This window comes from Wenxinia marina DSM 24838, assembly GCF_000379485.1.
In the GTDB taxonomy this organism is placed as follows: domain Bacteria; phylum Pseudomonadota; class Alphaproteobacteria; order Rhodobacterales; family Rhodobacteraceae; genus Wenxinia; species Wenxinia marina.
On record NZ_KB902282.1, the window covers coordinates 1 to 53,390 of the forward strand.

A 53,390-nucleotide genomic window follows, 5' to 3' on the forward strand; every position below is an offset into this window, starting at 1 on the left:
GCCCCGCAGGATCGCCGGCGGCCGACCGGCGATCCGCTCGCTGCTCTACCTCGCCGGCCTGCAGGCCTCGCGCCGGGACCCTGCCTTCGCCGCCTTCCGCGCCCGCCTCGAGGCCGCCGGAAAGCGTCCCAAGCAGGCCATCATCGCCGTCGCACGCAAGCTCCTCACCGTCCTCAACGCCATGCTCCGCGACGCCAAGGATTACGCGACAGCCAACCCCTGAGGTTACAGTTGCCGGGTCAGGCCCGGGACGGGAGGGCTTAAAATGCCTTCGACCTGAGCCTCCGTCTGGACCGCAGCCGCTTCGGCGGCGCGGGCATTGCCTCGACGCCCCCCGGGTCCAGACGCTTCCGCACTCCGTGCGAGACCTTGGTGGTCGTCCAGCGGAGGGCAGATAAAGGACTCGGGCCGCGCCGCCGGAGCGTCTGCCTGCGGACGGACGCCGCCCCCTGTCCATCCGCACGCGCACTCCGCCCCCTCGCCCGCGCCCGCGCCGACGCTATCCTGTCGCCCATGGGCGTTCTCAGCTTCACCGACCGCGGCATCTGGTGCGAGGCCGGCGGGTTCTACATCGACCCCTGGCGGCCGGTGGCGAAGGCGCTGGTCACCCACGGGCACAGCGACCACGCGCGCTGGGGCATGGACGCGTACCTCTCCACGGACATCGCGGCGCCGGTGATCCGCCAGCGCCTCGGCGAGGACATCCGTCTCGACACGATCCGCTATGGCGAGGTCCGGCGGATCGGCGAAGCGGACGTCAGCTTCCATCCGGCGGGCCACGTGCCGGGCTCGGCGCAGATCCGCATCGAGGTGCAGGGCGAGGTCTGGGTCGTCTCGGGCGACTACAAGGTGGTGCCCGACGGCCTGTCCGACCCGTTCGAGCCGGTGTCCTGCCACGCCTTCGTCAGCGAATGCACCTTCGGCCTGCCGGTCTTCCGCTGGACCCCGCAGGACGAGTTGAAGCGGCAGATCGACGGCTGGTGGGCGGCGAACCGGGCGGCGGGGCGGGTGTCGATGCTGGGCGCCTACGCGCTGGGCAAGGCGCAGCGGCTGCTGGCGATGGTCGATCCCGCGGGGCCGATCCTGACCCACGGCGCGGTCGAGAACGTGAACGAGACGCTGCGCGCGCAGGGGATCGCGCTGCCGGACACGATCCGCGTGACGCCCGAGACGAACGTGAAGGACTATTCCGGCGCGCTCGTCATCGCGACGCCCAGCGCGCTCGGCACGCCGTGGGCGCGGCGCTTCGGGACGGTGTCGTCGGCCTTCGCCTCCGGCTGGATGGCGCTGCGCGGCGTACGGCGGCGGCGGGCGGCGGACCGGGGATTCGTCGTGAGCGACCACGCCGACTGGGACGGGCTGAACGCCGCGATCCGCGAAACGGGGGCGGAGCGGGTCTTCGTCACCCACGGCTACACGTCGAGCTTCCGCCGCTGGCTGGAGGGTGAAGGCTACGACGCGGGGATCGTGGCGACGGAGTGGGAGGGGGACGAGGCGGCGGAGGATGCAGGCGTGGAGGAGGCGTCGTGAGGGTGGCAGCCAGTCGCCGTATGGACCCGACCCCGTGGAGGGCGAGGTCCCGGGTCAGGCCCGGGACGGGTGGAGATGACCCCGCCCCGGCCCTGAGCCGGGGCCCCGCGCGTCGGAGCCCCCCGCCATGAAACGTTTCGCCGCCCTCTTCGCCGCCGTCGACCAGACGACGAAGACCAACGCCAAGGTCGCGGCGCTGGCCGACTATTTCCGCGAGGCGCCGGAGGCGGACAAGCTGTGGACGCTGGCGCTCTTCACCGGTCGCAGGCCGCGGCGGACGATCACCGCCGGGCGGCTGCGGGACTGGGCGGCGGAGGCGGCGGGGCTGCCGCTCTGGCTGTTCGAGGACAGCTACGCCGTGGTGGGCGACCTGGCCGAGACGATCTCGCTGATCCTGCCGCCGCCGACGCGGTCGAGCGACGAGTCCCTCAGCTTCTGGATCGCCGAGATCGGGCGACTGTCGAAGCAGGACGAGCCGGCCCGCAAGGCCGGCATCCTGGATGCCTGGGACCGGCTCGCGCCGGCGGAGCGGCTGCTCTTCACCAAGCTGCTCACGGGCGGCTTCCGGGTCGGCGTCTCCGCCCGGCTGGTGACGCGGGCGCTGGCGCAGGCGAGTGACGTCCCCGAGGCGGAGCTGCAGCACCGGCTGATGGGGTCGTGGACCCCGGCCAACACGTCATGGAAGGGGCTGATCGAGGCGCCGGACCCGACGGCCGACGCCAGCCGGCCCTATCCGTTCTACCTCGCCTACCAGCTGGACGACCCCGGCGACCTCGGCGACCCCGCCGACTGGTTCGCCGAGCGCAAGTGGGACGGCATCCGCGGCCAGCTGATCCTGCGCGGCGGCGACCACTACCTGTGGTCCCGCGGCGAGGACCTGATGACCGACCGTTTCCCCGAGCTGGCCGAGCTGACCGACCGCCTGCCGCCCGGGACCGTAATCGACGGCGAGGTGCTGGCCTGGGACGGCGACGCGCCCCTGCCCTTCGCGCGGCTGCAGCCCCGGATCGGCCGCAAGACCGTGCCGAAGAAGCTGCTCGCCGAGGCGCCGGTGATCCTTATGGCCTACGACCTGCTGGAGGAGGGCGGCGCCGACATCCGCGAGGTGCCGTTCCAGGAGCGGCGGGCGCGGCTGGCTCGGCTTGTCGAAACCCTGCCTCCGGGGGCGCCGATGCGGCTGTCGCCGGGGGTGGACTTCTCCGATCTCGACATGCTCGTCGAAGAGAGGGCGGCGTCGCGCGATCTCGGCGCCGAGGGGCTGATGCTGAAGCGGCGCGCCTCGCCGTACCTGTCGGGCCGCAAGCGCGGCGACTGGTGGAAGTGGAAGGTCGACCCCCTGACGATCGACGCGGTGATGGTCTACGCCCAGGCCGGGTCCGGGCGCAGGGCCAACCTGTTCACCGACTTCACCTTCGCGGTGTCCGATGGCGACGAGTTCGTGCCCTTCACCAAGGCCTATTCCGGCCTGACCGACGCCGAGTTCCGGCAGATCACCGCCTGGGTGCGGCGCAACACCCTGCAGCGGTTCGGGCCGGTGCGGCAGGTGCCGCCCACCCAGGTCTTCGAGATCGCGTTCGAGGGCATCCAGGCCTCGCCGCGGCACAAGTCGGGGGTCGCGCTGCGGTTTCCGCGGATGCTGCGCTGGCGGAAGGACAAGCCGGTGGGCGAGATCGACACGCTGGAGCACCTGAAGGAGATGCTGGCGGCGTACGGGTGAACGGTCCAACCGGCGCCCGTCCCGGGCTTGAGCCGGGACTTCTGTGCTGGCCCGGGGGTCAACGCGAGGGCAGCGGCTGGCCGCGGCCAGGCGCTCCGACGATGCTGGTCTGAGATTTATGGCGCCGCTCCGCTTGACAGTGATCGTCTCGCAGGTGGCGAGGAAGCGTCTGGCCGGGGGGCGGCCAGACGCTGCCCGGGCCGCTGGCGCGGCTGTTCCGGGCGGGCCCAGGCCCGAGGGCACTCCTGCCGTGCCCGACCCCGTTGCCGCGTCTCGCCCCCTCCGCCCTTTCCCCCCGCGCCGCTCTGGCCTATCTCGGGCCGACACCGACAGGAGGCCGACCCCATGCACAATCCCGTCTTCGACGCCGATGCGAGCGGCGGCGCCAACCGGTTCGGCGACCTGCCCGAGTGGGACCTCACGGACCTCTACGCCGCCCCGGACGCGCCCGAGCTGAAGCGCGACCTCGACTGGCTGGAAAGCGCCTGCGCCGAGTTCGCGCACGACTACGAGGGCAAGCTGGCGACGCTGGATGCCGAGGGGCTGCTGGACGCGGTCAAGCGGTACGAGCGGATCGACGTGATCGCCGGGCGGATCATGTCCTACGCCGGCCTGCGCTACTACCAGCTGACGACCGATGCCGGCCGCGCCAAGTTCCTGTCCGACTGCCAGGACCGGATCACCTCGTTCACGACGCCGCTGGTGTTCTGGAGCCTGGAGTTCAACCGGCTCGAGGACGAGCACCTGGAGCGGCTGCTGAACCAGAGCCAGGAGCTGCACCGCTACAAGCCGGTCTTCGACCGGATGCGGGCGCTCAAGCCCTACCAGCTGTCGGACGAGATGGAGCGGTTCCTGCACGACCAGTCCACCGTCGGCGCCAGCGCCTGGAACAAGCTGTTCGACGAGACGATCGCGGGCCTGACCTTCCATGTCGACGGCGAGGAGTTGAACATCGAGGGCACCCTCGACCTGATGACCGAGCAGGACCGCGCCAAGCGCGAGGCGGCGGTGCACGCGCTGGCCGAGGTGTTCGGGCAGAACCTCAAGACCTTCGCCCGCATCCACAACACGCTGGCCAAGGAGAAGGAGATCGAGGACCGCTGGCGCGGCATGCCGACGCCGCAGACCGGCCGGCACCTGTCCAACCACGTCGAGCCCGAGGTGGTGCAGGCGCTGCGCGACGCCGTCGTCGCCGCCTATCCGCGCCTGTCGCACCGCTACTACCGGCTGAAGGCGAAATGGCTGGGCCTGGGCACGCTGCAGGTCTGGGACCGCAACGCGCCGCTGCCGATGGAGACCAAACGCGTCGTGGGCTGGGACGAGGCGAAGGCGACGGTGATGGACGCCTATTCCGCCTTCGACCCGCGGATGGCCGACCTCGCCGGGCCGTTCTTCGACCGCGGGTGGATCGACGCCGCGGTGAAGCCGGGCAAGGCGCCGGGCGCCTTCGCGCACCCGACGGTGACCGAGGTGCACCCGTACGTGATGCTGAACTACCTGGGCAAACCGCGGGACGTGATGACGCTGGCGCACGAGCTGGGCCACGGCGTTCACCAGGTGCTGGCGGCGGGCCAGGGCGAGCTTCTGTCCTCCACCCCGCTCACGCTGGCCGAGACGGCGAGCGTGTTCGGCGAGATGCTGACCTTCCGCAAGCTGCTCGCCAAGGCGAAGGACAAGACGGAGCGCAAGGTCCTGCTGGCCGGCAAGGTCGAGGACATGATCAACACGGTCGTCCGGCAGATCGCGTTCTACGACTTCGAGTGCAAGCTGCACGCCGCCCGCGCGAACGGGGAGCTGACGCCGGACGACATCAACGCGCTGTGGATGTCGATCCAGGCCGAATCGCTCGGCGACGCGTTCGAGTTCGCGCCGGGCTACGAGACGTTCTGGGCGTACATCCCGCACTTCGTGCACTCGCCCTTCTACGTCTACGCCTACGCCTTCGGCGACGGCCTGGTGAACGCGCTCTACGCCGCCTACGAGGAGGGCGACGACGGCTTCCAGGAGAAGTACTTCGCGATGCTGAAGGCCGGCGGGTCAAAGCACCACAAGGAGCTGCTGGCGCCCTTCGGCCTCGACGCGTCGGACCCGGCCTTCTGGGACAAGGGCCTGAACATGATCGAGGGCTTCATCGACGAACTGGAGGCGATGGAGGAATGACCGCCGACGCAGGCACCTTCCGCCCGGTGGGCGAGGAGGTGCTGTCGGCCGCCTGGGGGCGGCTGACGCGCTATACCTACGATCTGCGCCTGCGCGACGGGACGTGGCAGCGCCAGGTGCGCGAGGTCTACGACCGCGGCCACGGCGCCGCCGCGCTGTTGTACGACGAGGCGGCGGACACGGTGCTGCTGATCCGGCAGTTCCGGCTGCCGATGCAGATCAGCGGCCAGGACCCCTACCTGATCGAGGTACCGGCCGGCCTGCTGGAGGGTGCGGACCCGGCGGAGCGAATGCGCAGCGAACTGATGGAGGAGACCGGCTACGAGGTCGGGCCGCTACGGCACGTCTCCGACCTGATCATGTCGCCGGGGTCGGTGAGCGAGTACGTCGCCTGCTTCACCGGCCGCTACCGCCGCGAGGCGCAGGCCGGCGAAGGCGGCGGCGCGGCGGACGAGGGCGAGGACATCGAGGTGCTGCACGTGCCCTTCGGCGCGGCGATGGAGATGGTCCGCGACGGCCGCATCCGCGACGCCAAGACGGTGATGCTGCTGCAGCATCTCGCGCTGGAGCGGGCGGGCGCATGAGCGACGTCGTCCTCGCCCCCCTGCCCCGCGACGCGGTGGACGAGGTGCTGCACCTGCGGCTCGGTCCCGGGCAGGACAGCTTCGTCGGCGCGATCCGGCAGATGGTGGGGGAGACGCGGGAGAGCGTGGATTTCCACGTGATCCGGGCGGGCGACGAGGCGGTCGGGTTCTTCAAGATCGACCGCGCCTACGGCGAGGATTCGGGCTTCGCCGGACCGGACGATTACGGTCTGCGCGGCATGCTGATCGGGCACCAGTACCAGGGCCGGGGCTACGGCCGGGCGGCGCTGGAGGCGCTGCCGGCCTACCTGCGGCGGCGCTATCCGTGGGTGGACCGGGTCCGGCTGACGGTGAACCACCGCAATCCGGTGGCGACGGCGCTGTACCTCGCCTGCGGCTGGCGCGACACCGGCGAGGTGGCGGAGGGCGGCCGGTCCGGTCCGCAGGCGATCCTGGAGCTGCCGCTGAAGCTCGCAGTGGGCGGTTCGGCGGAGGTCTGACGACGGTCGGGCTCGGTGTGCCCCTATCGCCGGGGCCCCGGATCAGGTCCGGGGCGGGTATCCTGCAACGCGCCGGGCCCGCGCCGTCAGTCCAGCTCGGTCCAGGGCCAGGGCTTCACGTCGGACGCGGCGGTCTGATAGCGCGCCGCCTTGGCGATCCAGATGCCGAGGGAGGTGCCGAACTCCGCGATCTCGGCGTTCGGCTCGCCCCGCTTGAGCAGCATGACGACGTACTGGATCACCGTCGCCACCGTCAGGATCGTGGAGGCGAGGGACAGCATCACGGCGATCAGGATCATGTAGACGAGGCGCAGGAGCAGGCCCTCGCTTTCGGCCTCGGGCTGCTCGCCGGTCATCCGGCCCATCGCCTTGTCGTCGTCGGTCATCATCGGCCCGTTCCCTCCCGCGCCTTGCTCAGGACGGCGTCCATCGCCGCCTGCGTGCCGCGGCTGAACTCCAGCGGGCACGCAAACGGCACGCCGTCGCGGACCGAGCGGCCGAACGCCTCGACCTGAAGGACATAGTGATTGACCCCCGGAAACCGCCAGGTGGTGACTTCCATACCCGGCCGCTCCAGCACCAGCCGCGCCTCGCCGAAGACGTTTGCGTTGAACGGCACCGGCAGGGTGAGGACGCCGGTGCGGCCGTGGAAGACGACCTCCTGCCGCAGGCCGAGGCGGGTGGAGACGAGACCGTCGTACGAGAAGGACGGGAAGTCAGCGGCGAAATGGGCGAAGACGTCGACGCCGCCCTCGATGTCCACGTCGGCGAAGCGGATCGTCTCCGGCTCTTCCCCCGTGGCGAAGCGGACGCCGCCGAGGGCGTAGACCCCGATGTCGGACATCGCCCCGCCGCCGACGTCGGCGCGGTTGCGGATGTTGCCGGGGTCGGGGTTGTTGTAGCTGAAGCGGACGTCGACATGGGCCAACTCGCCGATGGCGCCGTCGGCCAGCATCTCGCGCGCCTTCACCCATTGCGGGTGATGCACGATCATAAACGCCTCCGCGGCCAGAAGGCCGGTCTCGTCGCGTCTGGCGATGACGGCGTCGATGTCCGCGGCCCGCATCGCGACCGGCTTCTCGACGAGGACATGCTTGCCCGCGTCCAGCGCCTTCAGCGCCCATTCGACATGCAGCGTGTTGGGCAGCGGGACGTAGACCGCCTCGATGTCCGGGTCGGCGAGGAGCGCGTCGTAGCCGTCATGCACCCGCAGCCCCGGTGCGAGGGCTGCGAAGGGCGCGGCCTTCGCCCGGTCGGACGTGGCGAGCGCAAGGAGGTGGGCGTCGCGGGCCGCGTGAATCGCGGGGGCCATGTGGGTCAGTGCGAAATTGGCGGCGCCGAGGATGCCCCAGCGGATCGGGTCTGTCATCTTCCCTCCGGGTCGTGCGGGGCGCAGGAAACGACATAATCGACCGTGGGAAAAGCCCGGGCGTGGATCCCGCCCTGAGGCGACCCCCGACAGCGGAATGGCGCCGCCGGGGCGACACTCAATCGAGCCCCAGTTGGACGGGGACCGGAACGCGGCGCCGGCCTCAGGCCGACGCCAGCATCCCGCGCTCCTTGGCGAGGTCCTGCATGCGCTTCTGCAGCTTCTCGAAGGCACGCACCTCGATCTGGCGGATCCGCTCGCGGCTGACGTCGTAGCGGCCGGAGAGGTCCTCGAGCGTCACGGTCTCGTCCGAGAGGCGGCGCTGCATCAGGATGTCGCGCTCGCGGTCGTTCAGCACGTCCATCGCCTGCGCCAGCAACTCGCGCCGCGATTCCAGCTCGTCCCGCTCGGCGTAGTCCTCGGCCTGGTTGGCGTCCTCATCCTCCAGCCAGTCCTGCCACTGGGTCGCGCTTTCGCCGTCGGCGCCGACCATCGCGTTCAGCGAGGCGTCGCCGCCCGACAGGCGCCGGTTCATCGAGACCACCTCGTCCACGGTCACGCCGAGGTCGTGGGCGATCCGCTCCACGTTCTCGGGGCGGAGGTCACCCTCCTCCAGCGCGCCGATGCGGGCCTTGGCCTTGCGCAGGTTGAAGAACAGCTTCTTCTGCGCCGATGTCGTGCCGAGCTTCACCAGGCTCCACGAGCGCAGGATGTATTCCTGGATCGAGGCGCGGATCCACCACATCGCATAGGTCGCGAGGCGGAAGCCCTTCTCGGGGTCAAAGCGTTTCACGGCCTGCATCAGGCCGACGTTCGCCTCGGAGATCACCTCGGCCTGGGGCAGGCCGTAACCGCGGTAGCCCATCGCGATCTTGGCCGCGAGGCGCAGGTGCGAGGTGACCATCTTGTGCGCGGCCTCGCGATCCTCGTTCTCGACCCAGCGCTTGGCCAGCATGTACTCCTCTTCCGGTTCCAGCATGGGAAACTTGCGGATTTCCTGCAGGTACCGGTTCAGGCCCTGTTCCGGGGACGGTGCCGGAAGAGACGCATAACTCGCCATCCATGTCCCTCCTGATCATGTAAATGGACTTAACATCCATATGGGAGCGGTAACGGGCCGTTCAAGCCCATAGCATTCGTACGTTCACAAAGAATGAATCCGTCGTACCCTATGTTCCGACCCTGCGACATACCGCCCCGCGCATGCCCACCCTGCGAATATGCGGAGGTCGTCAGCCGCGGAGGGCCGCGATCAGCGCCCGCAGGTCCTCCGGCAGAGGCGCCTCGAACCGCAGCGCCTCTGCGGTGACGGGGTGGTCAAAGCCCAGCGTCGCGGCATGGAGCGCCTGTCGCGGGAACGCCTCCGCCTCGGCGGCGCCGGGATGAGCCGCAGGCAGTCTGCGCCGCCCGCCATAGACCGGATCGCCGATCAGCCCGTGCCCGGCATGGGCGAGGTGCACGCGGATCTGGTGGGTCCGCCCCGTCTCGAGCCAGCAGTCGAGCAGCGCGGCGGCGCCGAGATCCTCCACCACCTGCGCCCGCGTCACCGCGTGCCGGCCCTGGTCGAAGCTGACCGCCTGCCGCTGACGGTCCGTCCTGTGACGCCCCAGAAGGCTCTGCACCTTGACGATCCCGCCGGGCTCCACGCTGACGCCGCGGACGCCGCGCAGGCGTGGATCGCCCACCTCGGGTACACCGTGGCAGATCGCGGCGTAGTGCCGCTCCACGCAGTGGGCGGCGAACTGGTCGGCGAGGCCGTGATGCGCGCGGTCGGACTTCGCCGCGACGAGGAGGCCGGACGTGTCCTTGTCGATCCGATGGACGATGCCCGGCCGCCGCTCGCCACCGATCCCCGAGAGGCTGTCGCCGCAATGGTGCATCAGCGCGTTCACCAGCGTCCCGTCGGGCGAACCCGGGGCGGGGTGGACCACCATCCCGGCGGGCTTGTTCACCACGATGAGGTCGGCGTCCTCGTACACGACGTCGAGCGCGATCGCCTGCGCCGAGAGGTGCGTCTCCTCCGGCGGGCCGACCGCGACCGTGACCTCCGCCCCCTCTTCCACCGCCGCCTTGCCGTCTGTGACGACCGCGCCGTCCACGCGCACCGCGCCGTCCGCGATCAGCCGCGCGAGGCGCGAGCGGCTCAGGGCCGCCGCCTCTGGCACGTCGCGGGCCAGCGCCTTATCAAGGCGCCCGGGCGGCGACGGCCCGATCCGGAAGGAGACGCTGTCCATGGCGGACGATCCCGAGCAAGAGGTCCTGCCGCCGCAGGTCGCCTATCTGCGGCGCCTCGTGACGGTGCTGACCGTGGTGATGATCGCCGGGTTCCTAGTGCTGATCGCGGCGCTTGTCATCCGCCTGAACGCCGATCCCCTGCCTCTGCCCGACCGCGTGAGCCTGCCCGAGGGCGCCGAGGCGCGGGCGTTCACGCAAGGGACGGACTGGTTCGCCGTGGTGACGGACGGGGACGAGATCCTGATCTACGACCGCGCCACGGGGGCGCTGAGGCAGACCGTCGCCGTAGAGCGGGAGTGATGGTACCGCCTCCCTGGCTTGAACAGGGGACCTCTGGATCCACAATCCAGCGCTCTAACCAACTGAGCTAAGGCGGCACTGGCGCGCCTCCTACCCCGGTCGGCGGCGCCGATCAAGGGGCTGGCGGTCGAGGTGAGGGATTTGCCCGGCAGGTCCGCCGGGGCCGATACCGGCACCCGACGCTTTGTCGCTGCCGACTCTTCTGGTCTCGGGACATGTCGCCGAACGACAGCAGGGCTGCGTCTGGCCGCGGTCGGACGCACCGACGCTGCGGTGGGGGCGGTTTATCTCGCGGCCCCGGATGACCCTGGGCGTATCGCAGGTGGACAGGAGGCGTCTGCCCGGGGGGCGGCAAAGACGCTGCCCGGGCCGCTGGCGCGGCTGTTCCGGGCGGGGCGGGCTTTCTGCCGCCTTGATCCGTGAGTCGGCCCCCGCCCCCGCCGCTTGCGATGCTTCCGCCGCGGCGCTATTTCCTGCCCCACCTCCCGCGGAGACCGGACATGGGCATCAACACAGAACGCGACATCGAGGCGAACCTGCAGATCGGCCCGACCGACAGCGGGATGGTGCGGCTGTTCATCGAGGCTTCGGGCGGCGTCGAGATCCCGATGGATTTCGAGCCGGAGGAGGCCGAGGAGATCGCCGAGGAAATCCTCGCCGCGGCGAAGGCCGCGCGCGGGGTCGGATCCAAGCGGAAACGCTGACGGCGAGATCGCGGGCGACTCGCCCGGCCGCGGCGCCGCCGCTCTCCCCGACGTCTCAGCCCCAGGCGGACAGGCTGACGCCCGGATCGCGGGCCGCCTGCGCGCGCAGCGCGGCGTGGCGGGCGAACTTCTGCAGCATCACCTTGCGCCGCGCCCCGGCGAGCCGCGTCTCGGGCCCCATGCGCAGGATCTCGGCGTCGTAGCCGTCGGCGATGATCAGGCCCGTCCCTTCGGGCAGCAGGTCCGTCGGAAACGCCTCGTCCACCGCCCAGAAGAACCGGTCGCACCAGTCGAGATAGCCCTGCCATTTGCGGTCGGACGTATAGTCGACCCGGCTGGACTTGCACTCGACCACCCAGATCTCGCCCTTCGGCCCCAGCGCCATGACGTCGACCCGCAGGCCCGGCGTCGGCACCAGCTCCTCCACCGTGACGAAGTCGTGGCCGAGAAGGTGACGGCAGACGCCGCGGGCGAGCCGCTGGCCCGGCGTCAGGACCGGCGCGTCGGGCAGGAGGAGGCTGTCGTCGGGCATGGGGCAAATCTGAACAATCCGTGAACATGCGTCAAGCGGGCGACGCTCACGAGGTGGTGCGCCCCGTCATCTCCCCCGCCTCGCCACCTTTCCGCCCCACACGACCGGCAAAAGGTTAACAGCTGGAGAGAGGAGCCGCCCCATGACCACGCTGACCGCCTTCATCGCGGACGTGACCTGCTTTGAGGTCGTGGTTTCGCTCCTCGCCGTGGGCGTCGCCGAGCGGCTTCTGTACCTCCTGCCGGCCTCGGTCGTCGGACCGGGCGGCTGGCTGCTGGACACCGGTCCGGCCGCTGCCGAGTAACCGCCGCCGCCCCCTTGCGGGCGGCCCCGCCGCGCCCTACTTCATGCAGTGGCGGGTTCCTGCTCCATGCGTGACACGGGTCGATTCCGGTGGCCTTAATCACTCTCGAGGGAGCTGGCTCTGACCGGGCCCTGGTCCGGTTACCTGGCGCCCACCTGTATACACAGGTCCTCGGGAATGCAGCACCCCACGGTGCGAGTGGTGCCCGCCACACCCTGCCCTGACGGCCCCGGACGATCAGCCCGCCATGCGGGTCAGCGTCAGGAACGACACCCCCGAACTCAGCAGGTTGATTCCCAGCATCAGGCCCAGCGCCCAGAGCGCGGTGCCCGGCAGGCCGAGGATCAGCAGCACGCCCAGCGCCACCGAGCAGATCGCCGAGAACAGCAGCCACCCCGCGCCCCGCCCGGCCGGGCGGTGCTGGTTCCACAGCATCAGCTCCATCACGCCCTGGGCGAGGAACAGGATCGCCATGAGGAATGTCAGGCCGATCAGCCCGGTCAGCGGAAAGAAGGCGAGATAGACGCCGGCGGCGATCTGCAGCACGCCGATTGCGCCCGTGGCCAGAGCGGACCGCCAGCGCCGCGCCTGGAAGGCGGAATAGAGGACGATTGCGCCGCTCAGCAGCAGCAGCCAGCCGATCAGCACCTTGGCGGCGATGGAGGCGACGAGCGGGAACAGGATCGCCAGCACGCCGAGGACGATCAGCGCCCAGCCGAGGAAGGTGAACCGCCCGCGATGCTCGGCGATGGCGGCGCGCAGGTCCTCAGGAAGGGTCGGCCGGTCGGTCATGGGGCACTCTCGCGCGGATCGGGACGTACTGGCGCAGGCCGCCACGGGGGCCGCCCGACGCTTCATCCTCGGAGCCGAGCGCCATGACGGCAAGGCCGAACTGGACGCCGGCGAAGACGATGCCGTTGGCGACCCACAGCATCAGAATTGCCAGGAGACCGTCGGGCGAGGTCGTCACGAGATGGCCGAGGTTGCCGACGTTCAGGGCGAGAAGCAGCGCCACCAGCGCGGCCGCGACGGCGAAGCCGATGGCGCAGTTGACCACGTAGAGGCGGATCAGGGACGGCATCGCGGGGCCTCCGGCCGGGCTCAGAACGCCTCGGGGCGCGCCTCGCGGGCCATGTGGTCGAGAACCGCGTTCACGAAGCCCCCCTCCTTCCCCTCGGGAAAGAACGCGCGGGCCACCTCGACGAACTCGACGATCACCACCTTGGGCGGCGTTTTCTTCATCACCAGCTCGGCCCCCGCGGCGCGGAACAGCGCGCGCAGCACCGAATCGATCCGCGCGATCGGCCACTTGGCGACGAGCGCCCGGTCGGTCATCTGGTCGATGCGTGCCTGTTCGTTCACCGCGGCGTCGAGCAGGCCGCGGAACGTGTCGACGTCGCCCTCGGCCATCTCGCCCTCGTCGTAGACGGCGCCGAAGCGGTGATCCTCGAACTCGCGCATGACCGCCTCGACAGTCTGGCCCGACACTTCCATCTGGTAGAGCGCCTGCACGGCGTAGAGCCGGGCGGCGCTGCGGGCGAGGCGCTTGGCTTCCAACTTCGCGCTCATGCCAGCGGCCCGTCCTCGCCGGCGACCTGCACGCCGCGGCCGAAGCCGACGTCCCTGCGCGCGCCGGCCCACTTGCGGCCCAGCGCGATCAGGTGCAGCGCCGCGGCGGCCGCGCCGCCGCCCTTGTTCTGGCCGCCCGGGTCGGCCCGCACCGCTGCCTGCTCGTGGGTCTCCACCGTCAGGATGCCGTTGCCGATGCAGTGGCCCGACAGCCCCAGCAGCGTCAGCGCTCGCGAGCTGTCGGCGCAGACTGTCTCGTAATGCGTGGTCTCGCCGCGGATCACGCAGCCGAGCGCGACGTAGCCGTCGAAGTTGGACAGCCGCCCGGCCATGCCGATCGCGGGGCCGATCTCCAGCGCGCCGGGGACGACGATCTCTTCCCAGGTCGCGCCCGCCGCCTCCAGCTCGGCCCGGGCGCCGGCGAGCAGGCCGTCCGCGATGTCGCGGTAGAACGGCGCGGTGACGATCAGCACCTTCACCGGCGCGTCGAAGTCGGGGCGCGGCAGGGTCTCGTGGGCGGGTCCGGCCATCAGCGGCCTCCTCCGATCGGGCGGGTGCCGACGATGCTGAGGCCGTAGGCCTCGAGCCCGACGACCTTGGGGCGGGGCGAATTAGTCAGCAGCACGATGTCGTGCAGCCCCAGCGACGACAGGATCTGCGCGCCGAGGCCGTACTGCCGCAGGGTCTGCGGCGAGGCGCCGCCCTCGGGGTGCAGCGTCATGTGCAGGTCGCGCAGCAGGACGAGGACGCCCCGTCCCTCGGCGGCGATGGCTTCCATCGCGTCGCCGAACTCGTTGCGGCGGCCGGGCCCGCCCGCGCCGACGATGTCGAGCATGGGGTCGAGGGCGTGCATCCGCACCAGCACCGGGTCGTCGCCCGAAATGTCACCCTTCACCAGGACGATATGCTCGGCCCCTTGCGTCTCGTCCGCGTAGATCCGCAGCCGCCACTCGCCGCCGAACTCGGAGGTGATCGTCTCCTCGGTCCGCATCCGGACGAGATTGTCGTGGCGGCGGCGGTAGGCGATCATGTCGCTGATCGTGCCGATCTTCAGCCCGTGGCGCTGCGCGAAGGCGATGAGCTCGGGCAGGCGCGACATCGTGCCGTCCTCGTTCATCACCTCGCAGATGACGCCCGCGGGCGCGAGGCCGGCGAGGCGGGAGAGGTCGACCGCCGCCTCGGTATGGCCGGCGCGGACGAGGACGCCGCCCTCTCGGGCGCGGAGCGGAAAGACGTGGCCCGGCGTCGCGATGTCGGCGGGCCCCTTGGACGGGTCGATGGCGACGGCGACGGTGCGGGCGCGGTCGTGCGCCGAGATGCCGGTGGAGATGCCCTCGCGCGCCTCGATCGAGACGGTGAAGGCGGTCTCGTGCCGGGACGAGTTGTAGGACGCCATGAGCGGCAGGCCGAGCTGGTCCACCCGCTGCCCCGGCAGGGCGAGGCAGATGAGGCCGCGGCCGTGGGTCGCCATGAAGTTGATCTTCTCCGGCGTCGCCATCTGCGCCGGGATCACCAGGTCGCCCTCGTTCTCGCGGTCCTCGTGGTCGACGAGGATCACCATGCGGCCGTTGCGGGCCTCCTCGATGATCTCCTCCACCGAGGAGATCGCGTCGGACCAGTCGCGCTCGACCGGACCGGGCTGTTCGTAGGCTGTGGACATGGGCTCTCCTTGCGGGGCCGAGATAGCGGCTGCCCCGCCGCTTGGAAAGGGCCGGGACGCGCAGGGGCTGTGCGGACGGGTGCTGCCGGGGGGAGTAAGCGCCAGAGGTGCGAGGCGGGGGCCATCACCGCGCGAGGCCCCGGCTCGGGGCCGGGGCGGGTCTTCCGGCGTATCCGGTGCCGCAGACCACCCGTCCCGGGCCTGACCCGGGACCCCGAGACGCCCGGCGCGCCCGGTGCGGCGGACGCCCTAGCCCCCTCAGGGCCAGATGCTCCACACATACAGGCCATAGCCGGCGAGGAGGACCGCCCCCTCCCACCGCGCGATCCGCAGGCCCGTCCAGGCGAAACCGACGAGCAGGACCGAAACGCCGACCATGACGAGGTTGTCGAAGCTGACGATCTCGGCCGGGACCGGCCCCGGCGCCATCAGCATGGTCGCGCCGGCGATGCCGAGAAGGTTGTAGATGTTGGAGCCGACGATGTTGCCGAAGGCGACGTCACCCTGCCGCTTGAGCCCCGCGACGACCGAGGTGACGAGTTCCGGCATGGAGGTGCCGACGGCGACGATGGTCAGGCCGATCACCGTCTCGGAGATGCCGAAGCCCCGCGCCAGCGCGACCGCGCCGTCCACGAGGAACCGGCCGCCGAGGACCACGAGCACGAGGCCGCCGATCGCGATTCCGGCGGCGACGAGGGCGCTTCCGGAGGCGCGGGGCCGGGTGCCGGGATCGGCGTCCTGCAGGGCGGCGCCCTTTTCGTAGGCCGCGCCGTGGTCGACGGTCGCCGTCCGCTCCTGCCGGAAGGCGGTGTAGATGTAGACGACCAGCGCCACGACGAACGCCGCCCCGACCGCGCGGCCGAGGGGCATCGCGGCGGCGAGGAGGGCGAAGACCAGCGCGACCGCCACCATCACGGCGCCGTCGCGCTTCAGCGTCGACGACTGGACGGCGATCGGAAACAGCAGCGCCGCCACCCCGCCGATCAGCAGCACGTTCGCGATGTTGGAGCCGACGACGTTGCCGTAGGCGATGCCCGGCGCGCCGGCGAGGGCGGCCTGCACCGAGGTCACCAGCTCGGGCGTGGAGGTGCCGAAGCCGACCAGCGTCAGGCCGATCACCAGGGGCGAGACGCCGAACCGCGTCGCCACCTGCACCGCGCCGCGCACCAGCAGCTCTCCCCCCGCGATCAGGAGGACGAGACCTCCGACCAGCGGCACCCACACCTCGAACATCACGACCTCCCCTTGAGCGTTCGGCGGCATGTGGGAGGCGTCCGGCGGCGTTTCCAGCCCCCCCGCGAGCGACGGCGCCGATAATTTCGCCGCCGGTTGCGCGTTCCGCTATTCCAGGCCGGCGGCCATGGCAGCGGCTCCAGAGGCGGCGGCAACGCAGGAAACCCGCCCCGGCCCTGAGCCGGGGCCCCACGGAACCGGGTGCTTCGTGGCGCCGGGGCCCCGGCTCAGGGCCGGGGCGGGTGAGTCCCGCGGTCTCCGTCCGGACTCGAGCCCCGTCCGGCACCACGCGAGCAGACGGTCAGCCGCTGACGAAGAACCGCTCGGCCGGGATCGTGCCCGCAAGGCGGGCGGCGGCGCACCAGTCGCGCTCCACCGCCGTTGCGGCAACGAGGACGGTGCCGGCGCGGGCGGCGCGCCAGTCGGCGAGCGCCGCGTCCAGCCGGTCGCGCATCGCGGCCCAGCTGTCGGTGAAGGCGGGCGCCTGCGTCGCGGCGTCGATCCGCCCGCCCGCCCCCGCGACCAGCGCCGCCGGGTCCGCCGGCCGGTAGACCGCCGCCAGCCGCGCCGCGTCCGTCCGCTCCAGCCGTGCCGCAACCGCGTCCGGCAGCTCCGTCGCCCCACGCCGCAGCTCCAGCGCGTTGCCCGAGAACAGGAACGCCACAATGTCGTGCCCCGACGTGGCGCGGATCGTCGCGTAGGTCCGGTAGTCGATGCCCAGCCGCTCCGCCCGCTTCACCCGCAGCCGCACCACCTCCAGCGGCAGCGACGGCAGCAGCGCCTCCCGCGCCTTCGTCCACGCGGTCCGCCGCCAGCTGGCGCCCGGCTCCATCGTGGGCCCGCCATTGTGGCCGGGGCCGGGCGTCACCTGTAGTCCCCCAGCCGCGCCACGTAGCGGGCCATCGTGTCGACCTCGAGGTTGATCGCGTCGCCCACGGCGGCCTGCCCCCACGTCGTCACCTCGCGGGTGTGGGGAATGACGTTCACGCCGAAGCGGGCGCCGTCCACCTCGTTCACCGTCAGCGACGTGCCGTTCAGCGCGATGGAGCCCTTGGGCGCGATGAACTTCGCCAGCCCTTCGGGCGCTTTAAGGCTCATCCGCATGCTGTCGCCCTCGTCGTGCATCTCCACCAGCTCGGCCACGCCGTCCACGTGGCCCGAGACGATGTGGCCGCCGAGTTCGTCCCCGACCCTGAGTGCGCGTTCCAGGTTCACCCGCTTGCCCACGGGCCAGCCGTTGCGGCCGATGTTGGTCTTGCTGACCGTCTCGGCCGAAATGTCGACGTCGAACCAGGCGCGCGGCTCCTCGCCCAGCGCCACGACCGTCAGGCAGACGCCGTCGCAGGCGATGGAGGCGCCGATCTCGATGGTGGAAACGTCATACGACGTGCCGATCCGGGCGCGCAGGTCGCCCCGCATCTCCACGGCGAGGACCTCGCCCATGTCGGTGATGATGCCGGTGAACATGCCGCCTCCGGATTGATCCGGGCTCAGAGGTAGACGCTGCGCCGCCGCGCCGCAATGGCCGGTCAGGCGCGGCGGACGGGCACCTGCCGCTCGGCCAGGGTGCGGTGGAACAGGTCGAGGACCGCCTCCTCGCCGTGGGTGCGGGCCAGCTCGCGCAGGCCGAAATGCACGTGCGCGATCTCGACGTAGTAGTCGACGAAGGCATAGTTCGTTCCCGCCCCGGCGGCGGCGCCGATGATCGGCACGGCCTGGCTCGCCAGCTTCTGGCCCAGCACCGCCGCGAAGCGCGGCGCGACCTTGCCGATGAGCTTGTGCAGCGCCGGACCGGTGATGCTGAGCCGGGCGCCGACGAACGAGGTGTCGATGCCGTCGTCGCTGTCCCCCGGCGCACCGGCGCCGAAGACGCGCAGACACTCCGCCCGGGTCTCGGGCGTGGCCGGATCCTCGCCGTGGGCGGCGGCGACGCCCTGCACGGCGCGGAAGATCACGGTGGTCGCCACCGGCAGCTCGGCCAGCGCCGTCGGCAGGCCGCCCAGGCCGCCGAGCGCACCCGACAGGGTGCCGATCACCCGGTGCGCCCGGTCCGATGCGATGCGGTCGCCGAACGGTCCGCGGCGACTGGCCGAGGCGGCCTCGTAGGCGCGGGTGAGCGCCGCGCGGGCGGCGCCCTCGATCTGGCTGCGGGCGCCCTTGGGCAGCATCTTCATGCCGTCCTCGACCTGCCCGCCGGCGAAGGAGATCGCCCGCATGATGATGCCGTTCGCGGCCCGCTGCCGGGCGGCCAACTCGCGCACCTTCTCTTCCGCCGCCTCGTCCAGTGGGGCGGGCGGCTGGTCCGGGTTGATCTCGCGCAGCCTGGGCTCGTCGCTCATGACCGGAAGATGGGGGCGCCGGGGGCGGGCGTCAATCTGGCCGCGGTGCCGGCCGAGCGGCCGGAACCGCTATACCGGCACTCCCCCACTTCGTCACCGCCCCCGTCACCCCGACCCAGCCGCCGGGCGCCAGCTCGATCCCCAGCACCCGCTCGGGGTTGGTGGGCGGCGGCATCTCGACCCCTTCCAGCCTGCGGAAGCCGAAGCGGCGGTAATAGGGGTAGTCCCCCACCAGCATCGCCCGCGGCCAGAACAGCCGCCGCGCCGCCTGCATGGACCGGAAGATCAGCAGCGCGCCCAGCCCCTCGCCCTGCCGCGTGGGGTGCACCGCCACCGGGCCGACCAGCAGCACCGGTCGGGAACCGACCTGCGCGGGCCAGACCCGGATCGCCCCGGCCAGCACCCCCTCGCCGTCCCGCGCGGTCAGGCAGAGCGGCCCCACCGGCGCCACGCCGTCGCGCAGCCGATACGACGACAGCGCGGTCCGCCCCGGCGCGAAGCAGGTGTCGTAGAGGGCCTCGACCTCCCACCAGTCGGCGGGCGCCTCCTCGGCCAGCCGGTATGCGTCGCCCTGCCCCATCCGTCCGTCCCGGCCGCCTGATCGCTGGACCCGTGGCTTACATGGGGCTAGGTCCGGCCGCAAACCGGAGGACACGGATGTTCTATCGCCCCGAGGACGGCCACGGCCTGCCCCGCAACCCGTTCAACGCCATCGTCACGCCCCGCCCCATCGGCTGGATCAGCACCCGCGGCACCGACGGGCGCGACAACCTCGCGCCCTATTCCTTCTTCAACGCGGTCGCCTACACGCCGCCGCAGGTGATGTTCGCCTCCACCTCGGCCAAGGACGACCGCGACGGCACCAAGGACAGCGCCGGCAACATCCGCGACACCGGAATCTTCTGCGTGAACGTCGTCAGCTACGCCCTGCGCGACGCGATGAACGCGACCTCCGGCAGCTACGACCGCGGCACCGACGAGTTCGAGCTGGCAGGGCTGGAGAAGGCCGCCTGCGAGACCATCGACTGCCCGCGCGTCGCCGCCGCCCCGGCGGCGCTGGAATGCCGGGTGGTGGAGCAGATCGCGCTGCGGGGCGAGGCGAACCTCCTCACCATCGGCGAGGTCACCGGCGTGCACATCCGGGACGAGCTGCTGGTGGAGGGGTTCCTCGACTACACCCTGTTCGAGCCGCTGACCCGCCTCGGCTACCAGGACTATTCGCGGATCACCGAGATCTTCTCGCTGAAGCGCCCGGGCTAGACACCCCGGGCCGCGAGCCTACGACGCCGCCCCGTCGTAGAAGGTCGCCTCCTTCGCAAGCGCGTGGCCGTCCACGCCGTCGAGGACCCGCGCGTTGACCGCGACCGTCTCGGTCCCGTCGGGCATCCGGCCGTATCCGAACGCCTCGATCCCGCAGGTGGCGCAGAACAGGTGCGCGATGACCTCGTTGTGGAACCTGAACTCCGTCAGCGCGTCCTCGCCGGACCTCAGCGTGAAGGCCGTCCGCGGCGTGAAGGCGAAGACCGACCCGAGGCGCCGGCAGCGCGAGCAGTTGCAGATGACCGCGTGCGTCAGATCGAGCTCCGCGCTGAAGGTCACGGCGCCGCACTGGCAGCTGCCGTCGTAGGTCCGGGCCATGGTCGTCGCTCCTGATCGGTTGCCCGGGCGCGCTTGTCAGCCCCGCCCCCGTCTGATTTTCTCCCCCTCGTGCGTCAGGGGCAAGGGCGGCGTTGGAACGGGTTCTCGGCATCATCGGCGGCTCCGGCGTCTACGGGATCGAGGGGCTGCAGGACGCGCGCTGGCAGGCTGTGGACACCCCCTGGGGCACGCCCTCCGACGAGATCCTGACCGGCCGCCACGACGGCGTCTCCATGGCCTTCCTGCCGCGCCACGGCCGCGGCCACGTCCATGCGCCGGGCGACGTGCCCTACCGCGCCAACATCGACGCGCTGAAGCGGCTCGGCGTCACCGACCTCGTCTCGGTCTCCGCCTGCGGCTCGTTCCGCGAGGAGATGGCGCCGGGCGACTTCGTCATCGTGGACCAGTTCGTCGACCGCACCCGCGGCCGGCCGTCGAGCTTCTTCGGATCGGGCTGCGTCGCCCATGTCGGCCTCGCCCACCCCGTCTGCGGCCGGCTGGCCGAGGCAGCGGCGGAGGCGGCCGAAGCGGCGGGGGCGACGGTCCATCGCGGCGGCACGTACCTGGCGATGGAGGGGCCGCAATTCTCGCCCCAAGCCGAGAGCCTGCTCTACCGCGACTGGGGCTGCGACGTGATCGGCATGACCAACATGCCTGAGGTCCGCCTCGCCCGCGAGGCCGAGATCTGCTACGCCACCGTTGCGATGGTCACCGACTACGACAGCTGGCACCCGGGCCACGAGGCGGTGGACGTCGCGTCCGTGCTCGCCACGCTGGCGGCGAACGTGGCGAAGGCCCGCGCCTTCGCCGCCGCGCTGCCGGGCGCGCTGGGGGCCGAACGGGCGCCCTGCCCGCATGGCTGCGACCGCGCCCTCGAGAGCGCGATCATGACCGCACCCGAGCGGCGCGACCCGGCCCTGCTGGCCCGCCTCGACGCGGTCGCGGGACGCGTTCTGTGAGGGCGACGCTCGCCGCCGCTCTGGTCGCGCTGGCCGCCCCCGCGGCGGCGCAGGACTACATCGTCACGCAAGGCCGCCTGACGGACGAGGAATTCTACCGCCTCGTCGCCTGCGGCGCCGCGCCCGGGGGCGAGTGCCGGATGCCCTACGTCCGCTGGCCCCGCGGCCGCGCCTCCGCGTTGAGCGTGGGGATCGACCGCGCGCCCGCGGGTTATCCCCGCGCCCTGGCCGAGAACGTCTCGGACGCGCTCGACCGGGCCATCGACGAGATCAACGGCATCGGCTCGGCCCTGCAGCTCAGCCGCGCGCCCGGCAAGGCCGCCGACGTCGTGATCCGCCTGATCGAGGTGGGCGACGGCGAGGCGGTCAGCGGCTCGGGCGTCCCCGAACTCGAGGGCGAGCCGATGGGCGCGGCCTACGTCTACGTCTGGTGGAACGGCCGGATGGAGATCACCGAGGCGCGGATCCTGATGGCGGACGACCTGCCGCACTACGAGGTCTACCCGGTGCTTCTGGAGGAGCTGACACAGGCGATGGGCTTCCTGAACGACATCCGCAACCCGCTCTACGACAGCGAGTCGGTCTTCTCCGAGGACTCGAACGCGGTCATGACCCTTGGCCAGCAGGACCGGGCGGCCCTCCTGCGGCACTACCCGGCGCTGCGCTGATGGCGGACGTCCGCGACTACATCCGCACCATCCCGGACTTCCCGCACGAGGGCATCCTGTTCCGGGACGTGACCACGCTGTTCGGCGACGCCCGCGGCTTCCGGATGGCGGTGGACCAGCTGCTGCACCCCTTCATCGGCACCCGGATCGACAGGGTCGCGGGACTGGAGGCGCGGGGCTTCATCCTCGGCGGCGCGGTGGCGCACCAGCTGTCGGTCGGCTTCGTGCCGGTGCGCAAGAAGGGCAAGCTGCCGGGGGAGACGATAGAGGAGGCCTACCAGCTGGAGTACGGCACCGCGGTGCTGGAGGCGCACGTGGACGCGGTGCAGCCGGGCGAGCGGGTGCTGATCGTCGACGACCTCCTCGCGACGGGCGGCACCGCCGAGGCCGGGATCAGTCTGGTCGAACGGCTCGGCGGCGAGGTCGCGGGCTGCGCCTTCGTGGTGGACCTGCCCGACCTCGGCGGCCGCCGCCGGCTGGAGGCGCTCGGCGTGACGGTGCACGCGCTCACCGCCTACGAGGGCGCCTGAGGGACGCGCCCCTCCGCGATTCGACGGAGGGTCAAGGACGCGCGACGCGCGCCGGCGAAGCCGGGAATCCTTGACGCTCCGGCGAATCGCCTCACGCTGGATGAGGCGCGTTCAGGGGCACACCTGCCCCTGAACCGCTTCCCAAGCAGCGATCCCGACCTCTCCGCCAGCGCCTCCGCCTCGGCGTTGCGCGGGCTGCAGCCGGTCGCCGCGTATTTTCGTGACATGCAAAGGAGGGGTCCATCCCCGGGACGGCGGGCGGGCGATGCGCGGCCGAAGGCCTGCGCGAGCGCCGCACGCCGTCACGCCCGCAGGACGGCCCCCGGATTGAGGAGGCCCAGCGGGTCGAGCGCCGCCTTCACCGCGCGCATCATCGCCAGCTTGGTCGGGTCCGCGTAGCGCTCCAGGTCGTCCACCTTCAGCCGCCCCACCCCGTGCTCGGCCGCGACCGAGCCGCCCCGCGCGTGGACGAGGTCGTGCACGGTCCGGGTGACCTCGCCGCGGATGGCGCGGTAGTCCTCCTTGGGCCCGCCGGCGGGCGGGAAGGCGTTGTAGTGCAGGTTGCCGTCGCCGAGATGGCCGAAGCAGTTGATCCGCACCCCGTCGAACCGGCCGAGCGCCGCCGCGGCCTCCTCAAGGAACGGCGGCACCTCGGACAGGGGCAGCGAGACGTCGTGCGAGGCGATCGCGCCGACGCGGCGGTTCGCCTCGGGGATGGTCTCGCGCAGGCGCCAGAAGTCGGCGCGGTCGGCCTCGGACGCCGCGAGGACGCCGTCGGTGGCGAGCCCCGCCTCCGCCGCCGCCTCGAACAGCCCCTCCAGCGCCGCCGCCGGATCCTGCCCGGCGCCGAGCCCGAGGTCGACCAGCACCATCCAGTCCGGCACCGGGTCCAGCGGCACGCGCAGGTCGAGGCCGGTCTCGGCGAGGAAGTCGACGCCAACCCGCGAGATCAGCTCGAAGCCGGACAGGCCCTCGCCCACCCTCCCCTGCGCCAGCGCGAGCAGGTCCAGCGCCGCCGCGGGCGACGGCACGGCGAGCATCGCCGCTCCGGTGGCAGCGGGCCGCGGGACGAGGCGCAGGGCGGCGGCGGTGATGATGCCGAGCGTCCCCTCCGACCCGACGATCAGGTCGCGCAGGTCGTAGCCGGCATTGTCCTTCCGCAGGCGCGTGAGCCCGTGCCAGATCGCGCCGTCGGCCGTCACCGCCTCGATCCCGAGGCAGAGCGCGCGCGCGTTGCCCCAGCGCAGGACGCCGGTGCCGCCGGCGTTGGTGGCCAGCAGGCCGCCGATGCGGGCCGACCCTTCCGAGGCCAGCGACAGCGGGAACAGCCGCCCCGCCTCGTCGGCCGCCCGCTGCACGTCGGCGAGGATCGCGCCCGCCTCGGCCACCAGCACGCTTTCCTGCGGGTAGACGGCGCGGATCGCCGCCATCCGCTCCAGCGACAGGATGAGGGGCGCCGCCCCCTCCTCTGTCAGCTGACCGCCGACGAGGCCGGTGCCGCCGCCGTAGGGGACGATGCCCACGCGCGCCCCGGCGCAGGCCCGGACGACGGCCGCGACCTCCTCCACCGACCCGGGCGCGACGACGAGGCCGCGGCCGCGGAAGCGGCCCCGTGGCTCCTCGAAGTAGCGGGCGGCGTCCTGCCGGACGGCGAGGCCGGGGAGGGCGGCGCGAAGGCGGTCCAGGAACTCTGGCGTGGCGTCTGTGAGCATGGGGCGGAGATGACCACCCGCGCCGGGCGGGGGCAAGGTCACTCCAGCCAGGACGGCTCCAGGATCATCACCGTCGGCCGGTCCGGCAGTGCGTCCCGCGACAGCACGACCTCCGGGCCGCCCGGCCGCTCCACCCGGTAGCCCGCCTCCTCCATCCCGGCGGCGAACGCCTCCAGCGTGCCGCGGCCGAACCAGTGCATCGGGATGACCAGCGAGGCGCGCATCCGCTCCATCGTCGCCAGCACCGTCGGGATGTCGAGCGTCATGCCGCCGTCCACCGCCACCAGCGCCACGTCGACGCGGCCGATCCGGGCGTAGTCCTCGTCCGTCGGCTCGTGGTGCAGGTGGCCGAGATGGCCGATGCACAGGCCCGCCGCCTCGAACACGAAGACCGAGTTGCCGTCCGGCACCGCGCCGCCGAAGCCGTCACGGATGTCGGTCGGCACGTTGCGCACCAGCACCTCGCCGAGGTCGAGGTGGTGGTCGGCCGGCCCCCCGCCCTCGCCCCAGCCGGGCAGGACGTGGGGGATCGCGGGGTCGGGCGCGCGGGTCCAGTGGGTGGAATGGGCGCGGTTCATCGTCACCACGTCGGGGATCATCCGGGTCGGCCCGACGAAGCCGTTGAAGTCTGTGACGAGGTTCAGCCCGGACGGCAGCCGCAGGAGGAACATCGAGTGGTCGATGTAGTGCAGCCGGAAGGTGTCCGCCTCCAGCGGGTCGGCCCAGGCGGCGGGGACGACCTGCGCGGGCGCCTCGGCGAAGGCGAGGCAGTGGGAGGGGATGCGCTCCTGCGCGGCGAGCGGCAGGGGGAGCACGGCGAGGAGGAGGGGAAGGAGGCGCATGGGCGGGAAGGATAGGCGCGGGATCGCTCCGCCGGTCCTCACAACCCCGCGAGAGCCTTACCCCGCGTCGGTCCGCCCCCGCCGGTCGCTGCGCAGGTTGGCGTAGAGGACGTGGTTGCGCCAGCGGCCCGCGATCTGGAGGTAGCTCTGCGCCACGCCCTCGTACTTGTAGCCGCAGCTTTCCAGCAGGCGGCGCGAGGGTGTGTTCTCGGGCAGGCAGCCGGCCTCGATGCGGCTGAGGTCCATCGCGGTGAAGGCGTGGTGCACCAGCGCCTTGATCGCCTCGCGCATGTAGCCCTGCCGGGCGAAGGGCTGGCCGGTCCAGTAGCCGGTCGTGCCGGACTGCGCGGGCCCGCGCCGGATGTGGTCGAGGGTGATCGCGCCGAGGAGCTGCGAATCCTCCCGCCGGATCAGGAACAGCGGGACCGCCGAGCCCTGCGCGATCGCCCGCTGCGCCCAGTAGACCCGGTTGGTGAAGCTCTTGCGGCTGAGATGGTCCTCGGCCCAGGTCGGCTCCCACGGCTGCAGGAAGGCCGCCGAGTCGCGGCGCAGGTTGGTCCAGGCGCGGAAGTCGGAATGCTGCGGCGGCCGCAGGGTCATCCTCTCGGTCTCGAGCCGGAGCTTCCGGCGCTGGCCGAGCATCAGGCCGCGAGCCTCTCCCTGAGCGCGTCGAGGCTGGGCGCGCGCTTGGCCGGTCCGTAGAGGGTCAGGGCCATCCGCTGGTCCGTCGCCAGCTGGCCGCTGAATGCCGCGACGTCGGCGGTGGAGACGGCGTCGATCCGGCCGATCACCTCCTCGATCGTCGGCACCCGGCCCCAGATCGCCAGCATCCGCGCCAGCCGCTCCGCCCGATGCGAGGGGCTCTCCAAGCCCATCAGCATGCCGGCCTTCATCTGCGCCCGGGCACGGTTCACCTCGGCCTCGGTCATGTCGGCGGCGGATCGGCGGATCTCGTCCATCGTGAGCTCGGCAAGGGCGCCGATCTGCTCGCCCGAGGTGCCGGCATAGAGCGTCACCATGCCCGTGTCGGCATAGGCGCCGGCCTGGGCGAAGATGGTGTAGCACAGGCCCCGCACCTCGCGGATCTCCTGGAACAGGCGCGAGGACATGCCGCCGCCCATCGCGGTCGCCCAGACCTGCGCGGCGTAGATCCGGTCGTCCCGGTAGTGCGGCCCTTCGAGGGCCATGGCGAAATGCACCTGCTCCAGCTTCTTCAGCACCCGCCGCTCGCCGCCGGTGAAGGTCGCGGGCTCGCAGACCTTGGCGGCGGGGACCGGGGCGAGGTGGCCGAACAGCCGCTCGGCCGCGCGGCAGATCGCGTCGTGATCGACCGCGCCGGCGGCGCAGAGGATCATCTGGCCGGGGCCGTAATGTTCGGCCACGAAGCCCGACAGATCCTCGCGGCTGAAGCCGGACACGCTCTCCACCGGGCCGAGGATGGTGCGGCCGAGCGCCTGGCCCGGATAGGCCGTCTCCTGCAGCCAGTCGAAGACGATGTCGTCGGGCGTGTCGAGCGCCTGGCCGATCTCCTGCAGGATCACGCCGCGCTCGATCTCGATTTCCTCGGCCGAGAAGCGGGGGTTCAGCAGGATGTCCGAGATCACGTCGAGGGCGAGATCGACGTCGTCCTCCAGCACCCGGGCGTAGTAGGCCGTCATCTCGCGCGAGGTGTAGGCGTTGATGTAGCCGCCGACGTCCTCGATCGCCTCGGCGATCTGCAGGGCGCTGCGGGTCTTCGTGCCCTTGAAGGCCATGTGCTCGAGGAAGTGGGCGATGCCGTTCTGGTCGGCCCGCTCGTGCCGGCCGCCGGCATTCACCCAGATGCCGATGGAGGTGGACTTGAGGCCCGGCATCTCCTCGGTGGCGATGCGGAACCCGTTCCCGAGGGTGTGCAGCCTGACCGTCACGCGCGCCTTTTCTCCCGCACCAGCGTCTGCAGCGCCGCCAGGTCGTTGGCGGACCGCGTCATCCGTTCCGGCCGGTCATACAGGTCCGCCATCCGGGTGGGAAGGGGCGGACGAATGCCGGTCGCCTGCTCGACGGCGTCGGGGAACTTGGCGGGGTGCGCGGTGGCGAGCGTGACCATCGGGGCGTCGCCCAGGTGTGCCTCGGCCACGTGCACGCCGACGGCGCTGTGCGGGCAGAGAAGCTCTCCCGTCGCGGCGAGGGTGCGGGCGATGGTGGCGCGGGTCTCGTCCTCGGACGCGCGGCCCGAGTCGAAGTGCTCCTTCAGGAACTCCCACGCGCCCTGCCCCACGGCGAAGCCGCCCTCGTCCGACAGCGCCTTCATCTGGGCCGCAATGGTCGCGCCGTCACGGCCGTAGGCGTCGAAGAGGACACGTTCGAAGTTGGAGCTGACCTGGATGTCCATCGACGGGCTGATCGACGGCTCCACCCGGCCCTTGCGCTGCTCGCCGGTGGCGAGGGTGCGGTGCAGGATGTCGTTCTGGTTCGTCGCGACCACGAGCCGGCCGACCGGCAGGCCCATCGCCTTGGCGACGTAGCCGGCGAAGATGTCGCCGAAATTGCCCGTCGGCACGGTGCAGTCGACCGTGCGGTGCGGCGCGCCGAGGGCGGTGGCGGCGGTGAAGTAGTAGACGACCTGCGCCAGCACCCGGGCGAGGTTGATCGAGTTGACGCCCGCCAGCCCCACCTCGTCGCGGAAGACGTGGTCGTTGAACATGTCCTTGAGCCGCGCCTGGCACTCGTCGAAGTCGCCGTCCACGGCGACGGCGTGGACGTTGTCCTCGGCCGGGGTGGTCATCTGGCGGCGCTGCACCTCGGAGACGCGGCCGTGGGGGAAGAGGATGAAGACGTCGACGTTGGGCAGGCCGCGGAACGCCTCGATGGCCGCGCTGCCGGTGTCGCCGGAGGTCGCGCCGACGATGGTGATCCGCTCGCCCGAGGCGGCGAGCGCGGCCTGCATGAGCTGGCCGATCAGCTGCATGGCGAAGTCCTTGAAGGCCAGCGTCGGCCCGTGGAACAGCTCCAGCAGGAAGTGGTTCGGCCCCAGCTGTTTCAGCGGCGCGCGGGCGGGGTGGTCGAAGCCGGCATAGGCGGCGGCGACGAGGCGGCGCAGGTCGGCGTCCGAGAAGTCACCGGCGACGAAGGGCGTCAGGACGCGGACCGCGACCTCCTCGTACGGCAGGCCGGCGAGGGCGGCGATCTCGTCCGCGGTCATCGTCGGGATCGCATCGGGGACGTAGAGGCCGCCGTCGCGGGCGAGGCCGGTCATCATCGTCTCGGTGAAGCCGAGGGAGGGCGCCTGCCCGCGGGTGGAGATGTAGCGCATCAGCTGTCCTTTCGGGCCGACCTCAGGGCCAGATACACGCTCATCCCCGCCCAGACGAGGGCGAGGCCGAACCACTGGATCGCGTAGCCGAGATGGTTGTTCGGGATGCCTTCCGTCGTCACCGGCAGGGGCGCGGTGCCGGGGAGGGCCGGGTCGATGTTGCGGGCCACGAGGAGCACCGGCTCGGCGTCCAGCGCCTGGGCTAGGCCGGTCAGGGTGCGGCCGGTGCGGGCGTTGACAGCATCGACCTCCGGCACCTCGGTGCCTGCCGGGCGTTCGAGGTTCCCGTCGATCCGGACCTCGCCCTCGGGGAGGTCCGGAGGCGCGCCATAGGGCGACAGGCCGAGATCGACCATGACCCGACGGCCGTCCGTCTCGAACGCCGCGACGATCAGCTCCTCGGAGCCGGAATGGACGATGCGGACCAGCGGCGGGACGAGGCGGCCCGTCGCCTCGACGGCGAGGTATTCGTCGCCCTCCCCCTCCGGCAGCGCCACCGGCACGGCGGCGATGGCGGCTTCGATCCGCGCCAGCTCCGCCTCCTTCCAGTCCAGACGCCGCAGCTGCCACAGGCCGAGCGCGACGAGGACGGCGCAGCCGGCGAGGCCGAGGGCGAGGGGAAAGATCAGGCGGCGCATCGCGGGGTCCGTAAGACGGAAGAGGCGGGCCGCGGCCCGCCTCGGAAGGGGCGCGCCGGGGCGCCCGGGGGCGGGGCGGTCAGCCGCCCCAGACGTAGATCGCGGCGAACAGGAACAGCCAGACCACGTCGACGAAGTGCCAGTACCAGGCCGCGGCCTCGAACCCGACATGCTTCTCGGGGGTGAAGTCGCCGCGGTAGACCCGCAGCAGGCAGACGGCGAGGAAGATCGTGCCGATCACCACGTGCGCGCCGTGAAAGCCCGTCGCCATGAAGAAGTTCGCGCCATAGATGTTGCCGGCGAAGCCGAAGGCGGCGTGGCTGTACTCGTAGACCTGGAACACGGTGAACAGCGCGCCCAGCAGGATCGCGAGGATCAGGCCCCACTTCATGTCCTGGCGGTTGTTCTCGTGCACCAGCGCGTGGTGCGCCCAGGTGGCCGCGGCGCCCGAGCAGAGCAGGATCAGCGTGTTGATCAGGGGCAGGTGCCAGGGATCGAAGGTGACGATGCCTTCCGGCGGCCAGACGCCGTCCTGCGCGGGGGAGTTCGGCCCCATCGGGTACAGCGCGTGCTTGAAGAACGACCAGAACCACGCCGCGAAGAACATCACCTCGGACATGATGAACATGATGACGCCGTAGCGCAGGCCGATCCGCACCACGGGGGTGTGGTCGCCCGCCCGGCTCTCGGCCACGACCTCGGCCCACCAGGCGTACATCGTGTAGAGGACGCCGACGAGGCCGATGAGGAACATCCACGGCCCGCTGTCCTTCATCCACAGGACCGCACCGAACAGCATCACGAAGGCCGACACCGCGCCGGTGAAGGGCCAGATCGAGGGGTGCAGGATGTGGTAGTCGTGGTTCTTTTCGTGCGCCATGTCTCTCGTTCCCTAACCGGCCCCGTTCGGCCGAGGCTTCGTCAGTTGGTGTCTATGGAGGGGGCGTCCGCCCCGGTCAACGCCTGCGGCGACAGCGCGGCCTGCTCGCTCTCGTCCTCGGGCAGGTCGATCTCGTAGAAGGTGTAGCTGAGGACGATCTCGTGAACATACTTCGCCTCGCGGTCGTCGACGATCGCCGGATCGACGAAGAAGCTCACCGGCATCTCCACCGTCTCGCCCGGCTGCAGCACCTGTTCGGTGAAGCAGAAGCACTCGATCTTGTCGAAGTAGCCGCCCGCCGCGTACGGCGCGACGTTGAACGACGCCTGCCCCGCGACGGGCCGGTCGGTCGGGTTCGACGCCTCGTAGAAGGCGAGTCCGGTCTCGCCGATGCGCAGCGTCATCTCGCGCTGCATCGGCAGGAACTCCCACGGCATGTCGGGGTCGGTGTTGGCGTCGAAGCGGACGGTGATCGTCCGGTCGAGGATGGTGTCGGAGGCCGCCTCGGCGACGTTGGTGGCGCCGCCGAAGCCGGTGACGCGGCAGAACCAGGAATAGAACGGCACCGCCGCCCAGGCGAGCGCGCCCATCACGAGGACGACGCTGACCGCCATCGCGGCGACGCGGGTGTTCGGGTCCTTGATGCGGCGGTACGGGTTCATTCGCCGTCCTCCCCTGCGCCGGCCGCCTCGGCGGCGGCGCGCTCTGCGGCGATTATCTCCTGCGTGGGGCTGGCGACATGGTCGGCCCCCTCGATGACGCGGATGTCGCCGAGGCCCAGCACCTTCACGACCGTGAGGCCGAAGACGATGGCGACGAAACCCACCAGCACGAGGCCGAGGCCGAGGTTCCGGCCGCGCCGGCGGTGGTGCAGCTCGTGCTCGACCTTCAGGACCATTGCAGCGCCCCCGCGAGCGGTGTCGCCTCGACCAGCAGCAGGCCGAAATGCAGGAACAGGTACCACAGCGACAGCTTGAACAGCCCGCGCTCCGCCGCGTAGCGGTCCGCCTCGGCGGCCGCGTCGTCGCGGCGCCAGACGCGGATCGCCCCGCGCAGGAACAGCGCGTTCAGCACCAGCGCGCCGGCGAGGTAGACCGGTCCGCCGACCGACGTGAAGCCGAGGCCGAGGGCGACCGGGATGAGAGCCAGCGTGTAGAGCAGGATGTGACGGCGCGTGGCCGGCCGGCCGTGCGTCTCGGTCAGCATCGGCACGCCGGCGTCGCCGTAGTCGGACTTCACGAACAGGGCGAGCGCCCAGAAGTGCGGCGGCGTCCACATGAAGGTCAGCGCGACCATCAGCCAGGCCTCAAGGCTCATCGAGCCGGTGGCGGCGACCCAGCCGACGAGCGGGGGGAAGGCGCCGGCGAGGCCGCCGATGACGATGTTCTGCGGCGTCGAGCGCTTGAGCCAGATCGTGTAGACCACGGCGTAGAAGAAGATCGTGAAGGCGAGCCAGGCGGCCGCCATCCAGTTCGTCGCCAGCCCCAGCATCAGCACCGAGAAGCCCGACAGCCCGACGCCAAGGCCCAGCGCCTCGCCCGGCGCGATGCGGCCCGCGGGGACCGCGCGGCCGCGGGTGCGGCGCATCCGGGCGTCGATGTCCGCGTCCCACCACATGTTCAGCGCGCCGGACGCGCCGCCACCGATGGCGATGCACAGGATCGCGACGAAGCCGATGAAGGGATGCACGTCGCCCGGCGCCACGATCAGCCCGACCAGCGCCGTGAACACGACGAGCGACATCACCCGCGGCTTCAGCAGGCTGACGAAGTCGCCGAATCCGGCCTCGCGCGTCATGTCGTCGGTCAGGCTCGCGTCGCTCATCTCGGTCCTCTCGCCGGTGGGGCCGGGGCCCGGGCCCGTCCCGCCCGCCAGCTCACCAGCTGCGATAGTCTTCGTCCTCGCGGATGCGGGTCAGCCACGCCTCGTAGTTCTCGGGAGAGACCACCTTCACGGTGATCGGCATGTAGGCGTGGTTGATGCCGCACAGCTCGGAGCACTGGCCGAAGTAGACGCCCTCGGCCTCGGCCTCGAACCACAATTGCGCGATCCGGCCCGGCACCGCGTCCTGCTTCACGCCGAAGGCGGGGATGGTCCAGGAGTGGATGACGTCGGCGCCGGTGACGTCCATCACGACGGTCGCGCCGACCGGCACGACGACAGCGGTGTCGGTGGCGAGGCGGAACTCGTCGGCCGAGTATCCCGCCTCCTCGAGCTGGGCGACGATCTCGTCGTTGAGGTTACCCTCGCCGGCGCCGATCATGAAGCTCTCGAAGGCGATGTCCTCGTCGGTGTACTCGTAGCCCCAGTACCACTGGTAGCCGATCACCTTGATGTGGACGTCGCCCTCCGGGATCTCCTGCTGGTCGAACAGGACCGGCAGGGAGAAGGCGCCGATGAAGACCAGGACGACGATCGGCACCACCGTCCAGGCGATCTCGAGCGGGGAATTGTGGGTGAAGCTGGCCGGGTTCGGGTTGCGGCGGGCGTTGTAGCGGAAGATCACCATCGCCAGCAGAGCGATCACGAAGACCACGATGACGCTGATGATGACCAGCACCATGCCGTCCAGCCAGTGCAGGTCGCGGGCGAGGCCGGTCGCGGCGGGCTGGAAGCCGACGCCGCCCTGGGTCGGCGCGCCGATGATCGGCAGGTCGGCCAGCGGGTCGGCGGCGTCCTGCGCGGCGGCGATGCCGCCGGTAAGCGCGGCGAGCGCGGCCGCGGCAAACGTCTTGAAGCTCCTGGTCAGGTTCATGTCCTACCCTTTTCCGACCCACGTCACGGGCGGCCCGGCGCGACCGCCCGCAGGCAGCCCTTGTCCCGGGCGACGCGGCCCCCATCTGGCTGGGCAAGGGGCCGCCCGTCCTCTCACCGGCGCTATTCCCACATTCGCCGTGTCGGAACAAGGCCGCGGGCTTGCGTCAAACGGCCGCTTTTGATCGAGATCAGGGACCCCGAGGAGACCACCTGCCCATGTCCGACGCCCCCTTCCGCCCGTTCGAGGACCTTCTGGACCGCGACGCCGCCCTCGCCCAGCTGCGCGAGGCGACCGCCGGCGCCGACGACGGCGAGCTGTTCCTGGAGCGCCGCCGCTCCGAGATCCTGTCCTACGACGACGGCCGCCTGCGCACCGCCAGCTACGATGCGTCCGAGGGGTTCGGCCTGCGCGCCGTCCGGGGCGAGACCGCGGGCTACGCCCACTCCACCAGCATCGACGAGCATGCCCTGCGCCGCGCCGTCGCCACCGCGCGGCTGGCCGTAGGCGCCGGCGGCGGCACGCTCGCGGACGCGCCGCCGCGGACCAACCGCCGGCTCTACGGCGACGCCGATCCGATGGCGGACGCGGCCTTCCCGGTGAAGGTCGACATGCTGCGCGAGATCGACGCCTACGCCCGCGCCGCCGATTCCCGCGTGGTGCAGGTGACCGCCAGCCTCGCCGCCAGCCACCAGGAGGTCGCGATCCTGCGGCCCGAGGGCGACGTCTATACCGACGTCCGCCCGATGGCGCGGCTGAACGTGTCGGTCATCGTCGAGGAGGACGGCCGCCGCGAGAGCGGCTCGGCCGGAGGCGGCGGGCGGCACGGCCTGCTCGACCTGCTGGAGCCGGGGCACTGGACGAAACTGGTGGACGAGGCGCTGCGGATCGCCCGGGTGAACCTGCACGCGGTCCCCGCGCCCGCCGGCGTCCTCGACGTCGTGCTCGGACCCGGCTGGCCCGGCATCCTGCTGCACGAGGCGGTGGGCCACGGGCTGGAGGGCGACTTCAACCGCAAGGGGTCGAGCGCGTTCGCGGGGCTGATGGGCACGCAGGTGGCGTCGAAGGGCGTGACGGTGCTGGACGACGGCACGATGCCAGACCGGCGCGGGTCGCTGACGGTGGACGACGAGGGGACGCCGTCGGGGAAGAACGTGCTGATCGAGGACGGGGTGCTGGTCGGCTACATGCAGGATCGCCAGAACGCGCGGCTGATGGGCGTGGCGCCGACGGGGAACGGCCGGCGCGAGAGCTTCGCGCACATCCCGATGCCGCGGATGACGAACACCTACATGCTCGCCGGGCGGGACGATCCGGCGGACATGGTCGCCGGCCTCAGGGACGGCATCCACGCCGTCGGCTTCGGCGGCGGGCAGGTGGACATCACCAGCGGAAAGTTCGTGTTCTCCTGCACCGAGGCCTACCGCGTCCGGAACGGCCGCCGCGAGGAGGCGCTGAAGGGCGCGACGCTGATCGGCGACGGGGCAACGGCGCTTCAGAAGATCCGCGCCATCGGCAACGACCTGGAGCTGGACCCCGGCATCGGCAATTGCGGCAAGGCCGGGCAGTGGGTGCCGGTGGGCGTCGGCCAGCCCTCACTGCTGATCGGCGGGCTGACGGTGGGCGGGGCCGAGGCCTGAGCGCGTGTGAGGATTTTTTCGGGAAGCCCGTCCGCATTTACTCCGGCTTAACGCCTGCGGCCTAAACAGGGCACTGCGACGGGTCGGGCCGGGGAACGGCGGTGCAGACAGGGGAAACCCTTCTTCCGCTCACCCCCCACTCCCACCACCCGGAAGATCGCGCCCGGCTCTCCGCCGCCGGCCCGTCGCACCTGAGAGGCCTGCTCCTAGGTCGGCGGCCGCCCGTAAAACGCGGGCGGCCGTTGCTCTCGGGGCTGCTCTTCCATCTTTTTTCTGATGGGGTTGGGCGCGTCCCCCGCCCGCTGGCGGCCGTTTGGCGGCGTCAGCTCGCTCACATGAGCCCGACACGCCCAGCTTCGCGCGGATGCGGTCCTCGCGGTCCGGAACCATCGGCTGCCAAGCGGCCGGCCCGCTCCACCGTTCCGTCGCGGGCCGGATCCGGATTGCCACCTGCGATTCACGGGGCGTTAACTTCTATGGTCACATCATGGCGGCGTCTGCTGCTGCCATGATCACATGACCGAATCTGCCCTCGCCGCCGTGCTGCCACGGCTGCCCGTGACCGATGCCGACGAACGCGCCGTCTGGCTGCGCCTGATCCGCTCGCGCCGGGTCGGGCCGACGACCTTCTGGCGCCTGATGGACGAGACCGGCAGCGCCGCGGCGGCGCTGGAGGCGCTGCCACAGGTCGCGGCCGCGGCCGGGGTCGACGACTACGCGCCCTGCCCCGAAGGCGTCGTCGCCGCCGAACTCGCGGCCGGCCGCCGGGCCGGGGCGCGGCTCGTCGCCCTGCCCGACCCGGCCTACCCCGCCGCCCTGCGCGACCTCGCCGACGCGCCGCCCCTGCTGTGGGTCCGGGGCGAGGCGGCGCATCTGAACCGCCCGTCGGTCGCGCTGGTGGGCGCGCGCAACGCCTCGTCCCTCGGCACGCGCATGGCGGCCCGGCTGGGGCGGGCCTTGTCGGGGGCCGGCCTCGTCGTCGTCTCGGGCCTTGCCCGCGGCATCGACGCCGCCGCGCACCAGGCGGCGCTTCCGGCGACGGTCGCGGTCTGCGCCGGCGGGGTCGACGTCATCTACCCGCAGGAGAACGCGGACCTTGCCGGACGGATCGCCGCCGACGGCGCCCTGGTCTCGGACCAGCCGATGGGCCTCGTCCCGCAGGCGCGGCACTTCCCGGCGCGCAACCGCCTCGTCTCGGGCCTCGCCGGCGCCGTCGTGGTGGTCGAGGCGGCGGCGAAGTCGGGCAGCCTGATCACCGCGCGCACCGCGCTGGACCAGGGGCGGGACGTCCTTGCCGTGCCGGGGCACCCGTTCGACGCCCGCGCAGCGGGATGCAACCTCTTGATCCGCGACGGCGCGACGCTGGTCCGCGGCCCCGAGGACGTGCTGGAGGCGCTGGGCCCGCTCGCCGCCGCCCCGCCGAGGGCGCACCGCGAACAGGCTCCGCAAGAAACCCCCGCTCCGGCCCGCCCCGCGTCGCGCCCCCTGCGCGAAATCGCGGCGCTGCACCGCGTCATCCTCGACCGCCTCGGCCCCTCGCCGATGGCCGAGGACCAGCTGATCCGCGACCTCGGCACCCCCGCCAGCGCGGTCTCTCCCGCCCTCACGGACCTGGAGCTCGAGGGCCGGATCAGCCGCCAGCCGGGTGGCCTCGTGGCACGGCTCAACTGATCGCCCGGACGCCGCCGCGCCGTACCCTCCCGCCCCGGCGGCCGGACCGGCCCGCGACCGGAGGACGGACGGCGGCGCATTGACAAGCCGGGGTCACCGCCCACATCTGACGCCCACCCCACCGGCCCGCCGCCCCCCGAAGGAGAGCCAATGCCCGTCGTCGTTGTCGAGTCCCCGGCCAAGGCCAAGACGATCAACAAGTATCTGGGGCCCGACTACACCGTCCTGGCGTCCTACGGACACGTGCGCGACCTGCCCCCCAAGGACGGCAGCGTCGATCCCGACAACGACTTCGCGATGGAATGGGAGATCGCGGCCGACAGCAAGAAGCACGTCAAGGCGATCGCCGACGCGCTGGCCGGCGATCCCGAACTGATCCTCGCCACCGACCCCGACCGAGAGGGCGAGGCGATCAGCTGGCACCTGCAGGAGGCGCTGACCAAACGGAAGGCGATCAAGGCCGGCACCCAGGTCAGCCGCGTCACCTTCAACGCGATCACCAAGGCCGCCGTCGCCGAGGCGATGAAGGCGCCGCGGCAGGTCGACGCCCCGCTGGTCGAGGCGTACCTGGCGCGGCGGGCGCTGGATTACCTCGTCGGCTTCAACCTCTCGCCCGTCCTGTGGCGCAAGCTGCCGGGCGCGAAGAGCGCCGGCCGGGTGCAGTCGGTCTGCCTGCGCCTGATCGTCGAGCGCGAGATGGAGATCGAGGCGTTCCGCCCGGTCGAATACTGGACGGTGAAGGCGCTGCTCGAGACGCCGCGCGGCCAGACCTTCGAGGCGCGTCTCGTCACGCTCGGCGGCAAGAAGCTGGACCGCTACGACCTCAAGAACGAGACCGCGGCCGACATGGCGGTGCAGGCGATCCGCTCGCGCGACCTCAGGGTCGCGTCGGTCGAGGCCAAGCCCGGCACGCGCAACCCGTCCCCGCCCTTCATGACGTCGACCCTGCAGCAGGAGGCGAGCCGGAAGTTCGGCATGGGCGCCCGCGCGACGATGAGCGCGGCCCAGCGCCTCTACGAGGCCGGGCTCATCACCTACATGCGGACCGACGGCATCGACATGGCGCCCGAGGCGGTCCACGCCGCCCGCGACGCCATCGCCGCGCGCTTCGGCAAGGAGTACGTCCCCGACTCGCCGCGGATGTACAAGAACAAGGCCAAGAACGCGCAGGAGGCGCACGAATGCATCCGGCCGACCGACATGGCGGTCGATGCGGACAAGGCTCGCATCTCGGAATCCGACCAGCGCAAGCTGTACGACCTGATCTGGAAGCGCACCCTCGCCAGCCAGATGGCGGCGGCGCGGCTGGAGCGGACGACGGTCGAGATCGCCAGCGCCGACGGCGAGGTGGGCCTGCGCGCGACCGGCCAGGTGATCCTGTTCGACGGCTTCCTCGCGATCTACGAGGAAGGCAGGGACGAGCCCGACACCGACGAGGACGGTCGCCTGCCGCAGATCGCGCAGGGCGATCCGGCGAAGAAGAGCCAGATCACGCCGGAGCAGCATTTCACCCAGCCGCCGCCGCGCTACACCGAGGCGACGCTGGTCAAGCGGATGGAAGAGCTGGGGATCGGCCGGCCGTCCACCTACGCCTCGATCGTGACCACGATCCAAGACCGCGGCTACGTCGCCAAGGATCGCGGCCGGCTGGTGCCGGAGGACAAGGGGCGCCTCGTCACCGCGTTCCTGTCGAACTATTTCCGCCGCTACGTCGACTACGACTTCACCGCCGACCTCGAGGAAGACCTCGACAAGGTCTCGGCCGGGGACGGCGACTACAAGGAGCTGCTGCGCCGGTTCTGGCGCGACTTCTCGGCCGCGATCGCCGAGACGGCCGAGCTGCGGATCACCGACGTGCTGGAGAAGATCAACGAGGTGCTGGAGCCGCACCTCTTTCCGCCCAAGGAGGACGGCACCGACCCGCGCCTTTGCCCGAACTGCGGCGCAGGGCGTCTGTCGATGCGGACGGCCCGGTCGGGCGGCGCCTTCATCGGCTGCTCGAACTATCCCGAGTGCCGCTACACCCGCCCGTTCGGCCCGCCGGGGCTGGAGGACGATCCTTCCGTCATCGGGCCCGACGGCCGCGTGCTGGGCGAGGACCAGGGCGACCAGATCACCCTGCGCGACGGCCGCTTCGGCCCCTACGTCCAGCGCGGCGAGGCGACCGAGGAGCAGCCCAAGCCGCCCCGGGCATCGCTGCCCAAGGGATGGCCGGCCGCCGAGATGGACCTCGAGAAGGCGCTGCTGCTGCTGAACCTGCCGCGCCCCGTGGGTCCGCACCCCGAGGACGGCGAGATGATCGAGGCCGGGATCGGCCGCTACGGGCCCTACGTGAAGCACGGCAAGGTTTACGCCAACCTCAAGGAGGTGGCCGAGGTCTTCGAGATCGGCATGAACCGCGCGGTCGAGGTGCTGGCGCAGAAGGCCGCGTCTCGCGGGGGCCGCGGCGGCGCGGCGGCCGCCAAGCCGCTGAAGGAGCTGGGCGAGCATCCCTCGGGCGGCGCGATCGCCGTCATGCCGGGTCGCTACGGACCCTACGTGAAGTGGGAGAAGGTGAACGCCACCATCCCCAAGGAGCGCGAGCCCGAGAGCGTGACGCTGGAAGAGGCGATCGCCTGGGTCGACGAGAAGGCGGCGAAGAAGGGCGGCAAGAAGAAGGCCGCGCCCAAGTCGACGTCGAAGAAGGCTCCAGCCAAGAAGACGGCGTCGGCGAAGAAGACGTCCGCGGCCGGCAAGACGGCGAAGGCCGCATCGAAGAAGGCCGCCCCGGACGAGCCGTCCGACTGACTTTCGGGGGCGGCCGGCGGAAAGCAGCGCAAACACGTGCCGCCGCGGCCGGTTCCCGCCGAAATGACGTTTTACGGCGGCGCTGTCCGCGAAGAACGTCAGGTCTCTGAGTTTTATCCAGACTTTACAACACTCTAGGCCGTATTGCGCCACTTCTGGTTGTCGCCCCACGACCACGATCGGTGCAAGCCCGCCCTCGCGCTATCGACCGCGCCCGCCTTGCGGACCATGTGTCTCCCATCTGGGCAGCGCCCGTGTTCCCACACCAGATGCAGGATATGCACATGAAAAACCTTGCCTATTTCGGCGCCGCAGCCATCGCCGCCTTCACCGTCGGGACCGCCGCCTCGGCGCAGGTCGGTCTCGGAGCCGGGCCGGCCACCGATGCGGCCGAGCTCAACGAGGACCTGATCGAGGATATCGAGGACGATGCCGAGCGCGACATCGGCCGCTTCGGCAACGAAGGCCGTCCGCAGGGCTTCACCGGCTCCCTCGCGCTGCGCGCCACCGCCGCGTCGGGCAACACCGACAACTACAACCTCGGCATCGGCACGGATCTCGGCTACGTTGCCGGGCCCAACGGTTTCGAACTGCAGCTGAACTACTCCTACGGTGAAGAGGACGGCGTCCGCACCGACGAGAGCCTGTTCTACACCGCCGAATACACTCGCGACTTCACGCCGCGCTTCTTCGGCTACGCCAAGCTGCAGGGCTCGATCGACGACTTCTCGTCCTACCAGTCCGACACGTTCCTCACCGTCGGCGCGGGCTACCGCATCTACAACACGCCGACGATGCAATGGTCGGTGCAGGCCGGCGCGGGCTACCGCTATGCCGAGTTCAACGACTTCACCGACAGCCTGACCGACCTCGACTTCAGCGAGCCGGCCGTCGCCCTGTCGTCGGACTACGCCCATCGCCTGACGGAGACGGTCTACGTCACCAACGACACCGACGTGCTGTGGTCGGACAGCGACACGGTCGTGTTCAACGACCTGGCGCTGTCGGTCGCGATGACGGACACGCTGGCGCTGCGCACCAGCGTCCTGACCGAGTACCACTCGGACCCGCTCCCGGGCTTCGAGGACACCGACAACACCTACGGCGTCTCGGTCGTCTACAACTTCAACTGACCGACCCCCGGCGCCGCCTTCGGGCGGCGCCGGCCCCCACGAATTGACATCCCCGCCGCGGGTGGCACAAAGGCCCCGTTTTCAACCGCGGAAGGGACGGACATGCAGAAGGTCTACGACAACGCGGACGCGGCGCTCGAGGGGCTGCTGTTCGACGGCATGTTCATCGCCGCGGGCGGCTTCGGCCTGTGCGGCATCCCCGAGCTCCTGATCGACGCCATCGTCAAGGCCGGGACGAAGGACCTGACCATCGCGTCGAACAATTGCGGCGTCGACGGATTCGGTCTCGGCAAGCTGCTGGACACCAAGCAGATCAAGAAGATGCTGTCGTCCTACGTCGGCGAGAACGCCGAGTTCATGCGCCAGTACCTCAGCGGCGAGCTGGAGCTGGAGTTCAATCCCCAGGGCACCCTGGCCGAGCGGATGCGCGCCGGCGGCGCCGGCATCCCCGGCTTCTACACCAAGACCGGCGTCGGCACCGTGGTGGCCGAGGGCAAGGAGCTGAAGGAGTTCGACGGCGAAACCTACGTGCTGGAGCGCGGGATCGTCGCCGACATCTCCATCGTCAAGGCTTGGAAGGCCGACGACACCGGCAACCTCGTGTTCCGCAAGACCGCGCGCAACTTCAACCCGCCGGCGGCGATGTGCGGCAAGGTCTGCATCGCCGAGGTGGAGGAGATCGTGCCGCGCGGCAGCCTCGACCCCGACCACATCCATCTGCCCGGCATCTTCGTGCACCGCCTGATCCAGGGCGAGCACGAGAAGCGGATCGAGCAACGCACCGTGCGCAAGCGCGAAGAACAGTCCGGCGCCGCTGCCGGCGAGGAGGTCTGAGATGACGATCAAGGCGAGCGAGATCGAGAGCCTGCTGCAGGACAGCGGCACCGGCGAGGTGTTCATCGAGATGGACGCGGCCGAGGTCGAGATGGACACCGGCCACCACGACCTCAAGGCGCTGGCCGAGGCCTGCGGCTACGTTCCCGGCGGCCCCGCCTCGCGCGACGGCCGGGTCGGCCAGATCTTCCACCCCAAGCCGGAGGCCTGAGGGATGCCCTGGGACCGCAACCAGATGGCGGCGCGGGCCGCGCAAGAGCTTGAAGACGGCATGTACGTCAACCTCGGGATCGGCATCCCGACGCTCGTCGCGAACTACGTCGGCGACAAGGACATCACGCTGCAATCCGAGAACGGGATGCTGGGCATGGGCCCCTTCCCCTACGAGGGCGAGGAGGATCCCGACCTCATCAACGCCGGCAAGCAGACCATCACCGAACTGAACCGCACCAGCTACTTCGACAGCGCCACCAGCTTCGGCATGATCCGCGGCGGCAAGATCGCGGCCGCGATCCTCGGCGCGATGGAGGTGGCCGAGAACGGGGACCTGGCGAACTGGATGATCCCCGGCAAGCTGGTCAAGGGCATGGGCGGGGCGATGGACCTCGTCGCCGGGGTCGGCAAGGTGATCGTCGTGATGGACCACCAAAACAAGGCGGGCGAGAGCAAGGTGCTCAAGTCCTGCACCCTGCCGCTGACCGGCGCGGGCGTGGTGGACCGGATCATCACCAACCTCGGCGTGCTGGACGTGGTCGAGGGCGGCCTGAAGATCGTCGAGACCGCGGACGGCGTCACCGAGGACGAGATCCGCGCCGCGACCGAGGCGACGATTGTCTGACGCGGCGGCGGCGCCCGAGGTCCGCAAGGAGGTCGACGGTCACAAGGCGCGGTTCGTGATCGCGCTGCCCGAGGGCGAGGCGGAGCTGACGCTGTCCATCGCCTCGCCGACGATGGTCATCGCCGACCATACGGGGGTGCCGAAGGCGCTGGAGGGCCGGGGCCTCGCCCGGCGCCTTCTGGACGCGCTGCTCGCGGATGCGCGGGCGGAAGGGTACAAGATCGTGCCGCTCTGCCCTTACGTGAACGCGCAGCGACGGCGGCACCCGGAATGGGCGGACCTCTTCACCGGCTAGGTCAGAGGTTGTTCACCGCAAAGACGCAGCCGTCCGAGATCAGGACCGGCGGCGTCTGGCACAGCCCCCGTGCCACGGCGAACGCCGCCAGCACCTTGGGCACGTAGCCCCGCGTCTCGGCGTAGGGCGGCACCCCCGCGTTGTCCCGCACCGCGCCCTCCCCTGCGTTGTAGCCGGCGAGCGCCAGCACCGGGTCGCCGTCGAAGTGCCCCAGCAGCCAGTCGAGGTAGCGCACGCCGCCGCGGATCGACTGCCGCGCGTCCAGCCGGTCGGTGACGCCGAATCGTTCGGCCGTGGCCGGCATGAGCTGCATCAGACCGGCGGCGCCGGCATGGCTCTCGGCGTCGGCGCGGCCCGCGCTCTCGACCGAGATGACCGCGAGGACGAGCGCGGGCGAGACGCGTGTGCCCACCGTCTCGGCCATGATGGCGGCACCGTGCACGCGGGCGATCTCCTGCAGGCCCTGGATCCGCGGGCTCGGTGCGCGGGTGCCGTCGGGCGCGGAGGACAGCGCGCGGATCGCGAGTTCGAGGCGGCCGGGGCCGGTGTCGGCGAGACGGGGCGAGACGGCGGCCCAGAACCACTCGTATCCCGAGGGTGCCGGCAGATCGATCTGCGGCACGCCCGGCGCCACGACTGCGACGACGTCGGCCGGCGCCGGCCGCGTCTCGCCCGAGAAGGCGCTGTTGCCGGGCCGGATGGCGCTCTGCGCATCGGGGTCGATCTGCACGTTGATGCGGGGGCCGTTGCCGGAGGGCGGCACGCTCACGCGGCGGAAGGTGAAGTCGGGCTGCAGCCGGCCGTCTTCGGCCAGGAGCGGCGCGCCCGGGGCGCACAGCGCCGCGCACAGCGCGGCCCGCGCCAGGGTCCGTGTCGTCATGATGCCTGCCTCGAGGGTCGTCTTTTCGTTGACGCGACGATGCCACGGCAGCGGGGCACCATGCCAGCCGGCCGGCGTCGCATGGGGACGAAGGCGCGTCGAATCGGCCACGTCCGATCCGGGCAGGGACGGACAAACGAAATACCTACCTAGAATTTTATCTGCAAATCATGGCCTTGCGAGAAGCCGGCCGGGGTTCGATCTCCCAAAAATACACGATTGGCGACAAAATCCCGCCCCATTCGGAAGGGCATAAGGGGTCATCCAAGACGGGGATCGGGCCAACAGAGAGGCCGGCCCGAACAGATCCGGCGGGATATGAGAGACCGAGTGAAACCCCTGAGGAGGGATCTGGAATGCAAAAGCTCATCAACTTCATCCGTGACGAAGACGGCGCCGTGACGGTCGACTGGGTCGTGCTGACCGCCGCCGTGGTCGGCCTCGGCATCGTCGTCCTGGGTTCGGTGCGCACCGGCGCCACCGGCCTGGCGACCGACATCCAGGGCGAGCTCACGCTCGACAACGCCCAGGGTGCAACCCCCTAACAATTGCGCCTGAAGTACGGGAAAGGCCGCGCCCTCGGCGCGGCCTTCTGCTTTCGGGACCGACCCTCTTGCGGATCCCGCCATAGGACTGCGCCCATAGAAGGGTCAGACCCAATCCCCATTGCCGCCACATTCCGAAGGCAGACCGACGTCGGGCGATTGCCGTCCGAACAGGCTCAGGAGGCCGCGAGATGTTCAGTGTTCTTTCCCGCTTCCGAGATGACGAAGTCGGCGCCGTCACCGTGGACTGGGTCGTCCTCACGGCGGCGGTCGTCGGAATGTGCGTGGTGGTTATCTACGGTATCCGCACGGCGGCCGTGGATCCGGCCGACGGTATCGGGGCGTACCTGTCGACCTACGAGATCGAGTGACGCCAGCCCGGCCCCGGCACCACGCCCAAGGAGGATAAGATGAGAGCAGTATTCGGACTTGTTCTGATTGTCGGGCTCGGCCTCGCCGGCTTCGCCGTCTACATGGTGCAGGGCTACTTCGAGCAGCAGCAGCAGGCCCTCGCCCGCGAGCGCGCCGCCGCCCGCGAACAGACGCCTACAGTCGAGATTTACGCCGTGACCCGCGACATCGGCTACGGCGAGGAGCTGACGCCGGCCGACGTCGCGGTGATCCGCTACGCCCAGCCGCACCTCCCCGCCGGCACCTTCGCGACCGAGGAGGAGCTGTTCCCGCAGGGCGCCGCCAATCCCCGCACCGTGCTGCGCCGGATGGAGGCGAACGAGCCGGTCCTGGCCAGCAAGGTGACGGGCCCCGGCGAGCGGGCCGGCATCACCACGCGGCTGACGCCGGGCATGCGCGCCTTTACCGTCTCGGTCGACGCGACCTCCGGCGTGTCGGGCTTCCTTCGCCCCGGCGATCGCGTCGACGTGTACTGGACCGGCCAGATGCCGGGCAGCAATACGGGCGAGGTCACCAAGCTGATCGACACCGCCCTCGAGATCATCGCCGTCGATCAATCCTCGGACGCCGACCGGACCGAGGCCTCCGTGGCCGATACCGTGACGGTGCAGGTCTCGCCGCAGCAGGTGGCGCACCTTGCGCAGGCGCAGGCGACCGGGTCGCTGTCGCTGTCACTCGTCGGTCTGCAGGACGAGACGATCGCCGCCGCGATCGAGGTCGACCAGCGCGCGCTGCTGGGCATCGTCGAGCAGGCCCCGATCGTGGAGGAGGTCGAAGAGGCGCCCGAAGTCTGCACGACCCGCGTCCGCCGCGGAGCCGACGTCGTCGACATCCAGATCCCCTGCGCCACCAACTGAGCCGACGTGCCGAACGGCAGGGCCGCCCGCGAGAACCACGGGCGGCCCCGTCGTGGGTCCGACCCGCAGAAAAGCGACATTGTTGCCGGCATCCCACATGAAATCTTCCGAGCAAGGCGCCGATTCTTGCCTCAAAGCCACGTGACGGGCATCGTGCTGCAATCGAGGGGCGAAAAGATCCCTAATCGGGCGTGATCGGAAGAGGCAGGTCACATGAAATTTGACAGATTCGTTCGCGTGGCCGTCGCCGGTCTCACGCTTGCCGTTGCGGCACCCCTTCCGCAGCAGGCGGCGGCCGAGACGCTGCGGGTCCTCGCCGGATCGCCGTCCCGCGCCCTGCAGGTGCCGATGAACCGCGCGGTCGTGGTCGAAAGCGACGTGCCGTTCGCCGAGCTTTCCATCGCCAACCCCGGCATCGCCGATATTTCGTCGTTGTCGGACCGCACGATCTACGTCCTCGGCAAGGAGCCGGGGCGCACGACGCTGACGATCCTCGGGGCTGACGGCAACCTGATCACCAACGTCGAAGTGCAGGTGACGCCGGACGTCGCGGAGTTCCGCGAGCGGCTGTCGCAGATCCTTCCGAACGAGCAGGTCGAGGTGCGGACCGCCAACGACGGCATCGTCCTGTCCGGCACCGTAAGCTCCATCGCCGCCCTGGACGCGGCGCTGGAGCTGGCCAATCGCTATGCCCCCGACCGCGTGTCGAACCTGATGGCGGTCGGCGGAACGCAGCAGGTCATGCTCCGCGTCCGCTTTGCCGAAATGCAGCGCACCGTGGCCAAGGAACTGTCCAGCTCTCTGGGCCTCGGCGGCGTCGCCCTCGGCGGCGACCTCGGCCTTTCCGGCGGGACGAACGCGCTCGCCAACGCCGGCGCGCTCGCCAGCGGCCTGGACGGCGGCATTCCCGCGGCCAACAACGCCAACGGCGCCTTCCTCTTCGGCTTCAACGCCGGCGGGGTCGAGGTGGGCATCCTTCTGGAGGCGCTGGAGAGCCGCGGCGTCGTCCGCACGCTGGCCGAGCCGAACCTCACCGCCCTCTCCGGGCAGGAAGCCAGCTTCCTCGCCGGCGGCGAATATCCGATCCCCGTGCGCGGCTCGGACGACGGCGGCGTGACGATCGAGTACAAGCCGTTCGGGGTGGAGCTGAACTTCATCCCCACCGTCGTGAACGACGACCTCATCAACATCGAGCTGCAGGCGGCGGTCTCGTCCATCGACCCGGCGAACGGCATCACGACCAACGGCTTCCAGGTCGACGCGTTCCGCCGGCGCGAGACGCAGACGACGGTCGAGATGCGCGACGGCGAGAGCTTCGCCATCGCCGGCCTGCTATCCGACGACTTCCGCGACCTGAGCGGCCAGGTGCCGTGGCTGGGAGACGTGCCCGTCCTCGGCGCGCTCTTCCGGTCGGCCGAATACGAGCGGTCGCAGACCGAGCTGGTGATCATCATCACGGCGCACCTCGTCTCGCCGGTCCGGGGCGACGCCCTGGCGCTGCCGACCGACCGGGTCCGCCCGCCGACCGAACGCGACCTCTTCCTGTTCGGCCGGGTCTCATCCGACGAGGCGCCGGCGACCGGCGCGGCCGGTGAAGTGGCGCGGCAGGACTTTTCCGGCAGCTACGGCTACGTGCTGGACTGACAGGAGCGAAGGCCATGCACAGACTGACCTTTTCCGCGGCGGCGCTCGCCTTCCTGGCCGCCTGCCAGCCCGGTTCGCCCGGATACAGCAGCTTCAACAGCGAGGCCGGCTCTGTCGAGACGACCTCGGTCTTCGGCACCGCGGTGATCGAGAACTACATGACGCAGGTCGATCCGGCGCAGGCGCGGCACGCGCTGGCGACCCGGTTCGCGGCCGAGGTCGATTCGACCGTCACGTTCGCCTTCAACTCGGCGCAGCTTGACGCGCAGGCGCAGGCGATCCTGCGGCGGCAGGCGACATGGATCCGGCAGTTTCCGGAGCTCAGGTTCAGCGTCTACGGCCACACCGACCTCGTCGGATCGGACAGCTACAACTACCAGCTGGGCCTGCGCCGGGCGAACGCGGTGGTGAACTACCTCGGCAGCCTCGGCATCAGCCGGTCGCGCCTCGAGGCCCTCGTCTCCTACGGCGAGCAGCAGCCGCTGATCGTCACCCAGGATCGCGAGCGGGCCAACCGGCGCACGGTGACCGAGGTGTCGGGCTTCGTCGACGCCGGCGACGGCAGCCATTGCTGCCTGAACGGCCAGTACGCCGAGATCATCTTCCGCGACTACGTGGCGAGCGCCGAACCGCCGCCGCGACTCGACGGTGTCACGGGCGAAGGTTTGACCACGGGCGAGTGACAATGACATGCCGGGCCCTCCGAGGCCCGGCAACAACGGTTCGGGGGAAGCCGACAATGTCCCTCCCTTCCCAACAATTTCACACATCCGGCCCCATTCCCGCCGCCTTTGAGGGCGAAGCACAGGGAGCAAGGGGCAGGTGCGTCCATCGGGGACGCCCTGGTTTGGCCCCGGAGCGCGGGCCAGCAGGGCCGTGGCGCACCGGGATGATTGGGAAGTGGTAAACGACATGAGCAGCAGCGCGAATGCAGTCCTGCAGGCCGAGCCGGCGCCGATCCGCGCCTGCACGGTCAGCCGGGACGTGCAGATCTTCGATCTGCTGATCGAGGACATGGAAGCCGCCCTCGGCGAGGCGTGGGGCGATCTCGGCTTCTCGGACGCACTCTCGTTCCTCGAACAGCCCGACGCCGGTGATCTGGAGTTCATCGCCATCGCGCTGGACGCCGAGGACGAGGCGGACCTGTCGCTGGTGATCGACATCGTCGCCGCCGCCAAGGCCCGGGACATCAAGGTGATCCTGATCACCGAGGACGTGAGCCCGGCCTCGCTGCACAAGCTGCTGAAGGAGGGCGGCGACGAGTTCGTCCCCTATCCCCTTCCCGAGGGGGAGCTGGTCCGCGCCATCACGCGGTCCAGGCAGCCCGCGCATGCGGCGCCGGTGGACGACGTTCCGGACGAGAACCGCACCAAGATCAAGGCGACGGGCGATCGGTCCGGCGTGGTCATCCCCGTGCAGGGCATGGCCGGTGGCACCGGCTCCACGACGCTGGCGGTCAACCTGGCGTGGGAGCTGGCGGGCGTCGACGGCGCCGACGCGGCCCGCGTGGTGCTGCTGGACCTCGACCTGCAGTCCGGCTCGGTCTCGACCTATCTCGACCTGCCGCGGCGGGAGGCCGTGCTCGAATTGCTGTCGAACACCGATGCGATGGACAGCGACGCCTTCATGCAGGCCTTGCTGACGTTCCAGGACAAGCTGCAGGTTCTCACCTCGCCGAGCGACCTGATCCCGCTCGACCTGATCGGCCCGGGCGACGTGCAGAAGCTGATCGAGATCGCGCGGACGAACTTCGACTACGTCGTCATCGACATGCCCAAGACGGTGGTCGAGTGGACCGAGACGGTCCTGTCCGAGGCGCACATCTACCTTGCCACGCTCGAGCTCGACATGCGCTCGGCGCAGAACACCCTGCGGCTGAAGCGCGCGATGCAGGCCGAGGATCTGCCGTTCGACAAGTTCCGCTTCGCACTGAACCGCGCCCCCGGATTCACCGACCTCAGCGGCAAGAGCCGCGTCAAGCGGCTGGCCGAAAGCCTCGGCATCGCGATCGAGGTGCTGCTGCCCGACGGCGGCAAGCCGGTCGCCCAGCAGGCCGACCACGGCGTGCCGCTGGGCGTGGGCGTGCCCAAGAATGCGCTGCGCAAGGAAATCATGAAGCTCGCCCGCTCGATCCACGAGATCAACGTCGGCGAGGAAGTCGAAGGCCGGAAGAAGGCCCGCAAGACATAAGTCGCGGAAGGATTACCGATGTTCGCGAAGTACAAGAAGACAGACACCGCCCGCCCGGTCGCGCCGGCCCAGGCTGCGCAGCCTGCGGCCGTCGCGCCGCGTCCGGCCGAGCCGAGTGTTGCCCCCGTCGCCGCCAAGGCGCCGCCGCAGCAGCGCACCCCGGCGCAGGTGCCGCCGCAGGACCGCGAGAAGAAGCGCAAGGAGAGGCTGGGCGAGATCAAGCTCGAGCTCCACAAGGCGCTTCTCGACAACCTCAACCTCTCGGCCCTCGAGAAGGCGTCGGAGACGGACCTCAAGGCCGAGATTCAGGCGATCTCTGCCGAATCGCTCGACGACATGGGCGTCGTCCTCAATCGCGAGGAGCGGCAGCAGCTGTACCAGGACCTCTACGACGAGGTGAAGGGACTCGGCCCGCTGGAGACGCTGCTGAAGGACGATTCGGTCTCGGACATCCTCGTGAACGGGCCGCAGCAGATCTTCGTCGAGCGGAACGGCAAGCTTCAGCTGTCGGACATCACGTTCAAGGACGAACGCCACCTGATGCGGATCATCGACAAGATCGTCTCGGCCGTCGGCCGGCGAGTCGATGAATCGAACCCCTACGTCGACGCCCGCCTGTCGGATGGCAGCCGCTTCAACGCGATGGTGCCGCCGATCGCGGTCGATGGCTCGCTGGTGTCGATCCGGAAGTTCAAGAAGGACAAGCTGGGCATCGACGACCTGGTGAGGTTCGGCGCCTTCACCGAGGAGATGGCCGCATATCTGCAAGCCGCAGTATCGACCCGCCTCAACATCATCGTCTCGGGCGGGACCGGCTCGGGCAAGACGACGACGCTGAACGCCCTGTCGTCCTTCATCGACAATTCCGAGCGGATCCTGACGATCGAGGATACCGCGGAACTCCAGCTGCAGCAGACCCACGTCGGCCGGATGGAGAGCCGCCCGCCCAACGTCGAGGGGAAGGGGGCGGTCACGCCGCGGGATTGTCTGAAGAACGCCCTGCGGATGCGGCCCGACCGGATCATCGTCGGCGAGACGCGCGGCGAGGAGGTCATCGACATGCTGCAGGCCATGAACACCGGTCACGACGGGTCGATGACGACGATCCACGCCAACTCCGCCCGCGACGGTATCAGCCGTCTCGAGAACATGATCGCGATGGCCGGCATCGAGATGCCGATCAAGGCGGTTCGCAGCCAGATCTCCTCGGCGGTGAACCTGATCGTGCAGGCCAGTCGTCTGCAGGACGGGTCGCGCCGGATGACCTCGATCACCGAGATCACGGGCATGGAGGGCGAAGTCATCTCGCTGCAGGAGATCTTCCGCTTCCAGCGGGTCGGCCTCACGCCCGACAACAAGATCATAGGCCACTTCACCGCCACCGGCGTCCGCTCGCACTTTTCCGAGCGGTTCCGCCTGTGGGGCTACGATCTTCCGCCGTCGATATTCGAACCGTTCTCGGGGTAGCGCGTCATGGTAATCTCGGCAGAGCCGATCATCTACGCCCTGATCTTCATCGCGGTCCTCGCGCTGGTTCAGGGCATCTATCTCGTCGCGTTCGGCAAATCGATCAGCCTGAACGCGCGGGTCAACCGCCGTCTCGAGATGCTCGAGAAGGGCGCGGGGCGCGAGCAGGTGCTGGAACAACTCCGCAAGGAGATGTCCCAGCACATGAAGTCGCGGTCGATCCCGCTGTACGCCATCCTCGCCGAGAAGGCGCAGAAGGCGAACATCGCGTTCACGCCGTCGCAGCTGGTGCTGCTGATGGTCGTGCTGACGGGCGTGGCCTTTGCCGGTCTGACCTTCGGCACCACCGCCGGGCTCGCGGTGCGGGCGGGGGTCGCGGTGGCGATGGGGGTCGGCGGCGTCTTCGTCTGGGTCAACCACCTCGCCAAGAAGCGCATGTCGATGATCGAGGAGCAGCTGCCAGAGGCGGTGGAGCTCATCGTGCGCTCGCTGCGGGTCGGCCATCCGTTCAGCTCGGCCGTGTCGATCGTGGCCAGAGAGGTCCCGGACCCTCTCGGCTCGGAAATGGGCGTGATCGCGGACGAGGCCGCCTACGGGCGCGACATGGGCGACGCGCTCAAGCACATGGCCGAGCGGATCGACATGCAAGACATGCGGTTCCTCGCGGTCGCGGTGAACATCCAGCAGCAGGCCGGCGGCAACCTCGCCGAGATCCTCGACGGTCTCGCCAAGGTCATCCGGGCCCGCTTCCGCCTGTTCCGCAGGGTCAAGGCGATCACCGCCGAGGCGAAGTGGTCGGGCAACTTCCTGTCCGTCTTCCCCCTGCTCGCGCTGGTCGGGATCAACGTGATGGAGCCGAATTACTACGACGACGTGAAGGAGACCTTCGTCTTCGTGCCGGCCTGCCTCGCCGTCGGAGCCTTCCTCGTGACGAACGTCTTCGTCATGCGCAGCCTCGTCAACATCAAGGTCTGAGGGGAGAACGGGCGAATGGACATCCTCGAAGACCTGAACGCCATGCTGACCGACATGATGGGCCCGCTCGGCCCGCTGACCGCGGTCCTGATGCTCGGCGTGGTCCTCATCCTCATCACGCTGCCGGTCCTGCTGAAGAAGCGGGAGGACCCGCTCGAGAAGCTCAAGCGCGGCCAAGCCCCGGCGGAAGAGCCGATGACGGCCAAGAAGGATCGCCTGCGCCAGTCGGGCGGCAAGGACAAGCTGGAGAAGTACGCCAACTTCCTCGAGCCGCAGAAGGCCGAGGAGCTCAGCGCCGTCCGGCTGAAGCTGGTGCAGGCCGGCTACCGCACGAAGAACGCCGTCCGGATCTATCACTTCTCGCAGTTCGCGCTCGGGATCGGCTTTCTCGTCCTCGGGTCGATCTACGCGCTCTACGTCTCTTCGACCGGCGACCCGACGACGACCGACCTCATCCTCTACACGCTGGGCCCCGGCTGCGCCGGCTACATGCTGCCCAAGTACTGGGTGACCAAGCGCCAGCAGAAGCGCCGGCAGGAGATCGAGAACGGCTTTCCCGACTCGCTCGACATGATGCTGGTCTGCGTCGAGGCGGGCCAGTCGCTGGACCAGGCGATCATCCGGGTCTCCAAGGAGTTGCGCGCCGGCTTTCCCGACCTCGCCGACGAATACGAGCTGGTCAGCTACGAGATGAAGGCGGGCAAGGACAAGACGAGCGTCCTGCGCGACATGGGCGAGCGCTGCGGCGTGTCGGACATCAGTTCGTTCGTGACCGTGCTGATCCAGTCGCAGCAGTTCGGCACCTCGATCGCTGACGCGCTGCGGGTTTTCTCGGCCGAGATGCGGGACAAGCGGGTGATGCGGGCGGAGGAGAAGGCGAACACACTGCCGGTCAAGATGACATTGGCGACCATGATGTTGACGGTTCCGCCGCTTCTCATCATCCTGATCGGGCCGTCGATCTTCGAGATCTACATGACCCTCGGCGGCGGCGCGCAGGCGGCGACCGGGCTGGAGTAATAGCGGCCCGAACGCTCCCTGCGCGACAGTAAGGGGACGCGCAGGGAGCGGCGCCGGGCAGCATGATCTTTCGAGCGGTGGCTATCCTCGCCGTCTGCGCCGGCCTCGCGGCCTGCGGCGGCGACGAGCTGAACGACGGCGACGGCGTCTTCGCGCCCGGAGTGGCCGGCGAGAGCGACATCGACGGCCTCATCGTCGGCCACCGGCTGATGGCGGCGGGACAGTACGAGCTGGCGCTGCGGGCCTACACCCGCGCCGCGGCCCAGCAGGGCCTCAATGTCGACACCCTGTCCGCCCTCGGCAGCGCGAACCTGCGGCTCGGCCGTCTGGGGCAGGCCGAACGGCTGCTGCGGCAGGCGATCGAGGAGGACGAGGACTTCCCGCCGGCCTGGAACAACCTCGGCGTCATCCTGATGGAGCAGGGCCGGACCGGCGAGGCGTCCGAGATGTTCCGTCGCGCCTATGCAACGGACGACGGCAATTCCGACCAGATCCGGGACAACCTGCGCTTGGCGCTCGCCAGGCTGGAACAGCCGCTCTATGCTGAACCGCAAGACGAAGGTCAGTTCGAACTGATCCGGCGCGGACAGGGTGATTTCCTGATCCTCACCGCGCCCTGAGGCAGAAGAGCAGAAGGACGCACGAAGATGCGCCACCCGATCGCCCCCATGGCCGGCGTTGCCGCGCTCGTGTTGCTGTCCGCGTGCGGCGGCGGAAACGTCGATGCCGAGGCCGAGGTCGCCCGCGCGATGCAGGACATCAACGTCATCGACGAGAGCAACCTCAACGACGTCATGCTCACCGTGGCCGACCCCAACGAGGCGGTGAACTACTTCCAGCGCGCCAGCGGCTCCGCCCCCGACAGGGTGGACCTGCGCCGCGGCCTGGCCCGGTCGCTGATCCGGGCGAACCGCGTGGCCGAGGGCGTCGTCGCCTGGCGCGGCGTCGCCGAGGACCCCCAGGGCACGGACGAGGACCGCGTCAACTACGCCGGCGCGCTGATCCGCGACAACCGCTGGGACGACGCCGAGGCGGTGCTCGACCAGGTGCCGCCGACGCACGAAACGTTCGACCGCTACCGGTTCGAGGCCATGGTGGCGGACGCGAACGAGGAGTGGGACCGCGCCGACAGCTTCTACGAGACCGCGCTGGGGCTGACGACGACGCCGGCGGGGGTGCTGAACAACTGGGGCTATTCCAACCTCAGCCGGGGCAACTACCGCGAGGCGGAGCGGCTGTTCACCGACGCGCTGCGGCACGACCCGGACATGTTCACCGCCAAGAACAACCTCGTCCTCGCCCGCGGCGCGCAGCGGCAGTACGACCTGCCGGTGATCCGGATGACCCAGGTCGAGAAGGCGCAGCTGCTGTACACGATGGCGCTGACGGCGATCAAGCAGAACGACCTAACGATCGGCCGCAGCCTCCTGCAGGAGGCGGTGGACACCCACCCGCAGCACTTCGAGGAGGCGTCGCGCGCGCTCGCCGCCCTCGAGAGCAACGTCTCGAACTGACCGGGGCGGACGGGCGGTGGAGACTCCTGCCCTCGCGGC

General features: G+C 70.5%; 60 protein-coding genes, 1 tRNA gene, 1 other RNA gene and 1 pseudogene (1 of these 63 running past the window's edge). 34 read left to right on the top strand and 29 right to left on the bottom strand.

Going from position 1 to position 53,390, the window contains the following annotated elements:
- The 6 genes and pseudogenes from A37W_RS21080 to A37W_RS0106105 form a co-directional block, all read left to right on the top strand.
- Positions 1 to 223 (top strand): annotated as a pseudogene (locus A37W_RS21080) (hypothetical protein); the annotation flags it as partial.
- Between the two features lie 290 nt (positions 224 to 513).
- Entirely contained in the window at positions 514 to 1,530 is a 1,017-nt protein-coding gene (locus A37W_RS0106085; RefSeq protein WP_018302135.1) for a ligase-associated DNA damage response exonuclease, read from the top strand.
- Positions 1,531 to 1,657: 127 nt separating this feature from the next.
- A complete protein-coding gene (locus A37W_RS0106090) occupies positions 1,658 to 3,247 on the top strand; it encodes an ATP-dependent DNA ligase (protein WP_018302136.1) in 1,590 nt (529 codons plus the stop codon).
- A gap of 345 nt (positions 3,248 to 3,592) precedes the next feature.
- Positions 3,593 to 5,407, top strand: a complete 1,815-nt coding sequence (locus A37W_RS0106095) for a M3 family oligoendopeptidase (RefSeq protein WP_018302137.1) — start codon at positions 3,593 to 3,595, stop codon at positions 5,405 to 5,407.
- Positions 5,404 to 5,991, top strand: a complete 588-nt coding sequence (locus tag A37W_RS0106100) for an NUDIX domain-containing protein (RefSeq protein WP_018302138.1) — start codon at positions 5,404 to 5,406, stop codon at positions 5,989 to 5,991. Before A37W_RS0106095 ends, A37W_RS0106100 begins: the two co-directional genes overlap by 4 nt.
- Positions 5,988 to 6,491 carry a GNAT family N-acetyltransferase gene (locus A37W_RS0106105; RefSeq protein WP_018302139.1) on the top strand — a complete coding sequence of 168 codons (504 nt, stop codon included), beginning with the start codon at positions 5,988 to 5,990 and terminating at the stop codon, positions 6,489 to 6,491. The genes A37W_RS0106100 and A37W_RS0106105 overlap by 4 nt, the downstream gene beginning before the upstream one ends.
- Before the next feature lie 86 nt (positions 6,492 to 6,577).
- Here the strand turns inward: A37W_RS0106105 and A37W_RS0106110 are convergent, their stop codons facing one another.
- From A37W_RS0106110 to A37W_RS0106125, 4 genes are all read right to left on the bottom strand, one after another.
- Entirely contained in the window at positions 6,578 to 6,880 is a 303-nt protein-coding gene (locus A37W_RS0106110) for a DUF4389 domain-containing protein (RefSeq protein WP_018302140.1), read from the bottom strand.
- Complete coding sequence (locus A37W_RS0106115) at positions 6,877 to 7,860, bottom strand: Gfo/Idh/MocA family protein (RefSeq protein ID WP_018302141.1); 984 nt, start codon at positions 7,858 to 7,860, stop codon at positions 6,877 to 6,879. The genes A37W_RS0106110 and A37W_RS0106115 overlap by 4 nt, the downstream gene beginning before the upstream one ends.
- A 163-nt stretch (positions 7,861 to 8,023) precedes the next feature.
- On the bottom strand, positions 8,024 to 8,920 hold the full coding sequence (gene rpoH / locus A37W_RS0106120; protein WP_026198331.1) for an RNA polymerase sigma factor RpoH: 897 nt from the start codon (positions 8,918 to 8,920) through the stop codon (positions 8,024 to 8,026).
- A gap of 172 nt (positions 8,921 to 9,092) precedes the next feature.
- The gene (locus A37W_RS0106125; protein ID WP_018302143.1) at positions 9,093 to 10,094 is read right to left on the bottom strand and encodes an RluA family pseudouridine synthase; all 1,002 of its coding nucleotides are present in this window, start codon (positions 10,092 to 10,094) and stop codon (positions 9,093 to 9,095) included.
- Here A37W_RS0106125 and A37W_RS0106130 point away from each other — a divergent pair.
- Entirely contained in the window at positions 10,093 to 10,395 is a 303-nt protein-coding gene (locus A37W_RS0106130; protein WP_018302144.1) for a DUF6476 family protein, read from the top strand. The genes A37W_RS0106125 and A37W_RS0106130 overlap by 2 nt on opposite strands.
- On the opposite strand, the gene A37W_RS0106135 is transcribed toward A37W_RS0106130, so the two are convergent.
- Positions 10,396 to 10,472: transfer RNA gene (locus A37W_RS0106135), tRNA-His, on the bottom strand. It abuts the gene before it with no gap.
- Positions 10,473 to 10,895: 423 nt separating this feature from the next.
- On the opposite strand from A37W_RS0106135, the gene A37W_RS0106140 reads away from it, so the two are divergent.
- Positions 10,896 to 11,099, top strand: coding sequence for a DUF6324 family protein (locus tag A37W_RS0106140; RefSeq protein WP_018302145.1), 204 nt, complete (start codon positions 10,896 to 10,898; stop codon positions 11,097 to 11,099).
- Positions 11,100 to 11,154: 55 nt separating this feature from the next.
- Here A37W_RS0106140 and A37W_RS0106145 read toward each other — a convergent pair whose 3' ends face one another.
- The gene (locus tag A37W_RS0106145) at positions 11,155 to 11,631 is read right to left on the bottom strand and encodes an MmcB family DNA repair protein (RefSeq protein ID WP_018302146.1); all 477 of its coding nucleotides are present in this window, start codon (positions 11,629 to 11,631) and stop codon (positions 11,155 to 11,157) included.
- Between the two features lie 142 nt (positions 11,632 to 11,773).
- On the opposite strand from A37W_RS0106145, the gene A37W_RS24010 reads away from it, so the two are divergent.
- Positions 11,774 to 11,935 (top strand): hypothetical protein, encoded by a 162-nt coding sequence (locus A37W_RS24010; RefSeq protein WP_018302147.1) that lies wholly within the window; start codon positions 11,774 to 11,776, stop codon positions 11,933 to 11,935.
- Between the two features lie 53 nt (positions 11,936 to 11,988).
- A non-coding RNA gene (ssrS, locus tag A37W_RS23150) (6S RNA) lies at positions 11,989 to 12,144 on the top strand.
- 28 nt (positions 12,145 to 12,172) lie between these two features.
- Here ssrS and A37W_RS0106155 read toward each other — a convergent pair.
- From A37W_RS0106155 to A37W_RS0106200, 10 genes are all read right to left on the bottom strand, one after another.
- Complete coding sequence (locus tag A37W_RS0106155) at positions 12,173 to 12,727, bottom strand: HdeD family acid-resistance protein (RefSeq protein WP_018302148.1); 555 nt, start codon at positions 12,725 to 12,727, stop codon at positions 12,173 to 12,175.
- Positions 12,702 to 13,016, bottom strand: a complete 315-nt coding sequence (locus A37W_RS0106160) for a hypothetical protein (protein WP_018302149.1) — start codon at positions 13,014 to 13,016, stop codon at positions 12,702 to 12,704. Before A37W_RS0106160 ends, A37W_RS0106155 begins: the two co-directional genes overlap by 26 nt.
- Positions 13,017 to 13,036: 20 nt before the next feature.
- Positions 13,037 to 13,504 (bottom strand): transcription antitermination factor NusB, encoded by a 468-nt coding sequence (gene nusB / locus A37W_RS0106165; protein WP_018302150.1) that lies wholly within the window; start codon positions 13,502 to 13,504, stop codon positions 13,037 to 13,039.
- A complete protein-coding gene (locus A37W_RS0106170; RefSeq protein WP_018302151.1) occupies positions 13,501 to 14,034 on the bottom strand; it encodes a 6,7-dimethyl-8-ribityllumazine synthase in 534 nt (177 codons plus the stop codon). Before A37W_RS0106170 ends, nusB begins: the two co-directional genes overlap by 4 nt.
- Positions 14,034 to 15,164: a 3,4-dihydroxy-2-butanone-4-phosphate synthase gene (gene ribB, locus A37W_RS0106175; RefSeq protein WP_018302152.1), complete on the bottom strand. Its 1,131-nt coding sequence runs from the start codon at positions 15,162 to 15,164 to the stop codon at positions 14,034 to 14,036. Before ribB ends, A37W_RS0106170 begins: the two co-directional genes overlap by 1 nt.
- Before the next feature lie 258 nt (positions 15,165 to 15,422).
- Positions 15,423 to 16,397 carry a calcium/sodium antiporter gene (locus A37W_RS0106180; protein WP_018302153.1) on the bottom strand — a complete coding sequence of 325 codons (975 nt, stop codon included), beginning with the start codon at positions 16,395 to 16,397 and terminating at the stop codon, positions 15,423 to 15,425.
- A 301-nt stretch (positions 16,398 to 16,698) separates the two neighbouring features.
- Positions 16,699 to 17,265 (bottom strand): hypothetical protein, encoded by a 567-nt coding sequence (locus A37W_RS0106185; RefSeq protein ID WP_018302154.1) that lies wholly within the window; start codon positions 17,263 to 17,265, stop codon positions 16,699 to 16,701.
- On the bottom strand, positions 17,262 to 17,864 hold the full coding sequence (locus A37W_RS0106190) for a riboflavin synthase (RefSeq protein WP_018302155.1): 603 nt from the start codon (positions 17,862 to 17,864) through the stop codon (positions 17,262 to 17,264). Before A37W_RS0106190 ends, A37W_RS0106185 begins: the two co-directional genes overlap by 4 nt.
- Before the next feature lie 62 nt (positions 17,865 to 17,926).
- Positions 17,927 to 18,736 (bottom strand): EcsC family protein, encoded by an 810-nt coding sequence (locus A37W_RS0106195; protein ID WP_018302156.1) that lies wholly within the window; start codon positions 18,734 to 18,736, stop codon positions 17,927 to 17,929.
- Between the two features lie 31 nt (positions 18,737 to 18,767).
- The gene (locus A37W_RS0106200; protein ID WP_018302157.1) at positions 18,768 to 19,316 is read right to left on the bottom strand and encodes a GNAT family N-acetyltransferase; all 549 of its coding nucleotides are present in this window, start codon (positions 19,314 to 19,316) and stop codon (positions 18,768 to 18,770) included.
- A gap of 77 nt (positions 19,317 to 19,393) precedes the next feature.
- Between A37W_RS0106200 and A37W_RS0106205 the strand changes: the two genes are divergently transcribed.
- Positions 19,394 to 19,996: a flavin reductase family protein gene (locus A37W_RS0106205; protein ID WP_018302158.1), complete on the top strand. Its 603-nt coding sequence runs from the start codon at positions 19,394 to 19,396 to the stop codon at positions 19,994 to 19,996.
- 18 nt (positions 19,997 to 20,014) lie between these two features.
- On the opposite strand, the gene A37W_RS0106210 is transcribed toward A37W_RS0106205, so the two are convergent.
- Positions 20,015 to 20,374 carry a GFA family protein gene (locus A37W_RS0106210; RefSeq protein WP_018302159.1) on the bottom strand — a complete coding sequence of 120 codons (360 nt, stop codon included), beginning with the start codon at positions 20,372 to 20,374 and terminating at the stop codon, positions 20,015 to 20,017.
- 92 nt (positions 20,375 to 20,466) lie between these two features.
- On the opposite strand from A37W_RS0106210, the gene A37W_RS0106215 reads away from it, so the two are divergent.
- From A37W_RS0106215 to A37W_RS0106225, 3 genes are read left to right on the top strand one after another with little or no spacing between them, the layout of a single operon-like run.
- Positions 20,467 to 21,333, top strand: a complete 867-nt coding sequence (locus tag A37W_RS0106215; protein WP_018302160.1) for an S-methyl-5'-thioadenosine phosphorylase — start codon at positions 20,467 to 20,469, stop codon at positions 21,331 to 21,333.
- Positions 21,330 to 22,001 carry a DUF2927 domain-containing protein gene (locus tag A37W_RS0106220; RefSeq protein WP_018302161.1) on the top strand — a complete coding sequence of 224 codons (672 nt, stop codon included), beginning with the start codon at positions 21,330 to 21,332 and terminating at the stop codon, positions 21,999 to 22,001. The genes A37W_RS0106215 and A37W_RS0106220 overlap by 4 nt, the downstream gene beginning before the upstream one ends.
- Complete coding sequence (locus tag A37W_RS0106225) at positions 22,001 to 22,531, top strand: adenine phosphoribosyltransferase (protein ID WP_018302162.1); 531 nt, start codon at positions 22,001 to 22,003, stop codon at positions 22,529 to 22,531. Before A37W_RS0106220 ends, A37W_RS0106225 begins: the two co-directional genes overlap by 1 nt.
- A 302-nt stretch (positions 22,532 to 22,833) precedes the next feature.
- Here A37W_RS0106225 and A37W_RS0106230 read toward each other — a convergent pair whose 3' ends face one another.
- The 11 genes from A37W_RS0106230 to coxB all read right to left on the bottom strand — a co-directional run bounded on the left by A37W_RS0106230 (position 22,834) and on the right by coxB (position 32,650).
- Entirely contained in the window at positions 22,834 to 24,243 is a 1,410-nt protein-coding gene (locus A37W_RS0106230; RefSeq protein ID WP_018302163.1) for an FAD-binding oxidoreductase, read from the bottom strand.
- A 38-nt stretch (positions 24,244 to 24,281) separates the two neighbouring features.
- The gene (locus A37W_RS0106235; protein WP_018302164.1) at positions 24,282 to 25,085 is read right to left on the bottom strand and encodes an MBL fold metallo-hydrolase; all 804 of its coding nucleotides are present in this window, start codon (positions 25,083 to 25,085) and stop codon (positions 24,282 to 24,284) included.
- Positions 25,086 to 25,142: 57 nt separating this feature from the next.
- Positions 25,143 to 25,727, bottom strand: coding sequence for a GNAT family N-acetyltransferase (locus tag A37W_RS0106240; protein ID WP_018302165.1), 585 nt, complete (start codon positions 25,725 to 25,727; stop codon positions 25,143 to 25,145).
- Complete coding sequence (locus A37W_RS0106245) at positions 25,727 to 26,992, bottom strand: M16 family metallopeptidase (protein WP_018302166.1); 1,266 nt, start codon at positions 26,990 to 26,992, stop codon at positions 25,727 to 25,729. Before A37W_RS0106245 ends, A37W_RS0106240 begins: the two co-directional genes overlap by 1 nt.
- On the bottom strand, positions 26,989 to 28,377 hold the full coding sequence (thrC, locus tag A37W_RS0106250; protein WP_018302167.1) for a threonine synthase: 1,389 nt from the start codon (positions 28,375 to 28,377) through the stop codon (positions 26,989 to 26,991). Before thrC ends, A37W_RS0106245 begins: the two co-directional genes overlap by 4 nt.
- Positions 28,377 to 29,015 carry an SURF1 family protein gene (locus A37W_RS0106255; protein ID WP_018302168.1) on the bottom strand — a complete coding sequence of 213 codons (639 nt, stop codon included), beginning with the start codon at positions 29,013 to 29,015 and terminating at the stop codon, positions 28,377 to 28,379. The genes thrC and A37W_RS0106255 overlap by 1 nt, the downstream gene beginning before the upstream one ends.
- A 79-nt stretch (positions 29,016 to 29,094) precedes the next feature.
- Positions 29,095 to 29,895: a cytochrome c oxidase subunit 3 gene (locus A37W_RS0106260; RefSeq protein WP_018302169.1), complete on the bottom strand. Its 801-nt coding sequence runs from the start codon at positions 29,893 to 29,895 to the stop codon at positions 29,095 to 29,097.
- Between the two features lie 41 nt (positions 29,896 to 29,936).
- Positions 29,937 to 30,557 (bottom strand): cytochrome c oxidase assembly protein, encoded by a 621-nt coding sequence (locus A37W_RS0106265; RefSeq protein ID WP_018302170.1) that lies wholly within the window; start codon positions 30,555 to 30,557, stop codon positions 29,937 to 29,939.
- Positions 30,554 to 30,793, bottom strand: coding sequence for a cytochrome c oxidase system small membrane protein (locus tag A37W_RS0106270; protein WP_018302171.1), 240 nt, complete (start codon positions 30,791 to 30,793; stop codon positions 30,554 to 30,556). Before A37W_RS0106270 ends, A37W_RS0106265 begins: the two co-directional genes overlap by 4 nt.
- Positions 30,784 to 31,719: a heme o synthase gene (cyoE, locus tag A37W_RS0106275; protein ID WP_018302172.1), complete on the bottom strand. Its 936-nt coding sequence runs from the start codon at positions 31,717 to 31,719 to the stop codon at positions 30,784 to 30,786. The genes A37W_RS0106270 and cyoE overlap by 10 nt, the downstream gene beginning before the upstream one ends.
- A 52-nt stretch (positions 31,720 to 31,771) precedes the next feature.
- Positions 31,772 to 32,650 carry a cytochrome c oxidase subunit II gene (gene coxB, locus A37W_RS0106280; protein WP_018302173.1) on the bottom strand — a complete coding sequence of 293 codons (879 nt, stop codon included), beginning with the start codon at positions 32,648 to 32,650 and terminating at the stop codon, positions 31,772 to 31,774.
- Positions 32,651 to 32,868: 218 nt separating this feature from the next.
- Between coxB and tldD the strand changes: the two genes are divergently transcribed.
- From tldD to A37W_RS0106320, 8 genes are all read left to right on the top strand, one after another.
- Positions 32,869 to 34,290: a metalloprotease TldD gene (gene tldD, locus A37W_RS0106285; RefSeq protein WP_018302174.1), complete on the top strand. Its 1,422-nt coding sequence runs from the start codon at positions 32,869 to 32,871 to the stop codon at positions 34,288 to 34,290.
- A 516-nt stretch (positions 34,291 to 34,806) separates the two neighbouring features.
- Positions 34,807 to 35,961: a DNA-processing protein DprA gene (gene dprA, locus A37W_RS0106290; protein WP_018302175.1), complete on the top strand. Its 1,155-nt coding sequence runs from the start codon at positions 34,807 to 34,809 to the stop codon at positions 35,959 to 35,961.
- Positions 35,962 to 36,111: 150 nt separating this feature from the next.
- Positions 36,112 to 38,748 (top strand): type I DNA topoisomerase, encoded by a 2,637-nt coding sequence (topA, locus tag A37W_RS0106295; protein ID WP_018302176.1) that lies wholly within the window; start codon positions 36,112 to 36,114, stop codon positions 38,746 to 38,748.
- Positions 38,749 to 39,032: 284 nt separating this feature from the next.
- Positions 39,033 to 39,881, top strand: a complete 849-nt coding sequence (locus A37W_RS0106300) for a DUF481 domain-containing protein (protein WP_018302177.1) — start codon at positions 39,033 to 39,035, stop codon at positions 39,879 to 39,881.
- A gap of 102 nt (positions 39,882 to 39,983) precedes the next feature.
- A complete protein-coding gene (locus A37W_RS0106305) occupies positions 39,984 to 40,715 on the top strand; it encodes a CoA transferase subunit A (protein WP_018302178.1) in 732 nt (243 codons plus the stop codon).
- 1 nt (position 40,716) lies between these two features.
- Positions 40,717 to 40,926, top strand: a complete 210-nt coding sequence (locus tag A37W_RS0106310) for a hypothetical protein (protein WP_018302179.1) — start codon at positions 40,717 to 40,719, stop codon at positions 40,924 to 40,926.
- A 3-nt stretch (positions 40,927 to 40,929) separates the two neighbouring features.
- A complete protein-coding gene (locus tag A37W_RS0106315) occupies positions 40,930 to 41,553 on the top strand; it encodes a CoA transferase subunit B (RefSeq protein ID WP_018302180.1) in 624 nt (207 codons plus the stop codon).
- Positions 41,546 to 41,848 carry a GNAT family N-acetyltransferase gene (locus tag A37W_RS0106320; RefSeq protein WP_018302181.1) on the top strand — a complete coding sequence of 101 codons (303 nt, stop codon included), beginning with the start codon at positions 41,546 to 41,548 and terminating at the stop codon, positions 41,846 to 41,848. Before A37W_RS0106315 ends, A37W_RS0106320 begins: the two co-directional genes overlap by 8 nt.
- A gap of 1 nt (position 41,849) precedes the next feature.
- On the opposite strand, the gene A37W_RS0106325 is transcribed toward A37W_RS0106320, so the two are convergent.
- Complete coding sequence (locus A37W_RS0106325; RefSeq protein WP_018302182.1) at positions 41,850 to 42,728, bottom strand: lytic transglycosylase domain-containing protein; 879 nt, start codon at positions 42,726 to 42,728, stop codon at positions 41,850 to 41,852.
- A gap of 356 nt (positions 42,729 to 43,084) precedes the next feature.
- Here A37W_RS0106325 and A37W_RS0106330 point away from each other — a divergent pair, with 356 nt between their 5' ends.
- The 12 genes from A37W_RS0106330 to A37W_RS0106385 all read left to right on the top strand — a co-directional run.
- The gene (locus A37W_RS0106330; RefSeq protein ID WP_018302183.1) at positions 43,085 to 43,273 is read left to right on the top strand and encodes a Flp family type IVb pilin; all 189 of its coding nucleotides are present in this window, start codon (positions 43,085 to 43,087) and stop codon (positions 43,271 to 43,273) included.
- Between the two features lie 191 nt (positions 43,274 to 43,464).
- A complete protein-coding gene (locus A37W_RS0106335; protein WP_018302184.1) occupies positions 43,465 to 43,644 on the top strand; it encodes a hypothetical protein in 180 nt (59 codons plus the stop codon).
- 39 nt (positions 43,645 to 43,683) lie between these two features.
- Positions 43,684 to 44,541, top strand: a complete 858-nt coding sequence (gene cpaB, locus A37W_RS0106340) for a Flp pilus assembly protein CpaB (protein WP_018302185.1) — start codon at positions 43,684 to 43,686, stop codon at positions 44,539 to 44,541.
- Positions 44,542 to 44,754: 213 nt separating this feature from the next.
- A complete protein-coding gene (locus A37W_RS0106345; protein WP_026198332.1) occupies positions 44,755 to 46,185 on the top strand; it encodes a type II and III secretion system protein family protein in 1,431 nt (476 codons plus the stop codon).
- A 14-nt stretch (positions 46,186 to 46,199) separates the two neighbouring features.
- Complete coding sequence (locus tag A37W_RS0106350) at positions 46,200 to 46,868, top strand: OmpA family protein (protein WP_018302187.1); 669 nt, start codon at positions 46,200 to 46,202, stop codon at positions 46,866 to 46,868.
- Positions 46,869 to 47,097: 229 nt separating this feature from the next.
- Positions 47,098 to 48,375, top strand: coding sequence for a CpaE/TadZ family protein (locus tag A37W_RS21085; protein WP_018302188.1), 1,278 nt, complete (start codon positions 47,098 to 47,100; stop codon positions 48,373 to 48,375).
- Positions 48,376 to 48,393: 18 nt separating this feature from the next.
- Complete coding sequence (locus tag A37W_RS0106360) at positions 48,394 to 49,842, top strand: TadA family conjugal transfer-associated ATPase (protein WP_018302189.1); 1,449 nt, start codon at positions 48,394 to 48,396, stop codon at positions 49,840 to 49,842.
- 6 nt (positions 49,843 to 49,848) lie between these two features.
- Entirely contained in the window at positions 49,849 to 50,817 is a 969-nt protein-coding gene (locus tag A37W_RS0106365) for a type II secretion system F family protein (RefSeq protein WP_018302190.1), read from the top strand.
- A gap of 15 nt (positions 50,818 to 50,832) precedes the next feature.
- Positions 50,833 to 51,837, top strand: a complete 1,005-nt coding sequence (locus A37W_RS0106370) for a type II secretion system F family protein (RefSeq protein WP_018302191.1) — start codon at positions 50,833 to 50,835, stop codon at positions 51,835 to 51,837.
- A 62-nt stretch (positions 51,838 to 51,899) separates the two neighbouring features.
- Positions 51,900 to 52,457 (top strand): tetratricopeptide repeat protein, encoded by a 558-nt coding sequence (locus A37W_RS0106375; protein ID WP_018302192.1) that lies wholly within the window; start codon positions 51,900 to 51,902, stop codon positions 52,455 to 52,457.
- A 27-nt stretch (positions 52,458 to 52,484) separates the two neighbouring features.
- A complete protein-coding gene (locus tag A37W_RS0106380) occupies positions 52,485 to 53,351 on the top strand; it encodes a tetratricopeptide repeat protein (protein WP_018302193.1) in 867 nt (288 codons plus the stop codon).
- A 16-nt stretch (positions 53,352 to 53,367) separates the two neighbouring features.
- Positions 53,368 to 53,390: the 5' end (the start) of a prepilin peptidase gene (locus A37W_RS0106385; protein ID WP_018302194.1), read on the top strand. The gene runs 469 nt beyond the window's last position; 23 of the gene's 492 nt are visible here — the first part of the coding sequence; its start codon is at positions 53,368 to 53,370; the stop codon falls past the right edge of the window.

What these genes read in the sequence shown, in the direction of transcription:
- A37W_RS0106330 (WP_018302183.1), top strand. Translation starts at nt 43,085, where the DNA reads ATGCAAAAGCTCATCAACTTCATCCGTGACGAAGACGGCGCCGTGACG.
- A37W_RS0106125 (WP_018302143.1), bottom strand. Translation starts at nt 10,094, where the DNA reads ATGGACAGCGTCTCCTTCCGGATCGGGCCGTCGCCGCCCGGGCGCCTT.
- dprA (WP_018302175.1), top strand. Translation starts at nt 34,807, where the DNA reads ATGACCGAATCTGCCCTCGCCGCCGTGCTGCCACGGCTGCCCGTGACC.
- A37W_RS0106315 (WP_018302180.1), top strand. Translation starts at nt 40,930, where the DNA reads ATGCCCTGGGACCGCAACCAGATGGCGGCGCGGGCCGCGCAAGAGCTT.
- A37W_RS0106360 (WP_018302189.1), top strand. Translation starts at nt 48,394, where the DNA reads ATGTTCGCGAAGTACAAGAAGACAGACACCGCCCGCCCGGTCGCGCCG.
- A37W_RS24010 (WP_018302147.1), top strand. Translation starts at nt 11,774, where the DNA reads ATGACCACGCTGACCGCCTTCATCGCGGACGTGACCTGCTTTGAGGTC.
- A37W_RS0106170 (WP_018302151.1), bottom strand. Translation starts at nt 14,034, where the DNA reads ATGGCCGGACCCGCCCACGAGACCCTGCCGCGCCCCGACTTCGACGCG.
- A37W_RS0106100 (WP_018302138.1), top strand. Translation starts at nt 5,404, where the DNA reads ATGACCGCCGACGCAGGCACCTTCCGCCCGGTGGGCGAGGAGGTGCTG.
- cpaB (WP_018302185.1), top strand. Translation starts at nt 43,684, where the DNA reads ATGAGAGCAGTATTCGGACTTGTTCTGATTGTCGGGCTCGGCCTCGCC.
- tldD (WP_018302174.1), top strand. Translation starts at nt 32,869, where the DNA reads ATGTCCGACGCCCCCTTCCGCCCGTTCGAGGACCTTCTGGACCGCGAC.
- A37W_RS0106205 (WP_018302158.1), top strand. Translation starts at nt 19,394, where the DNA reads ATGTTCTATCGCCCCGAGGACGGCCACGGCCTGCCCCGCAACCCGTTC.
- A37W_RS0106200 (WP_018302157.1), bottom strand. Translation starts at nt 19,316, where the DNA reads ATGGGGCAGGGCGACGCATACCGGCTGGCCGAGGAGGCGCCCGCCGAC.
- A37W_RS0106260 (WP_018302169.1), bottom strand. Translation starts at nt 29,895, where the DNA reads ATGGCGCACGAAAAGAACCACGACTACCACATCCTGCACCCCTCGATC.
- A37W_RS0106375 (WP_018302192.1), top strand. Translation starts at nt 51,900, where the DNA reads ATGATCTTTCGAGCGGTGGCTATCCTCGCCGTCTGCGCCGGCCTCGCG.
- A37W_RS0106335 (WP_018302184.1), top strand. Translation starts at nt 43,465, where the DNA reads ATGTTCAGTGTTCTTTCCCGCTTCCGAGATGACGAAGTCGGCGCCGTC.
- cyoE (WP_018302172.1), bottom strand. Translation starts at nt 31,719, where the DNA reads ATGAGCGACGCGAGCCTGACCGACGACATGACGCGCGAGGCCGGATTC.
- A37W_RS0106225 (WP_018302162.1), top strand. Translation starts at nt 22,001, where the DNA reads ATGGCGGACGTCCGCGACTACATCCGCACCATCCCGGACTTCCCGCAC.
- rpoH (WP_026198331.1), bottom strand. Translation starts at nt 8,920, where the DNA reads ATGGCGAGTTATGCGTCTCTTCCGGCACCGTCCCCGGAACAGGGCCTG.
- A37W_RS0106350 (WP_018302187.1), top strand. Translation starts at nt 46,200, where the DNA reads ATGCACAGACTGACCTTTTCCGCGGCGGCGCTCGCCTTCCTGGCCGCC.
- thrC (WP_018302167.1), bottom strand. Translation starts at nt 28,377, where the DNA reads ATGCGCTACATCTCCACCCGCGGGCAGGCGCCCTCCCTCGGCTTCACC.
- A37W_RS0106210 (WP_018302159.1), bottom strand. Translation starts at nt 20,374, where the DNA reads ATGGCCCGGACCTACGACGGCAGCTGCCAGTGCGGCGCCGTGACCTTC.
- nusB (WP_018302150.1), bottom strand. Translation starts at nt 13,504, where the DNA reads ATGAGCGCGAAGTTGGAAGCCAAGCGCCTCGCCCGCAGCGCCGCCCGG.
- A37W_RS0106105 (WP_018302139.1), top strand. Translation starts at nt 5,988, where the DNA reads ATGAGCGACGTCGTCCTCGCCCCCCTGCCCCGCGACGCGGTGGACGAG.
- topA (WP_018302176.1), top strand. Translation starts at nt 36,112, where the DNA reads ATGCCCGTCGTCGTTGTCGAGTCCCCGGCCAAGGCCAAGACGATCAAC.
- A37W_RS0106265 (WP_018302170.1), bottom strand. Translation starts at nt 30,557, where the DNA reads ATGAACCCGTACCGCCGCATCAAGGACCCGAACACCCGCGTCGCCGCG.
- A37W_RS0106345 (WP_026198332.1), top strand. Translation starts at nt 44,755, where the DNA reads ATGAAATTTGACAGATTCGTTCGCGTGGCCGTCGCCGGTCTCACGCTT.
- A37W_RS0106270 (WP_018302171.1), bottom strand. Translation starts at nt 30,793, where the DNA reads ATGGTCCTGAAGGTCGAGCACGAGCTGCACCACCGCCGGCGCGGCCGG.
- A37W_RS0106140 (WP_018302145.1), top strand. Translation starts at nt 10,896, where the DNA reads ATGGGCATCAACACAGAACGCGACATCGAGGCGAACCTGCAGATCGGC.
- A37W_RS0106085 (WP_018302135.1), top strand. Translation starts at nt 514, where the DNA reads ATGGGCGTTCTCAGCTTCACCGACCGCGGCATCTGGTGCGAGGCCGGC.
- A37W_RS21085 (WP_018302188.1), top strand. Translation starts at nt 47,098, where the DNA reads ATGAGCAGCAGCGCGAATGCAGTCCTGCAGGCCGAGCCGGCGCCGATC.
- A37W_RS0106115 (WP_018302141.1), bottom strand. Translation starts at nt 7,860, where the DNA reads ATGACAGACCCGATCCGCTGGGGCATCCTCGGCGCCGCCAATTTCGCA.
- A37W_RS0106090 (WP_018302136.1), top strand. Translation starts at nt 1,658, where the DNA reads ATGAAACGTTTCGCCGCCCTCTTCGCCGCCGTCGACCAGACGACGAAG.
- A37W_RS0106370 (WP_018302191.1), top strand. Translation starts at nt 50,833, where the DNA reads ATGGACATCCTCGAAGACCTGAACGCCATGCTGACCGACATGATGGGC.
- A37W_RS0106240 (WP_018302165.1), bottom strand. Translation starts at nt 25,727, where the DNA reads ATGCTCGGCCAGCGCCGGAAGCTCCGGCTCGAGACCGAGAGGATGACC.
- A37W_RS0106310 (WP_018302179.1), top strand. Translation starts at nt 40,717, where the DNA reads ATGACGATCAAGGCGAGCGAGATCGAGAGCCTGCTGCAGGACAGCGGC.
- A37W_RS0106380 (WP_018302193.1), top strand. Translation starts at nt 52,485, where the DNA reads ATGCGCCACCCGATCGCCCCCATGGCCGGCGTTGCCGCGCTCGTGTTG.
- A37W_RS0106195 (WP_018302156.1), bottom strand. Translation starts at nt 18,736, where the DNA reads ATGAGCGACGAGCCCAGGCTGCGCGAGATCAACCCGGACCAGCCGCCC.
- A37W_RS0106180 (WP_018302153.1), bottom strand. Translation starts at nt 16,397, where the DNA reads ATGTTCGAGGTGTGGGTGCCGCTGGTCGGAGGTCTCGTCCTCCTGATC.
- A37W_RS0106235 (WP_018302164.1), bottom strand. Translation starts at nt 25,085, where the DNA reads ATGCGCCTCCTTCCCCTCCTCCTCGCCGTGCTCCCCCTGCCGCTCGCC.
- ribB (WP_018302152.1), bottom strand. Translation starts at nt 15,164, where the DNA reads ATGTCCACAGCCTACGAACAGCCCGGTCCGGTCGAGCGCGACTGGTCC.
- A37W_RS0106130 (WP_018302144.1), top strand. Translation starts at nt 10,093, where the DNA reads ATGGCGGACGATCCCGAGCAAGAGGTCCTGCCGCCGCAGGTCGCCTAT.
- A37W_RS0106365 (WP_018302190.1), top strand. Translation starts at nt 49,849, where the DNA reads ATGGTAATCTCGGCAGAGCCGATCATCTACGCCCTGATCTTCATCGCG.
- A37W_RS0106190 (WP_018302155.1), bottom strand. Translation starts at nt 17,864, where the DNA reads ATGTTCACCGGCATCATCACCGACATGGGCGAGGTCCTCGCCGTGGAG.
- A37W_RS0106160 (WP_018302149.1), bottom strand. Translation starts at nt 13,016, where the DNA reads ATGCCGTCCCTGATCCGCCTCTACGTGGTCAACTGCGCCATCGGCTTC.
- A37W_RS0106155 (WP_018302148.1), bottom strand. Translation starts at nt 12,727, where the DNA reads ATGACCGACCGGCCGACCCTTCCTGAGGACCTGCGCGCCGCCATCGCC.
- A37W_RS0106255 (WP_018302168.1), bottom strand. Translation starts at nt 29,015, where the DNA reads ATGCGCCGCCTGATCTTTCCCCTCGCCCTCGGCCTCGCCGGCTGCGCC.
- A37W_RS0106300 (WP_018302177.1), top strand. Translation starts at nt 39,033, where the DNA reads ATGAAAAACCTTGCCTATTTCGGCGCCGCAGCCATCGCCGCCTTCACC.
- A37W_RS0106230 (WP_018302163.1), bottom strand. Translation starts at nt 24,243, where the DNA reads ATGCTCACAGACGCCACGCCAGAGTTCCTGGACCGCCTTCGCGCCGCC.
- A37W_RS0106325 (WP_018302182.1), bottom strand. Translation starts at nt 42,728, where the DNA reads ATGACGACACGGACCCTGGCGCGGGCCGCGCTGTGCGCGGCGCTGTGC.
- A37W_RS0106305 (WP_018302178.1), top strand. Translation starts at nt 39,984, where the DNA reads ATGCAGAAGGTCTACGACAACGCGGACGCGGCGCTCGAGGGGCTGCTG.
- A37W_RS0106145 (WP_018302146.1), bottom strand. Translation starts at nt 11,631, where the DNA reads ATGCCCGACGACAGCCTCCTCCTGCCCGACGCGCCGGTCCTGACGCCG.
- A37W_RS0106110 (WP_018302140.1), bottom strand. Translation starts at nt 6,880, where the DNA reads ATGATGACCGACGACGACAAGGCGATGGGCCGGATGACCGGCGAGCAG.
- coxB (WP_018302173.1), bottom strand. Translation starts at nt 32,650, where the DNA reads ATGAACCTGACCAGGAGCTTCAAGACGTTTGCCGCGGCCGCGCTCGCC.
- A37W_RS0106095 (WP_018302137.1), top strand. Translation starts at nt 3,593, where the DNA reads ATGCACAATCCCGTCTTCGACGCCGATGCGAGCGGCGGCGCCAACCGG.